Here is a 57,671-nt window from a genome sequence, read left to right on the forward strand (position 1 = left end):
CATACGAAACAACATCACCGAAGTCGCCTACAACATCCAGTCCACCACTGATGCCAAACACCACATTCCCATCGACTTCAAAGTAACGAACAACAACGATTCCAAGGCCATTGGAGTTGCTACTTTTAATGCGAGACAGATTTAAGAAGTAACTTTAAATTTGTAGATATGCATAGAAAATTTGATGATTCATTTAAGATAATGTCTGTTGATCTGAGTATTGCGAAAGGCTCTGTTGCAGAAGTCGCCAGGGAGTTGGATATCGACCCTAGTTTGCTTAGTAAATGGCGTAGGAATCCCCGTTATAATGGTAATAAGGTTCTCCCTGACAATCCTAAGATAAGCCCTGAGGAACAGGAATTGAGGGTTTTGCGTAAGAGGCTCAAAGATGCAGAGTTGGAGCGTGACATTTTAAAAAAGGCCATAGCCATCTTCTCCAAGGGAGACGGTCCATATACCGGTTTATAGAAGAGAACCGCGAGATATATTCCGTAGAGAAGATGTGCCGGGTATTAAACGTGAGTGTAAGTTGTTTTTATCGCTGGTTAGTTTCTCCGGAGTCCCCTGGAGAACAACGGGTTAAACTACTTGTGGAGAAAATACAAAAGTACATAAAGCCAGTAGTTATATATATGGTAGCCCCCGAATAACCGCTGAACTGCATAAAACCGGAGACCTGGTTTCCAGATCCTATGTGGCAAGGTTGATGAACAGATATGGGATACGCAGTAAAGTGAAAAAGAAATATAAGATCACCACAGATTCCAGCCATAGTTATAGGATAGCAGAAAATCTCCTCAAAAGGGATTTTTCAGCGGATTCTTTGTCCAGAAAATGGGTTGGGGATATCACCTATATCCATACAGACAAAGGCTGGCTGTATTTGACAACAGTTATAGATCTAGCAGACAGAAAGGTGATCGGATGGTCTTTAAGTACTGATATGACAGCTGGAAACACCTCGGTAGCCGCCATTAAAATGGCTGTCAGGAACAGGGACGTCAAGAATGGACTGATCTTTCACTCAGACAGAGGGGTTCAGTATGCTTGTGACGAATTTAAAGCGATACTCAGCCATAATAACATAATCCAGAGTATGAGTAGGAAAGCGAACTGTTGGGATAATGCGGTAGCCGAAAGCTTCTTCAAATCACTAAAGGCTGAAATGGTCTACCACAGAAGATTTATGGATCTGCACTCCGCTAAATTAGAGGTGTTCGGATATATTGAAGGCTTTTATAATACCAAAAGAACCCATTCAGCTTTAGGTTACAAAACACCGAAACAAATGGAAGAAATGCTGTTGGGAAAAGAAAGACTAGCAGCATAAAAAAAGTCTCTCATTTTTAGTTGCAGTTCCACATTTTGCTTACCGTTTCAATCGGCACACCGTTTAAAAGGGTTACGGTGGTGGCAAACGTGTGTCTCGCCAAATGAAACGTCAGGTTTTTTTTGACTTTACAAAGGATTGCGATTTCCTTGAGATAGGCATTCAACTTTTGGTTGGATATCAGGGGGAAAATTTTCCCTTTGGAGTAAGGTCTTTCTCTGTCCTGATAAAGTCTGATGATATCCAAGGCCTGAGGCAATAGGGGGACCTTGGACTTTTGTTGTGATTTTTGCCTGCTTATGGATATCCAGTACTCTTCATCCATTCCTAATACAATGTCATCATGCATCAGGTTCATCGTATCAATGTAGCTAAGACCAGTGTAGCAGCTGAAAACAAACAGATCCCTGATGTATTGTAATCGCTGGATATCAAATTGTTTTTCCTCTATTCTGCTGAGCTCAGCAGGATTGAGACAAGTCCTTTCTACTTTTTGGTACCGGAAACTGAATTTTGCAAAGGGATCCTTTACCATCCATTCCATGCGCAAGGCTAAGTTGATTACTTTTCTAAACCTTTCTAGGTGCTTCATGATGCCGTTATTTCCAAGCGGCTTATGATGGTCCTGAGGCTCATAATTCACCAGATATAATTCAAACTCATTTAAAAAGCGGTAATTGATGTCCTGAAGGAAATAGTCTTCTATTCCATACTGTGCCTTGGAAAAGGCCATCACGTATTTTTGTGTAGTGAAGTAATTTTTAAGGGTACCCCAGGCTAATACATTTCTGTACTTCTCATTGTGGTATTCAAAGAGCATAGAAATGGTATGTTCTTTTGTTTGGGTGCCCAAAAGCTCATGCTTGATAGCATCTGCGGTTATAGTTACTTTTTTGAGTTGAAACTCCTGGTAAATCTGGATAATCCTAGCTTCTAATTCTTTCAAATAGTGGTTTAAGGATTTGGAGGATTCTTTGGATCCTTTGGCCGATCCCAGCACAGGGTTCCAATCGTAGACATTTATTTTTCTCTTTAAAGAGATGTCCACCCGGGTTCCATCTACAGTGATCCTTACGTAAAGAGGGATCTCTAATTCGTCTGAAGAGTTGTTTTTCAGGAAAAACCTAATTCCAAAGGTGTTAGTTGTTTTCATAATAAATGAACTGTTTTAAAGGTTTTTACATCACTTTAAAAAGGTCACCGAATAACGCACAACGAAATCGCATCAAATCGCGTCTAAATTGGTTTAATTACTTTAATACAAAAATTTGATTGACAGAGAGATAAGTCACTTTCTGTGCGTGAAATTTAAGCATTAAATTAGGTCACCGAATAACGCACATTTTTTTTGGTATTCATTGATATGAACTAAAGGCTAAAAAACAGAAAAGCCTGTAAATCAGTAGATTTACAGGCTTTTGATTTCCCTTGGAAGGGCTTTCGTCGGGGTGGCAGGATTCGAACCTACGACCTCCTCGTCCCAAACGAGGCGCGATACCGGGCTACGCTACACCCCGAGGTGTTACTATTTTTTCAGTTTTTGACCCCTGACTTGCTCATGAATCGGATGCAAATGTAGTAAATTTTATTTCCGACAAACACTTTTTTCAAATTGATTTTGAAAAAAAATCAGGAATATCTTAGCAGTGTTTTGAAGGATGTTGAAAATGAGTTGGATAGCTTATTTTATAGATCTGATTAAAGGAAGAACTAATTCTGAAATCCAGAAAAACAATTTAGGTGGATGAATAAATCTAAATTCATTGTAATAACTCCAATGTCAAATTAGGATTGTTAGGGTCAGAAGTATCAAGGTTGAGTTTGTAGGTGTAGTATCCATCTGAGAGTAAAGTTTCTCCTACATAGTCGTAAGGTTGGATTCTTAATTCTTTTCCATCAGCAATTAAGCTCACAAAGCCGTAGCGATAGGCTGATTCAAATTCCTTGTAATTGGATCTCTCCCTGGCAGAAAGGTTTCCAAACTCTACATTTCCTGATCCGGAGCTAACCAAAATATCTTCAAAATCAACGTTAGAGCCGTTTTCAACACGAATGAATACCCCATCTGGATCTGGGTTTTTGTCTTCTAAGCAAGATGTCATCAGGAATAGTGCAAAAAAGATATATACTAGATTTTTCATAAGAACTCAATATGGTAGTTTTTATAAGACGTATACTGTTTAAGTACCGCTACTTACTGTCGGATTTTTTCCTACAACTAAACCTTACCGTATTCAACCATTATGAATTTTGAGTTTTTTTAGCTTATTGAAGGTTAAGTGGGGATAAGGTGCATTGAATGGAACTATCGTCATGTTTTGCTTATAACTTTTAAAATCCATTTATGTAAAATTAAAATAAACATTCTCAATTCAGAGCCAATATAATTCGAATGCTTCTTGACGCTTTAGGCGTCATTTTCAGGCAATAAACGTGTTTATTTAAAATAACCGCGGTTTAAATTTAGGTTTAGGGGTTTATCAGGCTTAGTCTAAACAGATAAACTAGGAGGTTTGGAAAGAAATAATTTCGTTATTTTAAGGTTAGAAGGAGAAACCTAAAAAAATACTAGAATTCGGCTTCTTTTTTTAAAAAGTTAATCTAATAAAAGTAAATTCTATCAAATGAGTTTTCAAATCAAAAATTCCGGTGAGGCCTATGACGTTATCATTGTGGGCTCAGGCGCTGGAGGTGGGATGTCCTCCAAAATTCTTTCCGAAGCAGGTTTATCAGTAGCTGTTATCGAAGCAGGGGGCGATTTTGATCCAGCTAAGGAGGAAGATCGTACTCAGCTTAGGCCGCCTTGGGAATCTCCAAGAAGAGGAGCAGGTACACGAATTCGTCCATTTGGTGATTTTGATGCAGCGATAGGAGGCTGGGATATCGAAGGAGAACCTTACACCAGAAAGAATGGCACCGAGTTCGACTGGTTCAGATCTAGAATGGTCGGAGGAAGAACAAATCACTGGGGACGTATTTCCCTTCGATTTGGACCTAATGATTTCAAACGAGCCAGCATTGATGGATTGGGTCATAACTGGCCAATCGGATACGACGATTTGAAGCCATATTATGATAAGGTCGATAAGTTGATTGGTGTATTTGGTACCAAAGAAGGGATCTATAATGAGCCCGATGGATTTTTCCTTCCTCCTCCAAAGCCCCGCTTGCATGAGCTTTATATGAAAAAGGGTGCAGACAAGGTGGGCATTCCAATGATTCCTTCTCGTCTATCCATGCTTACCCGTCCAATCAATAAAGAAAGAGGAGTATGTTTTTTCTGTAGTCAGTGTAATAGGGCCTGCCAGGTTTATGCAGATTTCTCTGCCGGAACTTGCTTAGTTCATCCTGCGATGAAAAAGGGAAAAGTGGATCTTTACACACACTCGATGGTAAGAAAAGTAACCACTGACGAAAGTGGTAAAGCTACCGGAGTTTCTTTTGTGAGCAAAGTAGACATGAAAGAATACAAGCTGCAATCAAGAGTGGTTGTGCTTGGTGCATCAGCTTGTGAGTCGGCAAGAATCATGATGAATTCCAAGTCAAAATCACATCCTGATGGCATTGGAAACAGCTCTGGAATGGTAGGTAGATACTTGCATGATTCTACAGGAACTGACCGCATGGCAATTGTGCCAAGTATGATGGACCGTGAACGATACAATGAAGATGGTGTAGGTGGTTTGCATATGTACACACCTTGGTGGGGAGATAATAAGAAACTGGATTTTGCCAGAGGATACCATATTGAATATTGGGGCGGCATGAGTCAGCCTGCCTATGGCAGCGGGGGAAGTATGAATTCAATGCGACAGTATATTAAGGATGAGTTTGGTGAACCAAGCCAGAACGGAGGATATGGTGTCGGACTGAAAAAGGATATTCGCAAACTCTACGGATCCACCATGGGAATGTCGGGTAGGGGAGAAAGTGTGCCGATGTATGATAATTACTGTGAGATTGATCCAAATACTGTAGATAAATACGGTATTCCGGTTCTGAGATTTAACTACAACTGGACGGACCAGGAAGTTAAGCAGGCGAAACACATGCATGACACTTTTGAGGAAATCTTGACTGAGTCCGGGGGAATTTTGCTAGGCTCCAAGCCAGGTCCTGAGACCAAATATGGCTTATTGGCTCCAGGAAGAATCATTCATGAGGTAGGAACTACCAGAATGGGCGACAATCCTTCCACTTCGGTGCTGAATTCAAATTGTCAAGCGCATGATTGCGATAATCTATTTGTAGTAGATGCGGGACCATTTGTGTCTCAAGCGGATAAAAACCCAACTTGGACCATTTTGGCCTTGGCTTGGAGAACTTCCGATTACATTGTTTCCGAATTGAAAAAGAAAAATATCTAAACCATGAACAGAAGAGAAAACCTCAAATTACTCTTTACCGGATCTGTTGGTACAGGTTTATTGTTGACTGGTTGTTCACCTGAGCAGCAGGCTTTACCTGAAAACGCATTATTGGCAGGAGGGACTATCGGCGGAAGAACGGATGAAGAAAAGCAGCGCGATCAAGAGTTGCTTTCTGAGACATTTTTTACCGATGACGAACGTAAGAAACTCAGTACTTTGATTGATGTCATTTTGCCAAAAGATGAAGAATCCCCTGCAGCCAGTGAAGTGGGCGTGGTAGATTTCATGGAGTTTATGATGAAGGATCAGCCTGGAAATCAGACAGGGATGAGAGGAGGGCTTATGTGGCTTGATTTCGAAGCTGATGAAAAATTTGGCAAATCATTCAATGAGCTGAGTGAGTCTGAAGTGATCACGATCGTGGATGAAGTTGCTTGGCCGGAAAAAGCAAAACCTGAGTATGAAGGTGCTGTTCGCTGGTTCAATATGCTTCGTAATCTTACTTGCTCAGGCTATTTCTCTACAGAAGCAGGCTGGAAATACATAGGTTACGTAGGAAATACTCCAAATGCCTGGGACGGCGTACCGCAGCAAGTGATGGATAAGCATGGCTTTAAGCTAGAAGAAAAATACATTCCTCAATACCTCAAGCCCGAGGATCGTGGCACCATCATCCAATGGGATGATGATGCCAACATAATTGGCTGATTTATTAGCTCCAATATCAATTATAAAAAAACCAATGGGTGTAAGCTCATTGGTTTTTTTGTGCCTAAAGAATTGAAATTATAACTTGAATTCCCTCCTGAAAAAGCTGGAAGAAATGATCAAGGATTAAACCCGCATTATGCATTAGCAAATCTACTACGGCTTCAAACCGCCTCAAAATCAGTCGCTATGCTTCACTTTTCGCTCCTGCCTTTGCCGGCAGGCTCACCGTCCCGTACGTACGGGACGACTCGATCTCCAAAGTGACTGATTTTCTTGCAGTTTGAACCCTCGTTACGAATCCTAATGCATAGTTCGGGTTAAACAGTTATACGTCATGATATGAATTCTAATGAGATTGTAGCATTGGAGTAAGCCATTTTCTGTAATTTAATATGAAATCGAGCATGACGAAGAACGCCACACAGTGGGATGATTATTTACCTTGCGAGATTCACCCGAATCAATCCCGATAACTATCGGGACGGGACAGGCTATCCCGTATCCTTCGTCACGGGACAGGTTATGACCATTGAAAATCAATTATAAACAGATGAAAGATTTAGACACTATACTTGTGGAAGGTCTTTCACTTTACCTCTATAACTATGCTTAAAGCTATTTTTTGCCTATATCTTATCTTGACACCGCTATTTTCAGCTACCCATGTATTTGGTCAAAACACGAAGGAAAATAAACCCAACTTCATCATAATTTTCACAGATGACCAAGGCTATGGGGATTTGGGGTCTTTTGGTCATCCCACGATCAGGACTCCCAATATTGATCAAATGGCTGCAGAGGGTCAGAAATGGACCAGTTTCTATGTGGCTGCAAATGTCTGTACTCCGAGTAGATCGGCGATTTTGACCGGAAGATTGCCTGTAAGGACGGGGATGTATAGCAATAAGAGACGGGTGCTTTTCCCAGATTCTGGAGGTGGTTTACCGACTTACGAAAATACAATTGCCACCCTTCTCAAAGGATCGGGTTACTCTACAGCAGCAATTGGAAAATGGCATTTGGGGCACCTTCCACAATACTTACCCACTAGTCATGGCTTCGATTCATACTTTGGCATTCCGTACAGCAATGACATGGATCGTGTGAATGACATCACAGCTAAGGAGGCTTTCAAAGATTCTAAAATTGAGTATTTCAATGTGCCACTGATGAGAAATACTGAGATCATTGAGCGACCGGCGGATCAAAATACGATCACCAACCGATATGCTGAGGAGGCTGTAAAATTCATCACTGCCAATAAAGACCAACCATTCTTTCTGTATTTGGCGCATTCTCTTCCTCATGTTCCTCTTTTTGTGTCAGGGGATTTTAGAGGGAAGAGTGAACGCGGATTATATGGGGATGTGATTGAGGAGATTGATTGGAGCGTAGGAGAGATTCTGAAGACATTGAAAGCTAATGGCATTGAAGAAAACACTTATGTGATTTTCACTTCTGATAATGGACCTTGGTTGACATACAATGAGCAGGGGGGTAGTTCCGGTTCTCTTTATGGTGGAAAAGGGACTAGCTATGAAGGAGGCGTACGCGTTCCCACAGTAGTCTGGGGACCAGGAAATGTAACTCCTGGTGTGATCTCAAAAATGGGAAGTACGCTGGATTTATTACCGACTATTACTTCACTTGCTGGCTCTAAATTACCGGAAGATCGGGTTTATGATGGATTCGATTTGAGCCCTGTATTTAGAGGGGAAAATAGTACTCCTCGAGATGAAATGTTTTACTATCACGGAGATCGACTTTTTGCGGTGCGCAAAGGTGATTACAAACTTTATTTCTACAGTAATAATCCAGCTGGGTATCCAGAAAAGCTCGCCAAACTGGAAAAGCTGACACTCTATAATTTAGGGCATGATCCTTCTGAGCGTTTTGATTTGGCAGATCAGCGTCCGGAAATTGTGGAAGAAATCATAGAAATTGCCAAACGACATTCAGAAGCAATGGTCTTTGGGGAAACCCAATTGGAAAAGAGAATTGGGGACTAACTTTAACTTGTCTAAAGTCGCTTTTCAGTGCCTTGATTATTAGCTGATATTAACTCACTCCAGCTCTGCCTTTCTACAGATCAACTTTACAATTCTTCTAGGTGAGACTTTCTGCCTAGTTTCAACTTTTTGTAGTGAGAGGGAGACATACCTGTTACTTTTTTAAATTGATTGGATAGATGGGCTATACTGCTATAATCAAGTCTATATGAAATCTCCGACAAATTAAGTTCGCCATAGAGCAGAAGTTCTTTCACCTTTTCGATTTTATTCAGAATGATGAATTGCTGAATGGTGATTCCTTTCTCGTCAGAAAATATATTGGATAAATATTTATAGTCATAATTCAATTTCTCGCTCAAGAAATCTGAATAATTTCCCTTGGGCAGTTCATCGGAATAATGGATCATTTCTATGATCACATTTTTTATTCTTTCTACAAGGATATCTTTTTTGTCTTCCACTAACTCTAGGCCAGATAGTTGGAGACGTGCTGTCAACTCGTTGCACTGATTCAAGGAGACATCATCCAGAATATCTACTACACCAAGTTCTACCTTTACGTTGGTAAAGCCGAGATTTTTCAGTTCTTGTCTTACCAGGATTTTACAGCGCTGACTCACCATATATTTAATATAGAGCCTCATAGCAGATTAAAATTAAGAAAACAGTTTAAAACAATACCCATGTCAGCAGCGTGTTAAGTTCTTCAATAAAATCATTTATGAATTGGGACTTCACAAATGGTATGAAAGTGCAAATTATCCAGCTTCTGTAGAAGCAGGATAACACAGAACAGAAAGTAAGTTCCGTCCAAGGTTTGTCATCTCACAAACCAAACATCAACGAATCCTCTGTCTTCAAGAGGATTTTCAATAAAAAAAGGTGGCTACAAAAGGGATTATTTTGAAAACCTTGAAACATCCACCACTGACAACAGGCAGTTGTTGTCATCTTCGGTCACTACACCTTCAATATAGACAGAGCGCACCTTTTTTTGATCGTAGCCTAGATTTACATGGCAGGATTCTTTGGAATTACTGGTGTACATCTGTTCAAAAAAACCATTAAATACCATCAAAGAATCCTCTGCTAGGAATAATCTAAAATTACTACCAATCAAAGAAAACCGCGTTTCTCGAAGCATTTCTGCTCCCGTGAAGTTTAGTTCGTTGATTCCACTTTCCTTATTCAGGATGAAAAAACCTACTGGTGCCAAATCGTATAGCATAGTGAGCTTTTTCAAGGTCGCTTCTGTTGTTTCATAAGCAAGTTGAAGCTCTTCGTTCTGCATTTCCAGTTCTATCTGATGTACCTGAAGTTCATGGAGGAGCTTTTTGATATCTACCTCAGCTGTGGGACCATTCTTACCTAACTGTTTCTGGATCAGTTTTTCCTCAGCTTTTTTGCGTAGAATATCTGGATCATTAAATTCAAATTCATCTTGTGGTATCATATCATTCTTTATTTAGCATCATTAGTATTGCTTTTGGAGTTTTCAAATTGCTAATCAGGATTTGAAAAGTACATGTCACAATGGCTTTTTTATTCCCGGCAATCAGTACGGGCATTTTAAATGTCCCTGGCTTTCCTTGTTTAGCTAGTTTGATGATTTCTTTTTGAGTCTTAGACCTTTCTGGTTCAGCCACAAACATCTTGACAAAATTTTTACCTAGTACTTCATCTCTTTTTTTTCCAAAGAACAATTCTGCTTTGGGGTTAAATTCTTTTATTTCTCCATTGTCGGATAGGCTAATGAAAATGTCAGAGGTGGAATCCAGCCACATACGATTTATTTGCCCATTCTCCTCCAAATCAACTTCCAATTGCTTCAAGTCAGAAATATTAATAAAAGTGATGACCAGTCCGTCAATTCTGTCATCATTAGTGCGATAGGGCATAATCCGAATCGTAAACCACCGTCCGTCCTTGGCAGGAATCTGTTTTTCAATAAATACCAGTGTTTTGAGTACTTCAAGTGCATCATTTTCCAGTTCGGGGTAGATAAGGTCTGTAACCTGATCTGTAAATGGTCGTCCGATATCGCTCTTGATAAGCTTAAAGATTTTGGTAGCCTGATTTGTAAAACGCCTGATATTTAATTTCTTATCTAAGAAAAGAGTAGCAATATCCGTGCTGTTTAGCAGGTTTTTCATGTCATTGTTGACCCTTGAATAATCCTCTACTTTTGTAAGCAATTCGGCGTTTACAGTTTGAAGTTCCTCATTTAGGCTCTGCATCTCCTCTTTCGAACTGGTCAGCTCTTCATTGGTAGATTGTAGTTCTTCATTGGTGGATTGCAGTTCCTCGTTGGTAGATTTCAATTCCTCCTGAGATGTCTGCATTTCCTCGACCGTGTTTTGCATTTCCGAATGTAATTGACGCAATTCCTCTTCCAGTTCAGCTTGACGGCTTTTACTTCCTGAATTAGTTGGCTGATCAACGTTTGGGACCGCAGTTACTTCTTTAAAAATAACCATTACATTTCCGTTTAACTGTTCCGGATGTTCAATGGGCCGAATACTGATATCCAAAGTTTGAGTGTCACCGTTAGTTCCTACTTTGATATTTTGCAAGACAATGGTTTCTTTCTTTTTAACCACTTTCCGGAAGGCCACAGGGAATTTCTGACGAAGACCTTCCCTTAGCATGGCAAAAATATTAAGGTTGGCCTTACCCACAGAAGGCTCTAGGTATTTCCCCGTACGACCGCTCGTATAGATAATATCACCTTCCTCGTTGACCAGTACACCCACTGGGGAAAAATACTTTAACAAAAGTTGATCAGCTAGTGCCTGAATATTTGGTAGTGATTGGACAGGAGTTTTTTCTTCATTATCGATGTGATTGGTCTTAGAAAATGAAGTAGGAAATTCAAAAGATTCTGGTGACTGCTTCAGGGCAGTTTTTTGGTAGATTTTCAGTTTGTTTTCCAGTGAGCTGAAAAGATTACTTTGAGACCCAAGGGACTCAGAGCTGCCCAAGACCAGGATCCCTTCAGGATTGATGCTGTAATAAAACAACCCGATTATTTTCTTTTGCAACTCACCATCCATGTAGATCAGCAGATTACGACAAGAGATAAAATCAATTTTGGTAAAAGGCGGATGCATAGTGAGGTTGTGTTGAGCAAATACCACCATTTCCCTGATTTCTGTGTTAATACGATAGCCTTCTCCCGTTTTTACAAAGAAGCGTTTCAAACGGGCTGGAGATACATCAGAAATAATATTGGCTAGGAAAACACCTTTTCGTGCCCTTTCAATCGCATCATTGTCAAGATCTGTCGCAAATATCTGTATGGATACATCTGTACGATTTATTTTTGTAAGCACTTCCTTGAATAGAATAGCCAAGGAATATGCTTCTTCTCCTGTGGAACACGCCGGTACCCATGCCCTTAACACGGGTTCAGATTTTATGTTATTGATAATAGCAGGTATGACTTGAGTCTTCAAATAGTCCCATACAATGACATCCCGGAAAAAATTGGTCACCCCAATCATCAGTTCCTTAAAGAGAATATCCCCTTCCTTAGGATTTTCCTGCAAAAAATGTACGTAAGAAGTGATTTTGTCAATTTTGTGAACGGCCATACGCCTCTCAATACGGCGGTAGAGCGTATTTTTTTTATACTGCGAGAAGTCGTTTCCAGTATAGGAGCGTAAAAGGGTAATGATTCTATCAAGTGAGTTTTTATCCTCAATCTCTGGTTGATAGTTGGATTTCTTTACAGGTTTATGTTTGAGAAGTTCAATCAGTTTTACTGGCAGCTCGTTAGCTGGGGCAACAATATCTACCGTGATGGCTTCTATAGCACTGCGTGGCATGCTGTCAAATTGTGCTGTTTCAGGGGTTTGCACCAAGACTCTCCCGTTTTGTTCCTTTAAAGAGCTGATTCCAGCGGATCCATCGGATCCCATACCAGAAAGTATGATGCCGACACCATGATCTTTTCGATCCTCAGCCAGGGATTTCAAGAAAAAATCAATAGGAAGACGCATTCCTCTTGTTTCTTTAGGTTCGAATAGGTGGAGATTTCCTTTCGTGATGGACATGCTTTTATTAGGCGGGATCACATATACTTTATCTGGTTCCACTGGAATGCCCTCAACTGCTTGAAGTACCTTCATCTTGGTTTTTCTCTGCAGAAGCTCAGGTAACATGCCTTTTTGAGTAGGATCCAGATGCTGGATTACCACAAAGCCCAATCCACTATCTTCAGGAACATTGCTTAGGAATTGTTCCAAGGCTTCTAGGCCACCTGCAGATGCGCCAATGCCAACAATAGGGAATAATCCATTACTGGATTCATTGGTTTTTTCCTTTTCGGAAGTTTCTTTTTGGATTGCCTCCTGCTTCGGTTTGATGGTTTTCACTTCCTGTGTATTTTAGATCATTCGTGGCTTTTGGGATACTCCATTGCGTGTTTTTTGCCCGCCACTTTTCAGAACATATAAGTTATGACAAACAAAGTGATAACCATGATACAATTCCTCCTAAAATTACATTTTTCACATTTTTCATCTTTCCAGCAAATTCCTTACAGAAGTATTTAGCTGCTTGTAAACATGGATTGCCCTGATTGGATACAGTGAATTTACTTATTATTCACGGGGCTTTCAAGATGTCTTGTAAGGGTAAAAAGATTATATGTCTCTTGTACCTTAATCCTTTAGTGTCCCGGTGCTAGCTTCTTCATGAGATTCAAATGGGATTCAGTTCAATACCGATTTCCATCGTGATACTTGACTTGATTGAATGAATTATCAAACAAGCATATTCCGCTTTTTTTAGAATTCGAATCGTTTTATTTCTAAATAGCTCATTTTGGAGGACAACTGTAGGTTTAAGAAAAATGTTGCTCAACATTAGTTTACCTTCAATTATTTCCAGCTTTATTTTTGCATGACAACTGAAACTTGTGAATTCAAGTTTGGAATTCTTGGCAATGGCCAAAAAAGTAGTCTCTAAGCAGCCACTGATAGCGGCAACAAACAAATGCTCAGGTGACCAAATTTCCCCATTTCCTTTGTGGTATTCTGGATGTGTCCCAACCTCGAAAATAACGCTGTTTTTCTCGCTTTTCTCAGGAGTACACAAGATGTCTTTATGACTGTCATCCCTACTGATACCTACATTATAATAGCGTGATTCCTTCATTTAGTATAGCTAAGAGGTCTCTTTAGTTATCCCAAACCTTCTTTCTTTTCCCATAGAACTGGGATTTTGAATAATGCTGCAAAAATAAAAAGGATGAAAACCGTAATAAACTGCCACTTTATGAATTCCCCTAAATTGGTAGCTGTCATGCATAGTCATAGTAGTTTAGTTTTAAGTTTAATTTTATTCATCCCAATGGATGTCTATCAAAACTGCAAAAATCCAAAATCGAATTCGTTATATAATTTCCATAGAGGTTTACATATATCTCACTTTTAGGAGGTTAGAACTATAAGGTCCAGCAGGTCGTCCCTTCGTGAGGCAGGCCATTCCTATGGAAGGAAGGCCTGTTCTCGCGAATCGATCTACAGCGAACCCTCTTCCGTGAGTAAGTTACTCATGGGCGCTTTCAAGAGGGTTTTGAGAAAAAATGCTGTGAATAAAAAGATTAACTGAGGGTGGCAACCTTACAACTTGGGATTTCTTATTTACTGCTGTTTTAAAAAATCAACAGTAAATACATTGGTTTCGGTAAGTTAGTTGAAGTAGGTAGTTTTAGGTTCTACATTGGAGCACAAGATTGCTAACTTTTTATCGTCGTCACTCAGAATGCTTAAGTCATTTATTTTATATTGTTCTTGTCTAAATAGCCTACTACTTTTTCTGTTTTCATAGGATCATCTCCCTTTCGAAGCGTGCCAAAATAGATTCTGGAGAAATATCGTCTTGCAATTGGCTCGGACTCAACTTTAATATGAGCTGAATCTCTCTGGTCGAATTCCTTTTTATTTGAATCTTTCATAGTTTTCTGCTAGTTTATATTTCTGAGTAATTTATTCTCGGAACTACTTTTAGTAATTGTAGTCAGTTCTTTAGCGCGTGGATGCCTTGACTCTAAGAGCTGTAAAGTTGGGATAAGAGCAGGTTGTCTTATATATCCTAGTTTTACTTAGTTTTTAGGCTGATTGTAGTATCTAAATGATGTTATCCAGCCTTACAAAACTGTTTTATTTAAGACTATTTATGTTACACAAAATCAAAATGTTTTTACATAAATCACATATTAGTGCGGTTGACATACAATAGTTCAATCCCGAGTACTAGTGGTTTTCATATGATTTGTATCTGGTAAATACCCTTCACTGCAACTTTCCGGACAATTCTCGTCCTCCACCGAGAAGGAAGAATTGACCATTATTTACTTCTTACATTAATTCCAAATACATAAGTGCAGTTAAACCCGCATTAGGCATTAGCAAATCTACTACGGCTTCAAACCGCCTCAAAATCAGTCGCTATGCTTCACTTTTCGCTCCTGCCTTTGCCGGCAGGCTCACCGTCCCGTACGTACGGGACGACTCGATCTCCAAAGTGACTGATTTCCTTGCAGTTTGAACCCTCGCTACGAAGCCTAATGCATAGTCCGGGTTAAAAGGATACACATAATGCATTATTATTGGAAACAAAAAAACCGGCCTTTTGACCGGTTTTCGAAGGCGAATAAATTTTTCTCACCTCTATCTGGTATTGATTTTATCTGAATTGGTAATCAACTCCAGTGACTTGGGTGAGTAGCGTCGCCGGTGCATCCAATGCAACGGCTGATTTTGGTGGTTTTGGGGTCACCGGAGAGTTTTCTGCCAGATAGTTTTGCATCGCTTGGTGAAGTGTAAAGGGCGTGTTTTCAGTATCCTTTACACCATTAAACCTGCAAAGCATATCATCCGGATCGCCATCTCTTTCGCAGGCACTGATTTGATAGATTTTCTCTGGATCAAGTGGCTGGCCTTTTACAAGGGCTTTTTGAACTCGCCTTCCTTTTTCTCCAAACGCATTGAATTCCACTTCCATTCCCTTGAATTTGATCATCCAACCTCCAAAGCGTTTGGAAGCATCCGCTGCAAATACATTGTTTAGCTCGCTCTCCAACCATTCCTGAATTTGTTTTCCGGTTACTTTTCCGGTGCGGATCTGCGAGTCAACAGGAAGCATATCAAATATGAAACCGTTCGTGATAGGGATATTACCTGTTTGATCTGGTGTAGAGCGAGGTGGGCAGAATCTGAATCCATTTGAAAGAACGATATCCACCTCAGGAACCTGCCAGTTTATTGCGTCAAGGACCATGGTGTCGATGGGGTTTTCGATCACAAAATATCTGTATAGCGGAATGGTGCTGTAGCCCACTACTTTTTGAATGTCTTTCAGGTACGGGCCTTCATATTGAGCCATGATTTTTTCCATTTCGGGGGAAGCTGGATTTTTCTTCGCATCCACTTCCATCATCTCATAGGTATCTCTGACTACTTTTCCGTTTTCGATTTTGAGTTCGAGTTTTCCTACGAAAGAACCAAAAGCTCCCGGCTCGACGACTTTAGCATACTTGGCCTGAATCGGTTTTCTCACCCGCTCATGAGTGTCTCCACCCATGATATAGTCCACTCCTTCGCATTCAGGCAGGTTTGCAAGATGGATTTGCTGCGAAAGTCCCAAATGAGCAACGATTCCAACAAAAACGCATTTTTCTTGATTCCGCAGAATATCTACATAATAGGCCACGTTCTCTTCTGGCTTGGTGTAGATGATACCTTTGCTGTAGTCTGGAGATTGGCGAATTGGAACCATATGGTCTGTGTAGCCCAAAAATCCAATTTTGATTCCATTGACTGTCCAGATATGATAAGGAGGGAAAATCAACTCACCTTTTTTTCCTTCACCCAAATCGTGGTACATATTGGCGCAAACTTTTGGAGCAGTTAAAGAGCCCAAAAGGTGCTGCATATTTTTCTTATTATAAACCACTTCCCAGTTTCCCGGAAGGTAAAGATCGTAATCGAGTGCATTTAGGATTGGAACCATCGCTTCTCCTGTGGTTTTCACTGAAAGCTCAGAACCCTGAAACATATCACCGGTATCCATTAAAAAGCTGTGCTCTGCCTTGCTTCTTTCCCGGTCCAAGAAAGTCTTGAGATGGGAATATCCGCCTGTTTTTCTGAAAACCGCCTTTTCATTTTCCCAGAACAATTCATCATGGGCATGTATTTGACAATGGACATCGGTAGTTTGGAGAATCGTGACCGTGAATGAATCAGGATTCGATTTTTTCTTTGCTAATGGAGTTTCTGCCATCACAGGGGACAAACTTACCAATCCCGTTCCTGCTCCAATAGCACAGATTTGGGTCATAAATTTTCTTCTAGAGGGTGTCATAATTGGTTTTTTGGGATTTTCCTGCTGGCAAAACACTTTGATTGGAAGAGTATTGAATTTAGTTGTAAGTATCCAAAGTATCTCTAATAATAAGGAGAAGAATATCTTTGACTTGGTGACATTGGTTACATATACAAAAAAAGATCTTACGGAGTGCCTTCAGGAGTAAAAGCATATTGATCATCATAATCTGAGAGCCATCCAGTCTATATTTAATGTGTTCAAAATTCTCCAAATGAGTTCGACACCCTCCGGGGTCGTGTAAATCGTGTCGTTGGTTCGTTATCCACGGGTTACACACGCGGCTATTGAGAAGTTTGACCACTTTGTGGTCGGAAAATGTAAACGGGGACACGAACAGCAACCCCGAATGGGGTTGAACTTTTTGGAAAGGGAATTACTCCCGACAGTTGTACGGGATTCCAAAGCTAGTAAAGCGGAGATTGAATATTCAATAATTCGACACCCTTCGGAGTCGTGGGGATGGTCGTGACATATATTAATCCATGGCTCCGCAGCGGCGGACAAGTTATTCATGGTTGGACCACTTCGTGGTCATTTGTATTGTTACATTTTTGGGCAATTGATCCTGAAGTGCCTGGCCCAGGTGGAGATTGAATATTTTGGGTATTGACTCTAATAAGGCTGGCGAACAACGATGCCCTGTTATTTAAAAAAGCATAGTAACTAAGGGTGGTTGAAAGAAACTTAATATCGCGTGGTGCAGAGGTGACTGCTTGGCTTTTATTCCTTAAAATCCAAGCAGTCTTACCTCCGACTTTTCTCCACACAAAATCTTAGTAAGGGTCAAGATTTTCTTCCCTCTTACAACGGTGTAATGTCACTTATGAATCTACCGAGCAGTTGTAAAAAAACTTAAAGAGAGTTAATTCAAAGCTCAGTTGCCTAGCACACCAATTTATACCCAAATCCTCGCACATTTAAGATCTGGATTTGTGTGTCTTCCTGGAGTTTTTTACGAAGCTTGGTGATAAATACATCCATGCTACGGGCATTGAAAAAATCATCTGATCCCCAAATCTGTGTGAGAATCAAACTTCTGTCCGTGATCTGATTGGCATTTTCCAAGAGGATTTTTAGCAGCTGTGTCTCCCGGGAAGTGAGATGAAGTTCTTCATTTTCTAGCTTCAATAGCTGCTTGGTGGAGTGAAACTCATACTTCCCAAGTTGAAGCCAATCTGACTGATTTTGACGGAGTTGTAGACGGTCAAGTTGCGCTTTGATCCGTACTATCAGCTCCTCCATGCTGAAGGGTTTACGCACGTAATCATTGCCTCCCAACCCAAATCCCTTAAGTACATCTTCAGTTTGAGACTTGGAAGTCAGAAAGATAATTGGTGTATACGGATCGATTTTTCGGATTTGCTCCGCGAGAGAGAATCCATCTTTTTTGGGCATCATCACATCTAGCACCAGCACATCGGGTTTGGACTTTTGATAGCTATCCCACGCTAGCAGTCCATCGGGGCAAAGTGTCACCTGAAAGCCCCGGGTTTCCAGACTTTCTTGGATGATCATGCCTAGCGCCATTTCATCTTCTGCCAATAAAATTCTGATTTTACTCATGGCCATGTAGTGATAAAAGATGTGCTTTTTGTCGATGACTCCAACTCGATCTTGCCGGCATGTTTTTCAATGATTTTCTTCACGTAGTATAACCCTATACCAAAGCCTTTTACGTCATGGAGGTTTCCTTTTGGAATTCTATAAAACTGCTCAAAAACTCTTTCTTTTTGATCAGAACTGATAGTTTCACCATTATCCCAAATCCGGATGCGGGTGGTCAAACCTTGATCTAGGGTGATTCTAACTTCTTCGCCACCGTATTTTAGCGCATTGTCCAGCAGATTGGAAATTGCATTTTCGAAGTGAAAAGGATCGACTAGGATAGGTGGGACTTTGGATGGGACCACGAGTTCGATTTCTTTGTGAGGCGACAAAGTCTGGAATTTCTGGACCAAAGATTTAAGCACAGGAATAGGATCAATGGCCTCTTTTTTTAAAATTAATTGCTCTGAATCCAGTGTGGCGGTTTCCAACAGTTTCTCCACCATCAAATTCAATTTGAGTAATTGCTCTTTGGATATTCCCAAGTATTTTTTGGTTTTTTCAGGATTGTTTTCAGGATTGAATTGCTCGATTCCTTCTATAGCAGATAGCGAGGTAGCAATCGGGGTTTTAAACTCGTGGGTGATATTTCCGATTAGATCCTCCTTGATCTCAGCGATTTCTTTCTGGTTTTTGATAGTTTGGTAGAGATAATAAAATGCTCCTGCAATGATCAGTAAGAAGATTACAGACATCAGAATATCAATCATCCCACGCTTCAGGACTGTAAGTGCTGTATTTTCAAAGTACATTTCCAGCTTTTGGCCACGAGGTAAGAAAGTCGATTTGGATACGGTGGAAAAAGGCATTTCAGTTAAAGCAGGGTAATTAAAAGATCCTGCTATGGTGTCGCGCTCGTAGTGAAGTAAGCCATAATTGATAGTGATTTCTCTTCTGTCCAATTCATCTTTTAAAAGCGTACTTATTTTATCAAAATCTAAAGAATCCCTCGTGATCGAAATAATGATCTGATTAGTCAGCATTTTGAGATTGCTGATGCTGTCAGCTGCATTTAAGCCTCGAAATATATTTATACCATGAATCTCATTAGGATTGATATATTTCAAAGTGTCAATGTGGGTTTTGAAGGTGAAGCTTTCTTTGTTTTCTAAATCACCGAACCAATCAGCATTTGACGTGTCTCCTGCTTCCATTCTTTCTAGTGCCTTAAAAAGCATTTTACTTTCTCCAATTTTCTTAGAAAAGTCATTCTCTGTACTATCAACTTCTGCCTTATTAGTGGTTCTTAAGGTGAAGCTTGAACTCTTGTTTTCAGTCAGGGTAATTACATCCGTCTTAGCCAAATCGGCAAAATATAACTCCAGCGCATTATCCAAACTCAATTGAATTTCTGCAGCTAGTTGGGATTCATTTAGCTTGAACTGTGTAACGTTCCGATAGATCTGCACACCGATACTCACCATCAATGTGAGGGCAATCAAAATTCCTATCCGCTTGAATTGTAGCTTTTTCACGGGGCTAAAGTAGATGCTAAGAAAGTTATAAAATCGAATGTTAACACACGTTAACACTGCTTAACTAAGTTGTAGGGCCAGTTTATCTTGGTTTGTAGCAACTAATTTACTGCTATGAACATACGAATACTAGTACTCGCCTTTGCCCTAATGGGCTCGATAATTACTGTCACTGCCCAAGGTCTTACCGGCAGAGCTTTTTACAAATCCTCTTCAAAAATTTCATTTTCTATGGACAGTACCAAAATGGCTCCTGAGGTCATGGCGGATCTTCAGAAGCAATTGAAAAAGCAAATGGAGCGTGAGTATGTGCTTACTTTTTCCCAGACAGAATCTAATTGGAAACAGGTGGAAAGTCTAGGTGCTGGACCGTCTACGGCTTCTTCTGGTGGAGCCACCATAATGATTAATTCGGGGAATCAGGATAGATTGCTCTATAAGAATGTGGCAGAGCAAAATTACATTGAAGAAGAGGATTTGATGGGAAGAGGGTTTTTGGTAAAAGACAGTCTGAATACATACGATTGGGAATTGACTGGGGAAAGCAAAAAGATAGGAGACTATACCTGTCAAAAAGCGATCTATTCCAGAATTGTTGACAGCAGGGTGTTTTCGATGGGAAAGGATGAAATGGAAGTAAGTAAAGACACGGTGAATGTAACGGCTTGGTTTACCATGCAGATTCCTGTGAGCCATGGTCCGGGTGATTTTTGGGGATTACCGGGGTTGATTCTCGAATTACAAAACGATGGAATGACTTACATCGCCGAGCGAATCGTCTTGAATCCCACTGAGCCAGTGCAAATAGAAATTCCTAAAAAGGGAGAAATGATCAGCAGAGAAGATTATCAAGCCCTTTCCGAAGAGAAGATGAATGAGATGATGAAGAGGTATTCGGGCAAGCCTGGAGAAGGGAATGAGATAACTATCAAAATCGGTAATTAATCGCTTCGAACACTTTACTCATGCTATTTCTTAAGCGCTTTCTTACAATCGGATTTTTTCTCCTGATTGCCCTGCCTTCTTTTTCCCAAAACAAAAATCTGATCGGCCAAGTCCTTGATAGCCTAAATAAGCCGATTGCCTATGCAAATGTGGTCGCTGTGAATCAGACTACTCAGAAGATCGGTGGTTTTAGTATCACTGATGGGGAGGGCAGATTCAAAATAAGCTTGGCGCCAGGCTCTGACTATTTACTTCGGGTTTCCTTTGTAGGATACAAGCAATTTGAACTTCAACTAACCGGATGGTCAGATCAGGAGCAGTTAAAAATCATTCTGAGTCAGGATGAAACTATGCTGGATCAGGTGGAGGTCGTAACCGAATTGCCCATCACCATGCAGGGCGATACGCTGACTTATAAAACAGATGCATTCACAACAGGCACTGAGCGAAAGCTAAAGGATGTATTGGAAAAGCTCCCAGGATTCGAAGTTGACGATAATGGGGAAGTGAAGGTGCAGGGTAAAAAGGTGGATAAAGTGATGGTGGATGGCAAGAATTTCTTTGATGGAGACACCAAACTTGCCACCAAGAACCTTCCTGCAAATGCGGTAGATCGGGTACAGGTGCTGAAAAACTTCAATGAAATAGCTCCTGTTCGTGGATTGGATAATGACGAGAGTTTGGCGCTCAATATTCAGTTGAAGGATGGTAAAAAGAATCTTGTGTTTGGGGATTTGACAGCAGGTGGTGGACCGGAAGAAAGGTACTTGGGTCATGCCAATGCTTTCTACTATTCACCGAAAGTGAATCTCAACCTAATCGCTGATGCCAACAATGTAGGTGAGCTGGCTTTTACCCTTCAGGATTATTTTAGGTTTAGTGGAGGATTGGCTGATTTGGCAGGAAAGTCAGGCTCTTCGCTGAATGTAAGCTCGGAGAATCTTGGTATTCCCATGGCGCAGCGGAATAATGCGCTTGACTTAAGTACCGATCTAGCCGCTGTGAATTTGAATTATAATCCAAGTTCCAAATGGAGGTATTCTGGATTCGTGATTGGCTCGGCTTCCAAAAACAAATTGGGTTCTTCATCCCAGCGAACCTATTTGAGAACTGATGGAAATAATCAGGAAATGCTCACTTCGGCGAGTGCGGTAGAGAATAAATCAGGGCTGATGAAGTATGCTGTGACATTTACTCCCAAGGAAGAGACTTATGTGAAATATAGCGTTTTTGGGAAATTAGCCGATATCGCCAATCAGAACTTTCAGGATTCTGACTTTGGGCAAATCCGCCAGCAAATTACCAGCTACCAAAGTAGGCAACCTTATGCCATTCAGCAGAAAGGGGAGTGGTATCATGCACCTTCGGACAAAAGGGTTTTTTCTATGGAAGTGAATTGGGAGAAAAAATACCAGAATCCACTCTATAATTTGACAACTAATCAAAAGCCTTTTAATGGACTGGTACCAGTGCTGGATCGTGAGATGTATCGCTTCCTACAAAATCAGGATATCAAAACCCGTACTCTAGAAGGAGCATTTAATTACTATCTGATCCTCAATCCAACTAATCACATCAATTGGAGTTTTGGATATACCGATACCCGTCAAGAGTTAGTAGGAGATGCGGAACAGGTTGGTGCATCTGAAGAAGCTAATATGGAGGAGTTTGAAAATGATTCCCGGTTTAACTTTCATGATTTGTATTTAGGCATGACCTACAAGACTAAATGGAAGTCGGTCGTAATCAGCCCTTCGATATATCTCCACAGATACGCTTGGAATGATATTCAAATGGAAGATGATCAGAGTAATGATAAATTGGTATTGCTTCCTGGAATGTATGCCAAATGGAACATCAAATCCAATCGCTCCCTAACGTATCGATTTAGTAGCCAAGCGAATTTCATGGATATTCAGAAGCTCGCCCAAGGACTTGTGATTTCGGATTACAATTCGATTTTCAGAGGAAACAGGCAATTGGATAACGGTTTGTTTTTCACCCAGACTCTTGGCTATACTCATTTTGACTTCTTCTCCTCACTCAATCTCTTCGGAAATCTCACTTGGTCAAGAAAGCACTATGATTTGGTTAATACCACCAATTTTGTGGGAATCAACCGAATCATGAGTATTCAAAATATTGATCCAATTAATGAAACCTTGACGGGAAGTTTGCAGGCAGATAAGAGATTTCAGTCGTTTAAAATAAGTGGTGGAGGAAATTGGAATACCTATTCTACCAATAGTTTTGTCGATCAAAATCTGATTGAGAATAGTCAATTTGCACAGGCATACTTCTTTAAGTTTACCAGTACCTTTATGAAAACGGTGGAGGTTGATTTGGGCTACACCTGGGATCAGAATTTCTACAAGTCCACCAATGCAAACAATACCTTTGATACCCACAGCCCGAAAATCGAAGTTGACTGGGATATCTGGAAAGGATTGAAATTGAATGCGGATTATACTTACAATGCTTACTTCAATAAAGCAGCGCAAAGTAAAAGTGAGTTCGATTTCTTCAATGCGTTTATAAGCTATCAGGGCAAGTCAAGTTCTTGGGAATTTAGGTTGACAGTTTGGAATATTCTGGATACAAAATCTATTCGAAGAGATAGCTTTACGGAGAATCTGATCAGTACTTATTCTTATTTAGTTCAGCCGAGATATGGGCTATTTACTGTGAAATGGGATATTTAAAGAGTTGGGTGCGAGGTGTGTGATGACCGATGATGCAACATCGATGGAGCAATAAGCTAAGTTGCTTTTGTCATTAGCAAAAATCCTTATCTGATATGACTTTAAACAGAAAAGGCCGGAATTCCCCGGCCTTTCTATTGTGGTAGTAGCTCAATAATTATTCACTTGCAACTAATTTTACATCTAGTTCCACATCGTCATAGATAAGCTTATCAGCGAGATTTTCGAAATAAGACCCTGAACGGAACTTGATATCGTAGTGTGTGCGATCAAAAGTCAATTTACCGGTAGCTGTGATTTTACCCCCATTTACTTCCACTGCAGCAGGAAAGGTAACTGGCTTGGTTATGCCTTTGATAGTGAGGTCGCCAGTGATTTCGTAATCTTTTCCATTACTGGTTTTTGCGTCAGTGATTTTGAAGTTTGAATTGTTGTGCTTTTCCACAGAGAAAAAATCATCAGACTTCAGGTGATCGGTTAACTTCTTGTTCATATCTGCATCGGTGATATCTTCTACTGTTAAGCTAGTCATATCCATCTCGAAAGTTCCGCCAAGTATTCTGTTATTTTGATAATCCAGCGTAGCGGAGGTGATAGGTACTTTTCCATGATGCTGACCGGTAACTTTTTTTGCAGTCCAAGTGATTGTACTTTCAGCAGTATTTACTGTTGCAACTTCCGGAGCAAACGAGAATGCTGTAAATGCTAGTGTAAAGAGTAAAGTAAGGATTTTCATACGTGTTGAGTTTGGTTGAAAGTGTATAACCGAAAATTGGTTAGAATAGACTAAGACGGAACAAAATAGCGTAAGGTTCTGGATTAAAGCCATTTTTGAAACTATTATTCAAAAGGCGTTTTCAGGGCTTGAGTGGATTCACATCGCTCTTTTCTGATTTGCCTTCGGTAGGCAGGTAAGGGTTTTGCAGCCTCTTAAGCATAGAAATTGGGAGAACTGGTATCAGTTCGGATAATCATGATTCAATTTCTAATGTTTATCTTTAGTACGTCCCCAACTGAAATTTTTGATATGAAATCGAGCATGACGCAAGTGACACACAGAGGGATGATTATAACCTGCGAGATTCCAAATGACCACTTAAAAATAATTATAATCATATGAAATCTGTCTTTATTTTCTTCTTTTGCCTTATGACACTTACTGCTTTTGCCCAACTCAAACCTATAAAATCCGGTGTTTTCAAATGGAATGACCATGAAGTCATTACAAATGAAGATCGCGTGGGGAGGCCAATTCTTGAGGGCGTTTCCCCACATTTTGAATACCTGGAAATGCATGCTACTACGCAGGCGGTCGGTGCCAAACCCAGTACAGCGCATGCAAATGAGGATATTGAAGAGATCGTTATAGTGAAGGAAGGGCTGATGAAGGTGACGATAGAAGGTGAAAGTTCGGTGCTTGGAGCTAATGGCGTACTTTCCTTGATGCCACTTCAGATGCATTCCCTTTCTAATGTTGGTGACAGCCCTCTTACCTATTTTGTGATTAGGTATCGAGCCAAAAAGAAAATGGATGTAGAAAGAGGTATGGTATCGGGAGGTTCGCTGATGATTAATGCTGATTCGCTTGCTTTCAAGCCTAGCGAAAGGGGAGGAAGTCGAGCCTATTTTGATAGACCTACAGCAATGTGCGAGCGATTGGAAATGCATGTGACTACTTTAGATACGAAAGGTCCGAGCCACGAGCCGCATGCTCATGTGGAGACGGAGATTATCCTGATGATTTCCGGGGAGACGGCCATGACCATAGATGGCAAAGAATACAGTGCATCAGCAGGTGACTTCTATTTTGTAGAATCTCAGTTATTTCATGGTATTCGAAACCTAACTGATCAGCCTACATCCTATTTTGCTTTTAAATGGAAGTAAGAGTTTAATGGCAAACCAAGGAGCAGGGATGGCGATAGCCGAAGAGAGGAAGTCCTTTGAGGTTTGCCACTCATACCGAAAAAAGTATTTATAAATTCCTTGGAACCCTGGAGTAGGTAAATGGGGAGATGACCTCCTTAATACTTATAATTTAATTTTTTCATGGATTTTTTCAAACTTACTCCTTGCTTCCCTGAGCCTTTGAGCGTCCCAGATAAATCGATTTGGGAGTAACTTAATGTTTATTCCTTTTCCTCTTGGTTTTATTCCTCTCAAGTCTTGTAGGCATGAAGTAATTAATTGTTCACAAAAACCAAAAGAAATCAGGAATGCATTTTGCTATTTCATACATTCAATATCTAATAACTGGATTTAAACGTTAGATATTTGAATTTCATAAATTAAGATGCTTAAAGGATAAAATTAAAAAACTGATTTTAGATAAGAAGGCATAAGGGTTAGTTGCTTTACGTTCTCAGTCTTTTTTTAACTGCCAAAAAATAGGTTAATAAAATGTAAGACAAGTACTTATGATGTTATTTACCTCTTTAAAGTATAGTTTAAATTAAACTAGAATTGTCTTTTTAAATGGATCGGAATTATTTTCTCTTTAATCATCTGTCCGAATATTACTCTAGTAAGGAATGGTTTTGCAAAAAATACCTCTTCTGAAATACTTCTTCTGAAACGCACCTTTGTTTATAGCTTATATAGTTAAAGTTTATACAGCAACAATGTGAGGTAACTATGCCTCGATACGTGACGCGTAGTGAAGATGATGTATGCATTAAACAGCATGCTGCATGTTTTATATCTGAAAATTGACTTTGGAAGTAAAGAGGAGAATTAAGTAAAGCAAATCAGGTCACCAATTATAAGACTAGTGAAAAAACTATAACAGCTATTCGTTTCAATGCGTCAGCTTTTCGAACCCATGGAAAAAAATAAGAAGATTTTTAAAGATGAGCCGTATATAATAGCCATAGGGGCCTCTGCGGGAGGCATGGAAGCTATCCATTTGCTTTTTGACAATACGCCTGAGGATGGAGTTGCATATGTGATTATTCAGCACCTCTCCCCGGATCATAAAAGTTTTATGGCAGAACTCCTCGAAAAACATAGCAAACTGCAAATATCAGTTGCTGAAAATGAGATGTTAGTTGAGTCCAATCATGTTTATCTGATGCCGAAAGGCAAGAATATGACAATAAGGGGCAGAAGCTTGATTCTGGCAGATAACAAAGCTTCAAAGCCCCACAAATCCATAGACATATTTTTTGATTCCCTGGCAAAGAGCCATGGCGATAAAAGCATTGCAATCATCCTTTCCGGTACCGGGTCGGATGGTACCAAAGGAATTGCAACCATCAAAAAAAACGGCGGCTTTGTAATCGTTCAGGATCCAGCAAGTGCAAAGTTTGATGGTATGCCAAACAGTGCCATCGACTCGGGAAATGTGGATGTCATACTTAGTCCTGATTTAATTCCAGATGAAATCATCTTACACCTCAAGCGGGATTTATTGGAAATTAATTATGCAGATAAGCTTTCCGAAAAAAATGAAGCCGAATTTTTGAAAATACTCGGATTGATACAGAAACACACGCCATTGGATTTTTCAGAATATAGACGTCCAACTATAATCAGAAGGATTTATCTCAGGATGGCAAAAAATAAGATTACATCACTGGCAGATTATGCTGATTTTTTAGAGACTAATCTTGCAGAAATTAATAATCTTGCCAAAGAATTTTTAATAAGTGTGACTAAATTTTTTAGAGATGAAGAAGCTTTTGAGGTGATTCATCAAAAAATCATTCCTGAACTTGTTGAGAACAAAATACAGGGGGAAACGCTGAAAGTGTGGGTAGTAGGCTGTGCTACGGGAGAAGAGGCATATTCGTTGGCAATACTTATCGCAGAGTGCCTCTCAGAGGTCAAGAGAACTCTTGAAGTTAAAATATTTGCAAGTGACATTGACAAATCAGCTCTCAGTCACGCATCAAAAGGGGTATATCCTGAGAGTATCAAAAATGATGTTTCAAAAGATCGATTAGATAAGTTTTTTGTCAAAAAAAAGGATCATTACAAGGTAATTGACAACATTAGGAAGATGCTTATTTTTGCTGACCATAATATTGTAAATCAGCCTCCTTACGGAAAAATAGATCTGATAAGCTGTCGGAATCTTCTCATTTACATCAATCCTGTTTTACAAAAGAAAATCCTTTCCTCCCTTCATTTCTGTCTTAATTTGGAAGGGTATTTATTTTTAGGCCCAAGTGAAAGTTTGGGTGATTTAAAACATTCTTTTATCGAAGTGGACAAGAGATGGAAAATATACAAGAATATAGAATTGGTTCGGAATTTCCGGGATACCACCTATAGTATTCCAGGCTTGGATAGGCAATTGGTCAAATTGAACAAGAATACCTCTCCTCCCAAAGGTGCAGAAAGAGGTAATCTAAATGAGCTCATTAATCACTCACTTCTGAGTGTCTGTGGTTATGAGGCAGCAATATGGATTGACACGGATTTTAAGATCCTTCAGACTTTTGGGAATTTTGAGAAATATCTCCTTCCTAAAATTTTTAATTTCAACCTGCTTGAAATGTTGCCTGCGGAACTTTCCATTGCTACTTCGACCACGATCCATAAAGTATTGAAGAATGAGAAGAATGCAACTATTGGGAAAGTACGATATAAAATCAATGATACTATCCATTCAGTCAAGGTTTTCGCCAAGCCGTTTCTGTCAGAAAATGATTCATCCCAAACCGTTATTCTAGTATTATTTAGCGATGATCTCTCAAAAACTCCCAGTGAAACTGAAATCTTCGGTATTGAAGAGCATACCCATAAGCATATTGAAGACCTGAAAGATGAAATTTTGGCAACCAAGCTAAAATTGAGTGATGCCAACATAGCATTGGACTTATCCAGCGAAGATATCTCATCTTACAATGAAGAACTCATTTCGAGCAATGAGGAAATGCAGAGTGTAAATGAGGAACTTCAATCACTCAATGAAGAATTGCAAACGGTAAACAATGAGTACCAGCTAAAAATAAAAGAGTTGGCCGAATTGAATGATGAGTTAAATAACTACTTCAGATCCACTGTCAATGCCCAGCTCTATGTTGACAAGGATCTTGTTCTCAGAAAATTTACGCCTTCCGCTGTTCTGCAGATCAACCTTCAAGAAAGTGATTTAGGAAGGGTTTTAAGTGATATATCTACGAAGATACGATTCTCCACCTTAATAGAGGATATCGGAAAAGTGATCTCGTCTTCCGACACTATAGAAAAGGAGGTTCAAACCTTGGATGGCCATTGGTACCAGATGGTCTGTATTCCTTATGTCAAACAACAGGATAATAGCCGTGATGGAGTGATTATTACTTTTAACGATATAACTGAAATAAAAAAGACTCAGGACAAACTGTCAAGAATTAATGCAGATCATAATACGTTTATTTATGCCGTATCCCATGATTTGAAAGGCCCTATGAGTAATTTGGGTAGTATCGTTTCGCTTTTAAAAGAGGGTGATGCTTCCCGGCATGATTTAAATGAATTGGTTGAGTTGTTGGAAAAATCTACAGTCAATCTCAATAACATCATTCACGAACTATCAGATATAGCCAAAATAGAAAGTGAAATTGACGTTCAGGAAGGTGTTAATTTAAAAGAACTACTGAATGAAGTAGAGTTGAGTTTAAAAGACAAAATTCAGGATTCAGGAGCAAAAATTAGGTTAGATTTAAAGGAGCCGGAAATTCAATTTTCTAAAAAGAATTTAAGAAGAATCCTGTTTAACCTGATGAGTAATGCCATTAAATATAAGTCACCTGATCGAGTTCCAGAAGTGACCATTCGGACAGAAAAATCCAATGACTTCATCATTCTATCAATTCAGGACAATGGATTGGGGATTTCTGAAAAGAAAAAACTTAAAATATTCGGGATTTTTCAGCGGGCGCACAGTCATGTAGAAGGCAGCGGGATAGGTTTATATCTGGTGAAAAAAACAATTACCAATGCAGGAGGAGATATAGAAGTAGAAAGTGAAGACGGAAAAGGCTCAACCTTTACAATTTATTTTCCAGTTATCCGGTAACATTAGAAATCTCTTAGTTTTTTGGGTGCATAAGTTCTTGATCATTTGGTCATTCGTACATAAAGAGATAGACCCCGCGCTTTTAGAATTTTACTCTCGGAACCATTCCTGGAAATTCAAGCTGCTAACGCCATAAAAGCAAAACATTTAGTAGAATTATTTTGATGGGCATATGTCCTCAGCTTGCTGGATGAAAGAGTAGTTGAATATTTTGCGTATGAATTCTTCATGAATTGAACAAAGCTTAATTGATTTTCGGCAACAAGTTTTGAAAATTCACCCAACACTTTTTTCACGAAGTAATCCTTCGTTGTTAGCAGCTCTTTATATTCATATACAGCTGTCAAATAATCATTACTAGGGGTTTACTACTAAATAAAGTAAACTACTTTTTGTATAAAGTAGTAAGTACTGGCTCTTCCCGACTGGAATGTCTTCTACATAATGAGGATTTATTTCCTTAGAAATATGCTAGTTCTACACCTCCAGAATGAGATTTTTCTATTCATCGTGCCTAGATCGCTAAAAAGAGATCAATTTAATAATATGGCTATGTATTTGGATAATACATGATAGAATATATCACTAATGTACTATTAGTTTTATTCCGTTGAAAAGTAATTAAGAAAGTACTTGAGCAATTAACAATTAATGCTCTCGAATGATTTTGTTCCCTTCAATGGAGGTAATCAAAATGACATACACTGTTTACTTCTATTGCAAAGTAAATAGGATGTGTTTAATAAATTATAAAATCAATTACATCTTATTTTAAAATAAAAAATTATGAACACTACCGACAAATCTGCTGAAATTTTAAATGATTTAGTAGAAATTAACAATGACCGAATTGAGGGTTACGAAAAAGCGATCGAGAATTTAAAACAGGAAGACAATGATTTGAAACCGTTATTCGTTTCACTGATAGGAGAAAGTCAGAAATGTAGATTAGCTCTTTCTAATGAGTTGAACGTATTAAAAACTGACACCGAACAGGGGTATACTACCTCGGGTAAACTCTATAGAGCTTGGATGGATGTGAAGGCCGTATTTACTGGTCACGACAGAAAAAGTGTTCTAGAAAATTGTGAGTTTGGAGAAGACGCAGCACAAAAGGCTTATAAGGATGCAGCAAATGATGAAGATTTGCCCGCTCATTTGAAAGAATTAGTAAATAGTCAGAAGGCTACGTTAAAGCAGTCTCATGATAAAATTAAAATGCTTAGAGATCAAGTTGCTTAGTACGTAAATCAATCCTCTTAACTAATTTTAGTCAAATACACACCCTTTTTATATAAACGTAAAAAGGGTGTGTATTTTTTTTTTAAAACCTTAAATTTTTAAATAAGTTAAAATTATCCATGTTGAATACTTTATGCCATCAAATTTTATCCAATAAAAAATGGTTGAATAATTAAGCGGTTGGCTATGGCTATTAACTATTTTTTTCTTATGATAGAAGCTCGATAATTTCCATATTATGTTGCATGCCAGCATGATCTACAGCCATAAAGCCTCTATTATCCGTGATGATTTTATCAGCCCCAGAAGCTAATAATAATTTTACCATATCTTTTCTCCCAAACATACTTGCAAACATTAATGCTGTTCCACCGTTTCCGTGTCTTGCATTAACATCAGCCCCATTGTTCAATAATAGTTTAGCGATCTCAGGATATCCCTTGAAGCAAACTCCCATTAATGCGGTATTGCCACTGATATCGGTCGCATTGATATCAGCATGATTTTTCAGTAATATTTCAGTTGCTTCAAGTTGGTTGTTGTAGGTAGCAATAATCAGAGGTGTATAGCCCTTTTCATCTTTACCATTAATATCCGCACCTTCTGATATAAGTTGCTCAATCATTTCACAATTGCCAGTTCTGGCTGAGTCAATAAGTTCTTTCATAAAATAGCCTGTTTTAAAAAAAGGGGAGCTGCATTAGCTCCCCTGTAGTTATATTTAAGCTGGAATTTTACCTAGTTTCTCACGTTCAAAGAACCTATGGTTGCCTATTGCTTTTATAAATTGCCCAGAAAGCTGAGTATCTGATGAGCTTCCTATCAGTAGACCCACATCTTTCAAGCCAGCAAGATCCTTTTTCGCATAGTTATTCACATAGCTAATTTCTATCAATTCCTTACCATTCTCATCAGCTGCGATAGCCTTGCAATGCAAGAAGGCTTCATCAATGAAATGAACTGCTTTAGGAGTTAGCTTGAGTGTTTCTATACTCTTCTTTCCGGAAGGGACATAGATTGCATCAACTAGTACCGACGAGAAGGTTAGAAAACTATGATCAACCTTTATACTTTTGCCAGAATTGTCTGTTATAAATCCTGATTTTGGAGCTATAATCTTTACAATTGCGCCTTCCGCTTCCAATGCTTCTTTCATTACAGAAACTGAATTTGCATCAACTCCGTCGGCAGTTAAAAATGCAATTTGCCTGGTCTTAATATTACCCTTCACAGTATTCGACATGCTTAATGCAGGGGAAGTTTGAAGACTAGGAGTCACTTTGATAGGCTGATAATCTTGCGGATTAGCATCCGCACCAAACTGGTGATTGATTGGCTGTTCAGGCTCTTTTACTTCTAAAGCCAAACCTTCGGCTACTTTCATGGCCAAACTAGCATCAACCTGATTTATTAAACCTACCATACGTTGGCGGATTTTTGGAATATCTACCTTACCTAGTTCAAAGCAAAATGCTTCTACTATATGATTTTGTTCAGGTTCTGATAAACTGTTATAAAATAACGCAGGTTGGCTGAAGAAATCCATAAAGCTTTTGCTTCTCGCTCTCACTTTATTCGCATCGACTCGTTCCTGATAAGTGGCAAAACCTCCTTCGCTTACTTTCGCTTGCTCGGGATATCCCTTACCAATAGAATTCGGATGATAACTGGTTTTTCCTTTATTAATTTCCATCCTAGCAATACCATCCCTCTGATTGTTATGTATTGGATTAACAGGTCTATTAATAGGGATCTCATGGAAATTAGGACCCCCTAAGCGACTGAGTTGTGTATCTGTATAAGAGAATAACCTTCCTTGCAATAAGGGGTCATTGGTAAAATCGATGCCCGGGACTATATGCCCTGGGTGGAAAGCAACTTGTTCTGTTTCTGCGAAGAAATTCTCGGGATTACGATTTAGCGTCATTTTACCGATTTTTTGAACTGGAATAATTTCTTCTGGGATCAGTTTGGTTGGATCCAGCAAATCAAAATCAAACTTATGTTCATCTTCTTCTGGCACTATTTGTACTCCTAGTTCCCATTCCGGAAAAGCACCACTATCTATCGCATCATATAAATCACGGCGGTGGAAATCAGGGTCCTGACCGTTAATTTTCAAAGCTTCATCCCATACTACTGAGTGCGTGCCTAAAAGTGGCTTCCAATGAAATTTTACAAAATGTGCTTTTCCTTCCTCATTTATGAGTCGGAAAGTATGAATTCCAAAGCCTTCCATCATTCGTAGACTTCTCGGAATTGCTCTATCGCTCATCAACCACATCACATTGTGCATGGTCTCCGGGGATAGCGAAACAAAATCCCAAAATGTATTGTGAGCTGAGGCGGCCTGAGGAATTTCATTATGTGGTTCTGGCTTGACAGCGTGAACCAAATCAGGAAACTTGATGGCATCCTGAATAAAGAAAATTGGCATATTATTTCCTACCAAATCGTATATCCCTTCCTCTGTATAGAATTTTACGGCAAAGCCACGAACATCTCTGGGAACATCAGGCGAACCTCGAAATCCTGCTACTGTTGAGAAACGGGTGAAAACCGGAGTTTCTCTTTCTGGATTTGTTAAAAATGCTGCCTTGGTATATTTACTAATTGAATTGTCGTATACCTTGAATACACCATGAGCTCCCGATCCTCTTGCATGAACAATTCTTTCAGGAATTCTCTCATGGTCAAAGTGCGTTATTTTTTCCCTTAAAATAAAATCCTCAAGGAGTGTGGCACCTCGATCTCCTGCTTTTAAGGAATTGGTATCATCATTAATTTTTAGGCCTTGGTTGGTAGTCATTTTTTCATTTTGACTGTCCTCCATATTACCTGCAAGATCTTCCTGCTTTTTGTTAGTGTTGTCTTTCTGATCTGATTTTGAGCTTTCCATTTGTTTAAGTTTATGAGTTGTGGAGTGAGCTAAATAAGATCAATCTTTATTCCAGTAGATTGAAGGCAAAATTTCTCGTGGACATTTACATTTCATTTATAGAAAAGCCTGGAAAATGTATTTGCATGGGTGGTAGCTTATTATTAGATATTATGCGATTAAAGTGCCCTTCTAATGCTTAATTGCTCATGCCTACACATATTTCTAAAATCTTAATCCCTGGTAAAGAACCTCTTAGTAATACTTGACAATGCAATAAATTCAATGGAGTGGACTACTATTGCGGGTACTAAACAGCTATCATATAGAGAAAAAAACTGGACAAAATGGTAATGGAATTACCCATAAAAAGTTATGGTCGCCAGCTGGTATTAGGATTAAATTTTGATGTTTGAAACCTTCTGGTTTTAGTATTAATAACTTGCTAGTTAGAATTCATTATGGTCATCATAGTAAATTTCAAACGTCCTAAATAGTGAGTTCTTTGGAAGGGTAATGTGGACTTAAGGCTTAACTGTGACAATGATTCTTTTGTATCTAGTAAGGGTAGGAGATCCCCGGTCTGTGACAGCTAGAATAATATGCATTGTTCCTAGTCTTTCAGCCCGTGGAATTATAAAATAGGCATTTGCAGAATCTGAATTTTCAATCTTTAAAGGAGTTGCTGTCGCCCCGTTCGTATGCGTATAGGTTCCAGGTTCTCCGTAGTAAAACCATCGGTAGGATAAACCATCTCCATCTGGATCAATGCTGCCTTCTGCACTGAGTTCGATTCGATCTCCCACTTTTGCATTGATTGATTCCGGAGTTTTTAGATTTATAACCGGTGGATGATTTGCATCCTTATATTCTTTGATAGTCCAGTCCATTCTCGCTACAAAATCATTTTGAAAGGCTTCTCTCCAGCGAAAAATAGTCGCTTTGTTATTGGTGTGCCATTCTCCATCAAAGCCTAAAACTTCGTCTTGGGCGTCGGTCCATAGGGCATGAGTCTCAGGCTCGGAAAACCATTTTTCCGTTCTCGGTTGATAATACTCGTATCTACCACCCCAGTTTCCGTAGTCTGGCCGCTCAGGATTTCCCATCCCGGTATGAATCAAATGCATAAAACTAGGTGAGTCTCCTTCCATCAAATAGTCCATCTGTGGGTACTCTGCACCCAACGGTCCCTTGCTACGAATGTGCTCATCCAGCCAAGGATTATCCACTATTTCGAAATTACCACCAGCAAAACGTCCATGAAATTTATCTCCACTGATTCCAGACCATGTGCCATGATGATATGCTCCAAAAGGATGTATGCCTGGACTGGCGATATAAAATAATTCAGGAAATGTCTTCCTTAGCCAAGGTCCGCTATCATCTTGATCGAAAATCGTGTAAACCCGCAATTTTGAGACAAACTCAGCTACTTTCTCAGGTGAGCGGGTTTCTTTTACTTTCCAGAGTGCTTGTGCAAGGCAGTTTGGACCTCCCCAGACCAATACCCATACCGGTCTTTCATCATCTGAATCCACTGATTTGATAATCAATTCTGAGCCTTCTGAATCCATTCCTTCACCTACAGCTTCCATTCCATACTTGGGAATTCCTTCTTTAAGAATGGATTTCAAATATTCTTCAGTAGGATAACCTTCTTCGTGTTTTTCTAAATTGTCACGGACTTTTCCATAAGCTGTTAAAATTTCACGAATTCTCCATGCTGCAAGTTTATCCCGCTGATGCCGGGAAGTAGTAGCGACGAGTCCTTCCACATCCCATTGATTTGAATAGGTTAAAAAGCGAACCAAAGACATCGCATCATCAGGCTCATTTTCAATATCCGTTAGGACAATTATTCGTTCCTTTTCTGTTGTGCTTTGTGCAAAAAGGTCTGTGTGTCCAAAAAATAAAATGCTAAAAAAAATGAGGTTATACTTTAGCTGTTGATTCATGGGTTATAAGTTAAAGGTAAAATGAAGTCTAGCTTCAATGGGTTATTTTGCTTTTAAAATCAATATGGCATCTTCCCAGCCTTGTGGAGGAGTCAGTTGGCGAACCTCGCCTGCCTGGAATTCTTTCGCTTGATTTATCCTGCCTTCACTTGGGTCAAACCAATGTGCTTCTGCCGTTTTGTCAAGTATGTTTTTTATGGTTGCTTCGGAGATATTGGAGAAATAGACGAGAAGCATTTGTCCGGATGCTAGTTTGACAGCAGTTTTAAGACTTTCATCTGAACTTTCAGTGCCTTGTAAGATGCTCTGGTCTGGAATCCATTCGGACCAATTATTCTCGGTAAGAAAGTCTTTTGCAAGTTGGGTAAATTGAACTGCACCGGGGAAATTCAATGCTTGTTGCCAGGTATAGCCACAACTATAATCCCCCCGATTGCCTCTCATTGGCCAGATAGGACTAGCTCCATACGTGTGGCCTGCACCTCCGGCAAAGAAAGTATGGTAAACCTGGCGGCGCAAACGAACGGGAGTCACCCAGCCACAATAATGGCCATAAGCTCCAAATTCATAAGAACCCTCTAGAAATAGCGCTGGTTTTTTGGGATTATCAAGCTTGTATTCACGAATCATGGCAGGATAGACTTCCTGCACTTCCTTCCATACTTCCACTCCATTTGCAGTAATCCATGCATCTTGGTGAAACCAATTGGAGGAGTTTTGATTTACGTCCCCATCAGGGTGGTAGGTGATAAACAGTTCTTGCCAAGCGGGGTCAGCTTTGTCCCATTGTAAAGATTTTCCAGTTACTCCAGAGGCTAATCCTTCTGCCATTGCCCTAAATACAGCACGGGAATCCACGGTATTTTCTTCCGCTGGGGTTCCTTCAGGATTATAAAGACCTTTGGCATCTCCTCCCAAAACCCAGAGAATGTGTGGCTCATTCTGGTATCTATTTCCTAGAAAAGCTCCGTATTCTTTCGCTTCCTGTTCTGTAAATTCTACATGTGCCCCGCCAAATTGCTTTGAGATATATGCTCTACCCCAATTCGGAAGTAGCGCGATGTACATGTTTCGCTGTTTGATGGCATCGATGATGTAATCTGCATGATCCCAATAATCATTTGGGGCTTCCGGACTGCCTCCATCCACTAGCAAAGGCTCAGCTGTATTTGGGTTGTCCTCATCTCCTGTGAACGGTTTATGGCCATAAGCATTGGCAGCATTATGAGGACCATTCTCAATTCCACCGCCGTGAGGATACCAAAATGCTACAGATTGAATGACATTGAAACCTATCTTCTGTCTGTTATCCAGGTATTCATCGACTTCTTCACGTGTGAGTTGCTGAAACATGCCCCAGCCCGTATCTCCAATCCAAAGAAACGGTGTGCCATCAGCATGTTCAATATAATGTCCGTTGGTGGCGACTTCGAGTTTGCCATGGCTCTCCCAAGGTGCCTGTGCAAACACATTTACTGAAGATAGAAGTATGACTAGCGTAAAAATTAAGTGTCTTTCCATGGTTACTTTGGTTTTCATGTTGGGTTATTTTAAAAATACAAATTATCCGCTACTTTGCCAGTAGGGTTGAATTGACACTGTAAAAGATAGCTTAGTATGACTCGTTTCCCAATTAAATTCAGCTAGTGCGTAATTCCGTATCATCATAGACGTTAAACTTTAAATAAAATCGAGGATGACTCAAGAGACACACAATAGGATGATTATAATGTATGCGAGATTCCTTCCGATAACAATTGGGATGACCATTGAAAAACAATTATAAACAGATGAAAATCCCGTTAAAGGCGGACGACATATAGGGGGATGATTATATAGTGTATCCACCGTTTCAGCACATTTGCTTGTTGTTAGGGCGCGATGGGCTGTCGCAGCAGCGGGCCAGGCGGCTGTCCCGATAGCTATCGGGATGTGCGCGGAAGCTTTGCTGCGACTTGGCTTTTTGCCTGCCTGTCCGGTAGGCAGGGTTCTTTTGGGCCAAGCCAAAAGAACAGAGAAATCGAGCCTGCCTGAGTCAGACAGGCATAACTCAAGCGTCACACTGAGGGGTGTTTATAAAACCTGCAAAATTCTATCCCGATTTTCGGAACAGGTAATGACCTTTAAAAATCAAATTATAATCATATGAAAAAGCCTAAGAGATTAATTATTATTTTACTTCTTGCTGGATTTTCCTGTGAAGTAAATGAAGCTGAGGAACCAGTAGTGGAAGAGGTACTTAACAAAGATTACCCTTTGATTTTGCTTCAGTCAGATCTTTTCACTCCTCCAGGGCAGATAAGGTCAATAGATTTCTCTCAGTTTGAATTTGAACGGCACATTTCGAGAACTGACCTCTACTATGATAAAGATGGAAACAATATTCTTTCAATAGGGATCAATATGACCGAACCCTCCGAAGGACAGAATTTTGCCAAATTAGATACAATTGGAGCGACTGTTTACATCTATGAATTAGATCAGCTTTTGGAGGAACATAACTATGATTTCAGGAATGGAAATTTTGGGATTTCTGGTTCGAGAACATATTCCTTTGATGATTTGGGTAGACGATATCAAGAGTTTGACCAAAATGAAGTCCTTCGTGCAACCTATTTCTATAATGATTCTGGACAGTTGGAATCCAAAAAGTATGGTGAAAATCAAGAAATGGAGTGGGATCAATTTATATATGATGATCAGGATAGGTTGTTAAGACAAGTGTATTGGGGATCAGGAGATGCTCCACTAAGAGATTTCTATTATAGGTATAATGCGCTTGGTAAGTTAGAGGCAAAAGAGACTTGGGAGTTGGGATCAGATTCTAGGAAAGACGCATTCCAATATTTTTATAACGGAGAAAATCAATTGGTTGAAGAAATTGAATATGATCCTAATTTTGGTTTTATCCAGCTGATGAAGAAAGAGTACAGCTATTTTTCCACAGATTGAATCCAATTTTTGGATCAGTTAATTAGGAAAAAGTTATGCCTGATTTTCGACTTTCCATTATTTGTAGAAAAACTCGATACGATTCATTTGGATATTAAAAGTAAAAGCGGCTCGATTTGATTTTTGGAGCCGCTTGAAGTAAGAGAAAAGTTGATGAGTATGTTGGAGAGTTATGATCGATTAAAATAGCTCGATTAATTGTAAATGAGATTTTATTGCTGTGAGAAAGTTTATTTCACGAAAATTGGTTTATTTCCAATTTGTAGTATAATCTCTACCCCTTGCGTTTCTATGATTAACTATGCCCAAAGATCGTTTTTGCTCATTTTTTTATTGGTTGTTTCTAGCTCTCTTTCCGCTGAGTCACTGCTCGAAGTCAGGGTTAACTTAGCAGGGTACCCAACTCATTCACCTAAAAAAGCGCTTGTACTGAGTCAAGAGAAATTGAAAAATAAAATTCTTTTGAAAAGGGAGAGCGGGGAAGTGGTTGTAACCTTTAAACTGACAGAACTGGAATCAGCATGGCATCCATTTTCCCACGCTTATTCAATTGATTTTTCTACCATCACAGAGCAGGGGAAATATTTTTTTGAAATTAACGACAAACAGATTAAAAGTGAAGTTTTCTCCATTGGAGTATATCCTGATTGGCAGGAAGATGTAGTGAGTTTTATAAGGACTCAGCGATGCGGTTTCAATCCATTCACGGGTCAATTCTGTCACCAACAGGATGGTCTGGGTTTTTTTGGAATCAAAGAAGATTCTACCAGAATAGATGCTACCGGAGGATGGCATGATGCGGGTGATCAGTTGAAGTATTTGATAACAAGCAGTAATACAGCCGCTAGATTACTAATGGCTTATCAAATGAATCCAGATGCTTTTATTGATGTGGTAAATGCACGTGGTTTAGCCGGGGGAAATGGTATTCCGGATGTGTTGGACGAAGCTAAATGGGGGTTGGAATGGCTCCTTAAATTACATCCAAGTCCAGGAGAATTGTATCACCAAGTAGCTGATGATAGAGATCATCGCGGATTTAAACTACCACATCAAGATAATGCTGATTATGGATGGGGCCCAAATAGTTTCAGGCCTGTTTATTTTGCTGATGGTCAGCCACAGGGATTATCAAAGTATAAGAGTGAAGCTACTGGAATTGCGAATCTTGCAGGACGATCTGCTGCTGCTCTAGCGTTAGGCTATCAGGTGTTTAGCCAATTTGAAAAATACCGGATTTTTGCTGAGACCTGTTTACAAGCTGCGCTGGATCTTTATGAAATGGGGCAAAAACAAGAAGGATATCAGCAGGGAAATAGTTTTTCGGCTCCATATCGCTATGAAGAAAATACATGGGCTGATGACATGGAGTGGGCAGCTGCTGAACTTTTCAAAATCACAAAACATGAGGATTTCCTTGATGAGGCCCGTAACTATGCTGAAATCATTAATACATGGTCATGGATGGAAAGGGATACTGCCAGTCATTACGAGATGTATCCCTTTGTTAATATGGGACACTATGCACTTTGGCAGGTAGGTACGGATGATGATAAGGAGAAAATGGCTGGTTACTATGAGCATAATCTCGAGCAAATCCAAAAGCGGGTAGATAGAAATCCGTATGGTGTAGGTCATTTGTTTATCTGGTGCTCCAATAACCTTGCAGCAGCTGTTGCCACTCAAGCTATGCTTTATGAAGAGATGACAGGTTCTCAAAAGTTTAGACCCTTGATGCAAGACCACATCAACTGGCTTTTGGGTTTGAATCCTTGGGGAAGCAGTATGATAACGGGGTTACCTGAAGGAGCGGATTTTCCTGTGGATGTGCACATGCCTTTTTGGAGGATTTTAAATAAATCAGTGAAAGGAAGTCTCGTGGATGGACCACTTTGGTCTACCATACATGACCTAATGCTTGGGATAGAACTAGAACAAAAAGATGAATACAGTCACCTTCAACCCACGCATGTAAAATACATGGATGATTGGATGGACTACAGTACCAATGAGCCTACGCTGGATGGATCCGCAGAATTGCTCATGATTTTAACATACCTGAACTATGATTAGGTATATTTTTTCAATTCTATTCTTCATACTGATTAATACAACCCAAGCGCAAGTAACTATTGATAACTATGGTGCCATAGTCCGATCTGATACCAGTCAAAAGACGGTCTATTTGTGTTTTACCGGTCATGATTATGTTGAGGGATTTGATCTTGTGCTTGATGTTTTAAAGGAAACTAATAGTAAAGGCAATTTCTTTTTGACTGGAGATTTTGTTAGAAATCACCCACACTTGGTTACAAAAATGGCAAAAGCAGGACATTTGGTAGGGGCTCATTCTGACAAACATCTCCTGTATTGTGATTGGGATAAAAGAGATAGTTTATTGATTCGGCCAAATGAGATCCAAAAGGATATTTTAGAGAATGTGCGAGAGTTGGAAAGACTTGGAATTTCCCCTAAAATATTCATGCCTCCCTATGAATGGTATAATACTGAAGTAGTAGAAATTGCATCAGAGTTAGACCAGACCACTGTGAATTTCTCACCTGGTACACGTTCAAATGCAGACTATACAACTCCTGATATGCGGAATTATATTTCCAGTATGGATATTTTAACGAGTATTTATAGCTATGAATCCAGCTATGGATTAAATGGATTTCATTTACTTATCCACCCGGGGACTGACCCCCTACGGAAGGATAAGTTTTATTTCCATTTGGAGGGCCTGATCAAAGAATTACGGCATAGAGGTTATGGTTTTGACACCTTTTAAACGAATTTTCTGATTCTCACAAATAATATCACTGCCTTAGTAAAGTAGATAATCGTCCACAACTGCCCTTAATAATCAATTTCCCCTTTTTCAATAAGAGCAGGTAAGAAAGTGGATGTACATAAAATCATGTAAAATGTATTCATTTTACCGCGTCGACATTATTTCTAACTTTAGAAGTTTAGGACACTTTTTAAAACTATAAAAAAATGCTGGGGGTGCCTTTTGATTTTTGGATGTTTTTAGCAGGACTTGGTATATTCCTTTTCGGAATGCGTCATTTGGAGGACGGAATCAAAGGTCTTGCAGGAAAATCATTTCAACACTTTATCAAACGATTTACCAATAGAAGTTGGAAAGGTATACTCACCGGAACATTTGTAACCGCAATCCTGCAAAGCAGTTCCATGGTGACATTGCTTGTCCTTGCCTTTCTTGGAGCGGGAATGCTATCCTTAAAGAATGCCTTGGGGGTTGTTCTTGGAGCAAATCTGGGGACAACAATCACTGCATGGATAGTGGCTACTCTTGGTTTTAAAATGAACATTGCTGATTTTTCGTTTCCGTTTCTGGCAGTTGGAATTTTGTCATATTTATTTTTGGAGAGTAGACCGGTTTTAAAAAATATCGGAGGTTTTTTAATAGGTTTTGGGCTGTTGTTTCTGGGGCTTGATTTTATGAAAGACGCACTTGATAAGGTTGCTGGCCAGATTGATATTACCACTTTTGCACAGTATGGACTTTGGGCTTTTTTACTTCTAGGATTGATTGTGACGGCTTTGGTACAATCGAGCTCTGCGATGATTGTAATAATTTTAAGCACGCTGAATGCAGGGTTGATCGATGTCTATCAATCCTTTGCAATGATAATAGGTGCCAATATGGGGACAACTTCCACATTGCTCCTGGGGTCAATTGGAGGAACGGCAGACAAAAAACGACTTGCCATTGCCAATGTGATATTTAATTTGACAGCAGGAATCATCATCTTTCTGTTTTTAAAACAAGTAGTTGATGGCGCATATACTTTTTTCAATATGATCGATCCCTTGATGGAACTTGTTTTGTTAAACACTCTCTTAAACTTGGTAGGGATTTTACTTTTTTTACCATTTTTGGGTGCTTTCCAGAATTTTTTAAAGAAACGTTTCAAAAGTGCTGAACCTTCAGGTGAAACGCTGTATGTAAAAAATATTTCTGCTGAATTCCCTGTTGTGGCTCTCAAGGCAATAAAGGATGAATTGGATCAGATGTATAGTTATGTCCAGGATTTTGTATATCATAGTTTTGCTCTTGGATCTGTATCACCAAAGTCCTCTGGATGGAAGTCAATTTTCCAAACAGCAATTAATATCAATGAGAAATATGATAAAATAAAACGAATAGAAGATGAATTATCAAGCTTTTATGCACTGCTACAAGAGCAGAATCTAAATACAAGTGAATCTGAAGAGTTAACTTCAAGCATGCTGTCTCTTCGATCTCTGGTGTATGGAGCCAAGGATATCAAGGATGTTGCCCATAATATCAAATACATGGCCGAAAGTGAAGATCCACTAGCTAATGAAGTTTTAAGCAGGTTACAAGCTTTCGTAAAAACTCAGACTGAAGCTGTGTATGTAAATGGTCAGGGAAAAGGTGAAAACACCTTGATTTTGAAAGAAATGATAGATAAGAATGAGGTCTTTTATGAAGAAATGATTGCCTTTTTATACGAGAACATTAAAAACCATTCAAAAAAGGGTGTCCCCATTTCTACAATGGTCAATGTGATAAAGCAAACCGTTTCTTCTATGAGCAATTTATGCATCGCTTTTCAGGTAAAGCAAAACGAAATTGAAACTGTTGAAATCTAAAAAATTGTAAACATTTCAACTGCTTTATTTACACTAGTTTTCACTGGTGGTTTGCAACCTTAACGGGTTTTTTGATATCTTATACAGGACATAGTTCTTGAAACCTGTTAGTCCCGAATATCGCGTTAGATCTCCTGTATCTGAAGCTATCGATGGGTCGCTGACAGGACTTCAATTATACCTCAAAAACCTAAATTTTTCATCAAACAAACCTAAGGTAGCTAGGGGGGAGACCATGAAATGCTCCGTTAAAGCGAACTAAGTCTTAAAAATTAAAACCAATAAACTCATTCCCATGAAACAGTTTTTTGCTTGCATCAGCCTTTTGATTTTAATGAGTGGAACCGGAGTTTTTGCCCAGACACTTAACATGGACAATTATTTTGCCTGGTGCATTGTGCCATTCGACAATCTAAACCGTTCCCCCGAACAGCGGATTGAGATGCTGAAAAATCTTGGTTTTGAATCGTATGCCTATGACTGGCGCGCAGAACACCTGCCCGAAATGGCGAATGAAATCAGTTTGGCCCAGAAAAACGGAATTGAAATGAATGCCGTTTGGATGTGGCTGGATGATAAAGATACAGTTGGAAACCTGTCGGCAAATAACTGGAAAGTGCTTCAGACGCTTGAGGAAAGCGGTCTAAAAACACAAATCTGGGTGAGTTTCCCGGAAGACTATTTCGATAATATGACCGAACAGCAGCGGTTGGAAAAGGCAGTGGACATAGTTGGTTACGTGAGCAGTGAAGCTAAGAGGCTGGATTGCAAAGTGGGATTGTATAACCACGGAGGCTGGTTTTGGACGGCCCGAAAACCTCGTGAAAATTTGTGAAGAACTGGACGGAAACGATGTGGGTATTATCTTCAATTTTCACCACGCACATGAAATGATTGACGAATTCCCGGAACTTGTTCCACTCATGAAATCCCACTTGTGGGTGGTTAATTTGAATGGAATGAATGCTGAAGGTCCAAAAATTCTGCCTATTGGCACCGGCGAAAGTGAGGCTGAAATGCTAGCTGTTTTAAAAAAGAATGGTTTTACCGGTCCTTTTGGCATTTTGGGCCATGTGGAAGAGGCCGATGTGGAACTGGTTTTAAAAGAAAACCTAAATGGATTGAAGGAGGTTTTGGGGAAAAATAAATAGTAGATTTCCTATTTTTAAAGTCTTAAATGTAATCAGTCAGCTACCTACCTACAAAGGCGTAGTATAGCAGCGCTGCAAGCCGGCCTAATCCTAGTCACGGCCTATTATTTATTCAAGCATTGTCCCCGACTGAGCATATGCAACTACGCTTTCCTATCAATTTGAATTTGCATTTCGTACTTCAGATCGTAACTTAATGTTATGGAGCAAGCTTAATTAAGGACAGATAAATGTGGGTTATTAGTAAAGCTGTTTATATATAATTACCCTAGATATTTTTTGGGTTTGGCTTGTAAACAAGCATGTTTTTACAAACTCCCAATCAAGGATTGAAATAGAATTAAAATAATTAACTTTTATAAACTCAACAATTAACCTATTAACCATGGCTTACCTGAAAAAAACCTTTAAAATTCCGATCATTTTGGTCTTCTTTTTAGTCTTTGCTTCCACCGTCATGGCGCAAGATGGGACCATTCACCCACTCGAAGCACCCGCGGAGCCAAAAGCCATTCCACTTGGAACGGGTGGAGTCGATAACCAGCCCGCCCCAGAGACCTGGTTTCGGCAGTGGGGCGATCCAATGGCCCGAAATATCTCTATAGCAACACTTACCCCTTTCCTTCCAGAACCAGGAAAGGCTAACGGTGCTACCGTGATCGTCGCGCCGGGGGGAGGTTTCAGCTGGCTTTCAATGGGCAACGAGGGATGGGAAGTCGCTGAGGCACTAGCGAAAGAGGGAATCACCGCATTCGTCCTTAAATATCGGCTCAACCCAACACCTGAGTCACTCGAAGATTTTACCGCATGGATGAATCGACCTCGTACGGCCCCAGTCCCATCTTCCGATTCTACACAAGCGACGGCACCACCGAGGCCACCCCAGCGAGACTTATCCAATCAACTTGAGGACGCCGAAGCGGCTTATGCTATGATCGTAAAACGTGCTAAGGAGTGGGGTGTCGATACTACAAGAATAGGAATGATCGGATTCTCAGCAGGCGCAGGCCTCACCATGCACTCCACCCTTAATTCTAAGACGATGAAGCTTGCCTTCATCGGACCTATCTATGGGGGAATGGGACCAGTGGAAGTCCCGGAGAATGCACCACCCATGTTTAATGTTATTGCCACTGATGATTTTCTGTTTCTTGGTCAGACTGGTGTGATTGAATCTTGGTACAAAGCAGGCCGACCAGTCGAGTTTCATCTTTACCAGAACGGCGGTCACGGTTTCGGCCTCGGAAATCCCAACCGCACAAGCAATCGCTGGTTCGATGCCTTTATACACTGGCTAGATGTGAATGAGTTTCTTTCTGCTAGTCAAGGGGAATGATTTAAGGAGTAATTCCTTTACTGAGGCTGTCTCATAACTTGGGACAGCCTCTTCTAGTTATATGGAATGCAACTCGGATTTCAGATGAAAAGCTTTTATGTGAAGCTTTCACTTTGCGAATAGGCTAACAGATTGATAATATATAAAATAGAGATGGACTATAGGTAATTAGTCTTGCTTAGCTAATTACAAATTTGTTGTAATATATAAGTATAGTCGAAACACCCAGTCCAAAAGAAATGTAACTGGCAGTGTATTTTCCGATCCAATTTGAGCACCCGTTCTGGTGATTTTGATCATTTTTCAAACAAATCCCAAGCCTTAAATTTTTGTACTAAAACATCTTTTTGGAATGAAGCCTGAAATAACTATTGCACTTACATTTCTTGCAAAAGACACCTTCCTTTTCCCACCTCATTTTTATAAAATCAATACAGATGAATTCTTCCGGAAATTGCAAATTAAAACATTCTTGGTCAGAGTGCTTGATTTTGACCAATTATTCCTTTTTCTATGAGGGTTACCAATTGATTTTCAGTTATTAATCTAAATTGATAGGCTACTGCCAAGATTCCGTATATTCATGTTAAAATTTTTAACTGTAATGATCTCATCATGGAAAATACAGAACTGTCAAATACTCCTTTGTTGAATCCTCGGCTTTCTGAGGATGAAAAATTAGACCAGGTTAATATGGAATGGGAAAGGCTTTATAAGCATTTTAAAGAGAAGGCAGCAACAGGAAAAAAGCATTTTTATTTCTATAAATATGTGAGTATCCTGCTAGCTGCAGTGACTACTATTGTATCTTCTTTACAGTCAATTTACTTATCAACATTCCCTCAATGGATTTTACCGGTGATCAGTGCAGGAGCAACGGTGGCGGTAGCTTTTTTGGGTGCTTCCAGCTCTCAGAAGATTTGGATCAATTCACGGACTACCGGACAGCAACTGCAAACAGAAAAATTTTTTTTTAACCAGCAAGCTGGAATATATAGGACTTCCCAAAATGAAGAAAGCATCAGGTTATTTTCAGAAAGATTGATTCAAATCTGGAATGAAGGCCATGGGAAATGGGAGCAAACGGTAGGAAATGATTAGCAATTAATTAGTGCAAAGGTGAGTTAAGATGTCCTAAAACCGGAAAGACAAACACCTCATAGCCAATCGTTAGCGTTTATTGTAAGATATTCGCAAATAACCAATAGTGAATTACAATCAAAGGCAGATATGAGAAAGGTAATTGCAGCAATCAATATGACACTTGATGGGTTTTGCGACCATACGGTATTTCTGCCAGATGAAGAAATACATCAACATTATGCGGAACTATTACGTGACGCAGATGCGATTCTATACGGAAGAGTAACCTATCAACTTATGCAATTTTGGCAAACTCTGGTAAACAATCCATCAGTTGAAAAATCAATGGATGACTTTGCTGTGGCTATAGACAAAATCCCAAAAATTGTCTTTTCTCATACGCTGAAAGATACAGACCCTAAAGCTATCGGGTGGGACAGTGCTAGATTGTCCAAGCAAACTGTTGAAGAGGAAGTTTTAGAACTCAAACAATCACGCAATGGTGGGAGTAAAGATATTTTTGTTGGCAGTCGGAGTTTAATTATACAGCTAATGAAACTTAATTTGATTGATGAATACCAACTTTGTGTTCACCCTGTAATTGCAGGAAGCGGTTCGCCATTATTTGAAAATATAAACGACAGGACTATTCTTAAACTCATAAAGACTAAAAGCTTTAGTGGTGGTGCAGTAGTGCTTTACTATGAACCGACAAACTAAAATACAACGGACCACAGTTGCACGGTTATTCAGTTTTAAAATATTTGTAAACTCCATTCCGGCGAATAGTATTGAACATTGATGTACANGGTGCAGTAGTGCTTTACTATGAACCGACAAACTAAAATACAACGGACCACAGTTGCACGGTTATTCAGTTTTAAAATATTTGTAAACTCCATTCCGGCGAATAGTATTGAACATTGATGTACATTCTACTCACTCCGAAGACTTTTGACAGGGTTCATCAATGCTGCTTTCAAAGCTTGAAAACTGATAGTAAATAGAGTGATCAGTAGCGCTCCGACTCCGGTTGCGACAAATATGCTCCATGAAATCATCGTGCGGTATTCATATTGTCCAAGCCATTTATTCATGAAATAGATGGAGATAGGAATGGCCAGGCCACAGGAAATAATCACTAATATCACAAAGTCTTTGGAGAGCATTTGCCAAAGACTGAGAACTGATGCGCCCATTACTTTTCGGATCCCAATTTCCTTGGTTCGCTGCTCTGCTATGAAAGCGGCAAGACCAAATAGTCCAAGGCAACTGATCAATAAGGCGAGTGCACTGAATATGGTCGCTAATTTGCCAATACGAACTTCTGACCGGAATTTAGCATCATATGCTTCATCTGCAAAGGTGTAGTCAAAAGGTGCAGATGGAGCGATGCTATTCATCACAGCTTGTATTTTCGGCAAAGCTTCATGAGCGCTGGCAGTTGGATTCATTTTGATATACATCCATGGCATATCACCTTCAGATAGAAAAATGATTGAAGGATCAGTTGGCTCGTAAGGAGAGCCCTTTACCATATCCTTCACCACTCCGAGAATCTGGTAGGTGCCCCTTAACACTCCGTTTGTGGTCCATGTCAAAGATTCACCGACAGGATTTTCCAGTCCCATTACCTTTAATGCTGATTCATTGATGACAATGCCTGATAGGTCTGTAGGAAAATCACGAGAAAAATCACGGCCTTCTATAAATTCCCAGCCAATCGTTTTTCCATACTCATGGGTTACAAAAATGGTATTGAAGGAAGGATCAAACTTTTGATCCCGCCAGGCAAAGCCGCCATTCCATCCCCTTGTATCTGTAATCGAATAGTTAGCCTCTGCGATTTCTTCTACTACTCCTGTACTTTTCAATTCATTTCGAATAGCGTTGTACTTTCCAGTAAATTCTGGAGAGGCGGCGCGAATAGAAATCAAACCTTCACGGGAATATCCAATAGGTCGATTCTTGGCATGCTGTATCTGCTGATATACTATGATGGTTCCGATAATAAGTGAAATGGACACCGTGAACTGCAAAACTACCAGAGATCTTCTGGGTAAAGCAGAAAATCTGCCTCCCTTAAATGTTCCTTTTAATATTTTAATTGGCTTTAATGAAGAGAGAAACAGTGCAGGATAACTACCAGCCAACAATCCTGTAAAAACAGTAAAACAGATACACGCCATCCAAAACTCAATGCTCGCCAAGGGGAGAGAAATCGCTTTATCCGAGACGGAATTGAACCATGGCAGGCTAAGCTGGACAATCAACATGGCTATGACTGCCGCCAAAAAGGCAACCACCAGCGTCTCCCCTAAAAACTGTTGAATGAGCTGACTACGCCGGGAGCCAATTGATTTTCTAATGCCAACTTCTTTGGCTCTTTTCTCCGAACGGGCGGTACTCAGGTTCATAAAGTTGATACAGGCCAACAGCAAAACAAAAATCCCAGTTGCGCTATAATACCAAACCGACATCATACGCTTACTTGTCACAAATTCCCCGTTTTTGTAATCTGAATCCAAATGCCATTTGCTCATGGGGTGGAGAAAAACCTCCGGCTTGGTTTCTTTGCGTTCATCATCCACATGTGGTAGCATTACATCTTTGATAACCTTCGAGATTTCGGCAAAATCTCCTTCAGGATAGATTTGTACATAGATATACACGAAGTAATTCTCCCAGGAATCCAGCGATCCCCACCCATCGATGTATAGATCAAGCGGAGCAAAATAGGAGGCATCATTGAAAGAAGAGTTCTTTGGTAAGTCTTCGTAAACGCCTTTCACAAGTAAATCCCACTTCGCATCCATTTGCACTATCTGATTAATTGGATCAGTATCTCCAAACAATTTTTTAGCAACAGATTCTGAAATCAAGACAGAATTCATGTCTTTAAGTTGACCAGTTCCCTGAATCATCTTTAAGGTCAATATGTCCACACCCTCAGGTTGCATGAAATAGCCACTCTGGGTAAACCTGTTATCTCCGAAAGCAAGGACACGCTCTTCTGTGCGACCACGGATCATAGCGACATTTTTAAAATGTGCAGCATACTCGGTTTTAAGAAGGGTTCCCAGGCCTGTCACATGCGCGATATTGGCTTCCCTTTCTCCACCCCAAACTTCGGAACGATACACTTCGGCAATATCTTCGTAGTTGTCATGATATTTATTGAAAGACAGTTCATCGTAAACCCATAAACCAATCATTATGGCCACTGCCATACCCAGTGCCAGACCTCCAATATTGATCATTGAATAGCCTTTGTTTTTCACCAGATTTCTCCATCCAATTTTAAAATAGCTCTTATACATACCGTAGTTGTTTACAGGTTGATATCCATCCATTTTTTTTACAATTCCCGGCCGGAAAAGCAGCAGAACATCCACTGCAAACTTCCAATCGGCTTTTCTCTTCCCGATTTCTTCCACTCTTTCGCCATACAACTCAATTAGATCTCCCTCAATAGTATCCCTTAAATCCCGGTGGCAAAACCATCGGAAGAAGTGGAGGGGAAGTTTTGGAGGAGAATATTTCATATTATTCTGATCTTAGGCTTCTCACCGGATTGGCGATGGCCGCTTTGATCGCCTGCGAACTCACGGTGAGCACTGCAATCACAAGAGCCCCCAGTCCTGCAACAGCAAACATCCACCACGCTATTTCGATCCTATAGGCAAAATCCCGCAGCCATTTGTCCATGAGATACCAGGCAACCGGAGAGGCAATGAGGAAAGCGATGACCACCAATCCCAAAAAGTCTTTGGACAACAATCCGGCAATGCCACTGACACTTGCGCCCAGGACTTTGCGTATGCCTATCTCTTTGGTGCGTTGCTCCGCCATATAAGCTGCCAGGCCATAAAGTCCCAGGCAGGCTATAAAAATGGCAAGTGTGGCAAATACATTAAAAATGTTCCCCATTTGTTGCTCGCTGCGATAGAGATTATTTAAATCCTGGTCAAGAAAGCTATAGGTAAATGGATAAGAGGGATTGAGTTCATGGCTGACTTGCTCCAATGCCTTTATGGTAGCTTCAGTATTGCCCGGTTGGGTGCGCACTACGACCAAACCTCCCCATTTGTTCAGGCGCAAGACCAGAGGCTCCATCTCATATTGAAGCGATTTGAAATTAAAATCCTTTACCACACCTATGATTGTTCCTCTGTCACCACCGAAAGTAAGATTTTGCCCCACTGCATTACTGATATCCATTTCCATTACCTGCATGGCTTTTTCATTGATCACATAATTGGAACTGTCTCCTTTGAATGCTTCGGAGAAGCTGCGCCCCGTAAGCATTTGCATCTTAAAAACATCGACAAAATGTTCATCGACATCCATGGACGGGATGACAATTTGAGAATCTGGAGCTTTCCCTTCCCATACGACATCCAGGGTCCCTGAAATAAGTGTTGTCGGCAAATCTGAAATGACAGAGAAATCCGCTGTCAACGGATTTTGAGACAATGTTGCCTTCAAAGCCTGTTGTTTTCCCCATATATCACCGGTCATCGGCATATATATCAGGTTCGATTTGTCAAAACCTAGGTTCCTGTTTTTTATGAAGTCCAACTGCCTGTAAACGACAGCCGTTCCAACGAGCAGAACAATCGCGATAACAAACTGCCCAACTACCAACCCGTTCCGGAATAAGAGGTTTCCCCCTACGGATTTTAATTTCCCCTTCAACACGTTTATAGGTTTGAACCCCGAAAGAAACAGGGCGGGATAGCTGCCTGAAACCATGCCGGTAAGCACTGCAATGGCAATAAGACTGACCCATAATTTCCAATCCAACAAATGAAAAGTAAGTTCTTTTTCAGTCAGGACGTTAAAAACGGGCAGGAATAAAAAAACAATCGAAATGGCTACAAACAAGGAAAGAAATGAAATGATCAACGATTCGCCCAAAAACTGGAGAATGATCTGGTAGCGTCCTGCCCCAACTACTTTTCGGAGCCCTACCTCTTTTGCCCGACGTGCGGAACGTGCTGTTGCCAGATTCATAAAGTTGATGCAGGCAACAAGTAGAATAAAAACGGCCACTACGAAAAAGATATTTACATATTGTATGTTGCCATGTCCTGGCAGATCAATCTGAAAATTGGAGCGGAGATGAATGTCAGTCAAAGGTTGAAGCTGAAAATCTATCTTCGCATGTTGCTCATGCGCCTTGTAAATCTTGTCTATCCGTTCAATTAGTTGCTGTATATCCGAAGGTGAAGAACCGATGTTTTTATAAAATTGTAAATAGGTATAAAAGTTAAAAGTGTTCCAAACATTGTTTTGCAAATCATAATTCGACTTTGCCAGAGCTGACATGGGGATGATGAAATCAAACTGCAAATGTGAATTGGAAGGTCCATTGGCCAAGATACCAGTCACGGTAAAGTTCTCATTATTGTTGATGCGGATATACTGCCCTAAGGCTTCTTCTTTTCCAAAATACTTTCTTGCCATATTTTCCGTGATCAAAATCCCATTCGGATCATTCATGGCAGTGTTGGAGTTCCCTTGCAATAAAGAGTAAGAAAAGAACTCAAGGAAATTGGAATCCGCAAAAAATAACCCCTTTTCTTCAAATTTATGTTCCCCGGCTTCAAAAAGGGCGGTAGAGAGCTTGCTCAATCTTACCGAGTTTTCTATTTCGGGCATTTCTGCCTGTAAACCGCCTGCCATACCCGCAGGACTGACCGCGGCTTTAAAATCCCCTGCACTAGCGGTAATCCGGTAAATCTGGTTGGCATTGGCATGAAAGCGGTCGTAGTTCAACTCATTCCACACCCAAAGAAAGATGAGTATGCTGCATGCCATGCCGATAGAAAGCCCAACAATATTCAATGTGGAGTATGCTTTTTGGTGGATTATATTCCGCCAGGCGATTTTAAAATAGCTCTTATACATATCATAGTTATTTACAGGTTGATATCCTTCCATTTTTCTTACAATCCCCGGCCGGAATAGCAGCAAAACATCAATTGCGAACTTCCAATCTGCTTTCCTTTTTCCAATTTCTTTTACCCTTTCGCCATACAACTCAATTAGATCTCCCTCTATAGAATCCCTCAAATCCCGGTGGCAAAACCATCGGAAGAAGTGGAGGGGGAGTTTTGGAGGATGGGGCATTTTCTTATTGTTTGATGTAAGTGGTAAGTTGGCAGTGATCAGTATTCAGTAACTGTATTAATTGTAAGTGGTAAGTCATGAGTAGTCATTTGGCATTGGTCAGTGGGCAGTTCGTAAACTGTAAACTGAGACCGAATACTTACATTCCCGATAATTTCACGTCCAGCGCAATTTTTGGAATCGCCTTCCAAAGTTCTTCTCTGGTAGTTTTGTAGTATTCGAGCGCTCTCGATCCAAGGGCAGTGATCTGAAAGAATTTCTTGGGTCTTCCCGCCCTTTCCTCAGTAGCTTCACCTTCTTTTGAGCGGAGATAACCTTTGTCTTCCAATCTTTTTAGTGCTGTTTGCAAAGCTCCGACGCTCACACCTCGGGAGAGGCGGCTCTCGATTTCCTTTTTGATGGATACCCCGTAAGCTTCGTCATAGAGGATTCCCACAGTGAGCATGACCACTTCTTCAAATTCTCCCAACTGGTATTTTTTCATCTGTTTATAATTTGATTTTTATTGGTCATAACCTGTCCCGTGACGAAGGAAACGGGATGGAATCTCGCATATAGGATAATCATCCCTCAGTGTTCCCATTGAGTCATGCTTGATTTCTTTGTTCTTTTGGCTTGGCCCAAAAGAACCCTGCCTACCGGACAGGCAGGCAAAAGGCCAAGACGCCAGCAAAGCTTCAACCCGCAGGCCAGCCGTCTGGCTCGCTGCTGCGTCTCTCCTCCCCGCCCTAAAAACGAGCGATTCTGCTGATCCGGTGTATGTCGGTATATAATCACGCCCCTGTGTGTCATTCCTTGACATGCTTGATTTCATCTTTTTATAATTAATTTTTAATGGTCATAACCTGTCCCGTGACGAAGGATACGGGATAGCCTGTCCCGTCCCGATAGTTATCGGGATTGATACGGGACCTGCCTACCGTTAGGCAGGGAATCTCGCATGCATTAAATCATCCCTCAGTGTGACGTTCTTCATCGTACTCGATTTCATATGCCAGACATTTATTCCTATTTGTAGTAATATCCTTGCCATATTAAAAACCAGCTTCTATTGATCAGAAAAGGGCTTACTGGATTTTTGGAGTGTTCGGATCAGAAGGAATTCGTCCGAAAATGGGATGGTTGTTTTTAAATGCTTAAAAAATGCAAATTGAAATAAGAGCAATGAAAAAGTATCTCAATACCTGACATCCATATTGAACCCAACTCCCAAGGATGCCATTTTTTTCATTTTAGAATCTTTTGTTTGCTTGACATAGGTTCCATTGGTAAAGAAGCCCAGTGAAAAAACAAGGGCAGCTCCTTTTTTGACTTCAACATCTCCTTCATTGTCCACCCACTCCAATGTGACAAGTGCATCATTTTCCAACACAATATTATAATCCCGGAGGTCTATTGAAATCATTCCAGTCTGATCCTTTTCTACAGTGATAAAGATGTTTTGGGTTAGAATATTTTTTCCGGTATTTCCATTTTGCAGGTCATACATATTCAATCGGAAAATTGTCCTCGCTCCTGTGAAATTATAAGACAGGTGAAAATTGAAATTATCAACATATGTTGGATTGTGTGTCACATTGATTTTGACGCCTATTTCTGCTCCAAGTTTGTCAAATCCAAAAGCTGTACCCACAAACCTCGACTCCGTTTTATTGCCGAGATTTTTGGTTTTCATAGGTTTTGCACCTACCACAATTTCAGTAAGCTGTGAAACATCTTCTTCCAGTTCCCACACAAATGAATTTCCTCCGGCAATCAAATCCTTAACCAGCTTTTCTTTTGGTTTGTACCCAATCATGGAAAACCGGATCGTGTCCAACAGATTGGCTTCTTTGTACACAAGTTTGAATTCTCCTTTAGCATTGGAAACTGTTCCCAGATCCTTTCCTAGAATGCTCAAATTTACATAGGACAGCGGCTTTTTGGAACTGGCATCCTTTGTAATTCCGGAAATCAAAAAATTGTGTCCTAGATCAAAATCAAATTCTTTTGGAAGAGTATTTACAGAATTATCCAAAGAGAAATCTGAATACAATTTGCCAAAACCCGCTTCACCTTTGAGATACTGATCGAAAAAATACCGCACTGATCCAATAACCATATTGTGGATTTCTGTTGAGTTTGGCCTGGAATTCACCATAGAAGGGAAACTCAAAAAATCCTCATGACTGCTCCCTAATAGGCGCAGATAATATTTTGATTCAACAGCTTTTTTAAAATAATGATATTCTCCGCTTGGATTAAAATCTTGCCATTTGTTATCGCTTTCAAGGTAAAGATAGGGTACTCCTGGCCGAACGGCATCAATCAGTCCATGATCATAAATGTCATGTAACAATTCATCATCTAAATCTGATTGCCCAAAATAATGGGTTTCAGTTCCGTCAAGTGAGGCAAATGCTTTAACCCCAGTATTTCTTTTTACATATGCAGCTGCACTCATTCCTCCCCAACTACATCCCAGAATCCCTGTTTCCTCCCAATCTAAATCCAAAAAATCTGCTTTTTTCAATGATTCGATGGCAAATTCTGCATCATAAACCTGTTCCATCATATCCGCCTTCTCATTGGTCATACTTCCCGGATACCTTCCCATAGACCAGATAGATATGACTACATAGCCATTTTGGGTAAGATTTTCAATAATCCTAAAATTTTCATAGCCCATTCCATTGAATCCGGCCATGTAAATGATCACCGGAAATGGTCCTTCTGCAGGTTTTGCATCCGGAAAACTGTTTGTTTGGAATTGAAGCAATTTCCCGGCATCACCTGCATCCAGTCCTAATTCCATTGAGATATAAAGTGCCAGTTCATCTGTCAAGCCTTCTCCCATTTCCTGATATTTTATTGCTCGGGACTCAAACATCTCAAATAACTTGTCGAATAAAACCGGTTTGAGAAGTGTATCCAAAGTCGGATACCAAATGTCGATATCCACAGGTCTATGGTAAAGGCTATCACTTGTTGGGACACCTGGTTTCCACAGCCGTTTTGAATCCGATAGTTCAATAGATGTGAATCCTGCATGATATTGTCGACCAATCAAACTTTGACCAAATACATGATGTATCCAGAAAAAGAACAGAAAAAGAAAAAGGAGATTTTTCAAAGATTTTTAAAGGGTTTTTGGTAATCCTTTACTGGCAAAAGTATGGGATTCAAATGCTTCTAAATTGTTAACAATCTTTAATCCATCTTATTACTTCTTAAAATTTCACGGTTGTTCTTTCAATCGGTATGGATGTATGTTGGGATGCAATTCTATCAGGGCATTTCGAAGAAATCAAATCCTGGCGAGTTTTCTTAATCAATCACACTCTAAATTCCGCCCAACCGAAACTGAGATTTACACGCATGTCTTATCAATTCCAACAAAAACATTCATAGTCTGCTTGATGATATAGACGAAATCTTAAATTTGCTTTGGAATCCATCCTAAAGTCCTGAGCATAATGGAGATATAGGCGTAATAGGATAGGGGAGTGCTGCAAAACCAAATGAGGGCAAAAAGCTAAAAAAATGAATTTGCTAAAAGAAATATCTTACCAAATTGAACTTCATTCTGTCAACGGGATTAAGGACTGCTTTGAAAAGGGACTGAGTCCTAATACAGACTTCGAAGGCAACCCACTTTTTGATTTATTAATCAGTATGTATACTAGGAGTTCTAAGTTTAAGGATTGCGTAAATTCGTTTATCGAATATGGACTCGAATTTGAAAATAAAGCTTTACTCGCCGTATTAGCCGATAATAGAATTGAATTAGAAAAACATCTTGCTGACAATCCCAGAATTGTTGATGAGGTAATTACTTTGAATTGTGCATATACTCCTCTGACCAATGTTTCTTTACTTCATGTTTGTTCAGAATTTAATCACATTGAAAGCGCTCAGGCTCTGGTCAATTATGGAGCAAATGTCAATTGCAAAGCGGGAATAGATAAAAATGGATTTGGTGGACAGACCCCAATTTTTCATACAGTAAATCAAAACAACAATAATTCGGCGGAAATGATGGATTATTTATTGTCTGGAAATGCTGATTTAAGTTATACGGTTAAAGGAATAATTTGGGGAGAAAATTTTCCTTGGGAGACTTTTATTCCATCTGTAAACCCAATCAGCTATGCAATGATGGGACTTCTACCACAAATGCACAGAAATGAAAAAACAATTTTCGACACAATAAATAAACTGATGAAGCACGAATATGGAATTGACTTCCGACCGAATAATATTCCAAATAAATACCTTAGTGAATAGAATGCTTGCTAAATCAGACAAAGATTGACATATAAAAAAGGAACAATAAGGATACAGTTTATCTGTAGAAACTTAAGGTTTAAATCGAAATAGGGCTTGCTGAAAAACGCCGGTAATAGATTATAAGCCATCATTTCTATATTCCCTTCACTAATGGCCAGATGTATTTTCAACCACCAACTCCTTTTCCAAGAAATTATATATTGAATCAAAATGGTTTAATGGTTCGATATGATCACCCTCAAAAGCCAAGTGCAGATAGGAATGCTTGAAGTTATTTTTAGCCAAACGCTCCATTATCCGGTCTGACATTTTGGTAGCTGGCCACTGCTCATCTTGTTTTCCGGACAGAAGCAAAATAAATCCATTTATATTTTCTACCTCAATTTCTGCTTTAGAAACTGCTATTTCATCTTCCATCATCATAGAAAATGCGCTGAAAAGATCACCTTTTAGTGCAGGCCAAAGCGTCTTC

Annotated in this window: 40 protein-coding genes, 1 tRNA gene and 1 pseudogene (1 of these 42 running past the window's edge); 20 read left to right on the plus strand and 22 right to left on the minus strand. The window is 39.8% G+C overall.

From position 1 onward, the window contains the following. Nucleotides 1-168 precede the first annotated feature (168 nt). Both SYJ56_RS22765 and SYJ56_RS22770 read left to right on the plus strand, forming a co-directional pair. On the plus strand, nucleotides 169-468 hold the full coding sequence (locus tag SYJ56_RS22765) for a transposase (RefSeq protein ID WP_323838264.1): 300 nt from the start codon (nucleotides 169-171) through the stop codon (nucleotides 466-468). Nucleotides 469-616: 148 nt separating this feature from the next. After that, a pseudogene (locus SYJ56_RS22770) lies at nucleotides 617-1,330 on the plus strand (IS3 family transposase); the annotation flags it as partial. Between the two features lie 16 nt (nucleotides 1,331-1,346). Here the strand turns inward: SYJ56_RS22770 and SYJ56_RS22775 are convergent. From SYJ56_RS22775 to SYJ56_RS22785, 3 genes are all read right to left on the minus strand, one after another. After that, on the minus strand, nucleotides 1,347-2,483 hold the full coding sequence (locus SYJ56_RS22775; protein WP_323838266.1) for a site-specific integrase: 1,137 nt from the start codon (nucleotides 2,481-2,483) through the stop codon (nucleotides 1,347-1,349). 290 nt (nucleotides 2,484-2,773) lie between these two features. After that, a tRNA-Pro gene (locus SYJ56_RS22780) sits at nucleotides 2,774-2,847 on the minus strand. Nucleotides 2,848-3,090: 243 nt separating this feature from the next. Then, the gene (locus SYJ56_RS22785) at nucleotides 3,091-3,471 is read right to left on the minus strand and encodes a hypothetical protein (protein WP_323838268.1); all 381 of its coding nucleotides are present in this window, start codon (nucleotides 3,469-3,471) and stop codon (nucleotides 3,091-3,093) included. Between the two features lie 483 nt (nucleotides 3,472-3,954). Between SYJ56_RS22785 and SYJ56_RS22790 the strand changes: the two genes are divergently transcribed. The 3 genes from SYJ56_RS22790 (at nucleotide 3,955) to SYJ56_RS22800 (ending at nucleotide 8,420) form a co-directional block, all read left to right on the plus strand. Next, entirely contained in the window at nucleotides 3,955-5,697 is a 1,743-nt protein-coding gene (locus SYJ56_RS22790) for a GMC family oxidoreductase (RefSeq protein WP_323838270.1), read from the plus strand. Nucleotides 5,698-5,700: 3 nt separating this feature from the next. Continuing rightward, nucleotides 5,701-6,408, plus strand: a complete 708-nt coding sequence (locus SYJ56_RS22795; RefSeq protein ID WP_323838273.1) for a gluconate 2-dehydrogenase subunit 3 family protein — start codon at nucleotides 5,701-5,703, stop codon at nucleotides 6,406-6,408. Between the two features lie 608 nt (nucleotides 6,409-7,016). Continuing rightward, nucleotides 7,017-8,420, plus strand: coding sequence for a sulfatase family protein (locus SYJ56_RS22800; protein WP_323838275.1), 1,404 nt, complete (start codon nucleotides 7,017-7,019; stop codon nucleotides 8,418-8,420). 86 nt (nucleotides 8,421-8,506) lie between these two features. Here SYJ56_RS22800 and SYJ56_RS22805 read toward each other — a convergent pair whose 3' ends face one another. From SYJ56_RS22805 to SYJ56_RS22840, 8 genes are all read right to left on the minus strand, one after another. After that, nucleotides 8,507-9,067 carry a helix-turn-helix domain-containing protein gene (locus SYJ56_RS22805; RefSeq protein ID WP_323838277.1) on the minus strand — a complete coding sequence of 187 codons (561 nt, stop codon included), beginning with the start codon at nucleotides 9,065-9,067 and terminating at the stop codon, nucleotides 8,507-8,509. A gap of 254 nt (nucleotides 9,068-9,321) precedes the next feature. After that, nucleotides 9,322-9,876, minus strand: coding sequence for a hypothetical protein (locus SYJ56_RS22810; RefSeq protein WP_323838279.1), 555 nt, complete (start codon nucleotides 9,874-9,876; stop codon nucleotides 9,322-9,324). Nucleotide 9,877: 1 nt separating this feature from the next. Continuing rightward, nucleotides 9,878-12,799, minus strand: a complete 2,922-nt coding sequence (locus SYJ56_RS22815; RefSeq protein WP_323838281.1) for a chemotaxis protein CheB — start codon at nucleotides 12,797-12,799, stop codon at nucleotides 9,878-9,880. Nucleotides 12,800-13,127: 328 nt separating this feature from the next. Then, complete coding sequence (locus SYJ56_RS22820) at nucleotides 13,128-13,583, minus strand: OsmC family protein (RefSeq protein ID WP_323838282.1); 456 nt, start codon at nucleotides 13,581-13,583, stop codon at nucleotides 13,128-13,130. 622 nt (nucleotides 13,584-14,205) lie between these two features. Further along, nucleotides 14,206-14,385 (minus strand): hypothetical protein, encoded by a 180-nt coding sequence (locus tag SYJ56_RS22825; RefSeq protein ID WP_323838284.1) that lies wholly within the window; start codon nucleotides 14,383-14,385, stop codon nucleotides 14,206-14,208. Nucleotides 14,386-15,116: 731 nt separating this feature from the next. Beyond that, nucleotides 15,117-16,769, minus strand: a complete 1,653-nt coding sequence (locus SYJ56_RS22830) for a bifunctional metallophosphatase/5'-nucleotidase (protein ID WP_323838286.1) — start codon at nucleotides 16,767-16,769, stop codon at nucleotides 15,117-15,119. Nucleotides 16,770-17,699: 930 nt separating this feature from the next. Further along, a complete protein-coding gene (locus tag SYJ56_RS22835) occupies nucleotides 17,700-18,380 on the minus strand; it encodes a response regulator transcription factor (protein WP_323838288.1) in 681 nt (226 codons plus the stop codon). Further along, entirely contained in the window at nucleotides 18,377-19,897 is a 1,521-nt protein-coding gene (locus SYJ56_RS22840; RefSeq protein ID WP_323838290.1) for a sensor histidine kinase, read from the minus strand. The genes SYJ56_RS22835 and SYJ56_RS22840 overlap by 4 nt, the downstream gene beginning before the upstream one ends. Nucleotides 19,898-20,011: 114 nt before the next feature. On the opposite strand from SYJ56_RS22840, the gene SYJ56_RS22845 reads away from it, so the two are divergent. Both SYJ56_RS22845 and SYJ56_RS22850 read left to right on the plus strand, forming a co-directional pair. Then, nucleotides 20,012-20,842 carry a GLPGLI family protein gene (locus tag SYJ56_RS22845; protein WP_323838292.1) on the plus strand — a complete coding sequence of 277 codons (831 nt, stop codon included), beginning with the start codon at nucleotides 20,012-20,014 and terminating at the stop codon, nucleotides 20,840-20,842. A 20-nt stretch (nucleotides 20,843-20,862) separates the two neighbouring features. Further along, nucleotides 20,863-23,544, plus strand: a complete 2,682-nt coding sequence (locus tag SYJ56_RS22850) for a TonB-dependent receptor (protein WP_323838294.1) — start codon at nucleotides 20,863-20,865, stop codon at nucleotides 23,542-23,544. Between the two features lie 157 nt (nucleotides 23,545-23,701). Here SYJ56_RS22850 and SYJ56_RS22855 read toward each other — a convergent pair whose 3' ends face one another. Then, nucleotides 23,702-24,280 carry a YceI family protein gene (locus SYJ56_RS22855; RefSeq protein ID WP_323838296.1) on the minus strand — a complete coding sequence of 193 codons (579 nt, stop codon included), beginning with the start codon at nucleotides 24,278-24,280 and terminating at the stop codon, nucleotides 23,702-23,704. Nucleotides 24,281-24,660: 380 nt separating this feature from the next. Between SYJ56_RS22855 and SYJ56_RS22860 the strand changes: the two genes are divergently transcribed. From SYJ56_RS22860 to SYJ56_RS22870, 3 genes are all read left to right on the plus strand, one after another. Then, nucleotides 24,661-25,431 (plus strand): cupin domain-containing protein, encoded by a 771-nt coding sequence (locus SYJ56_RS22860; protein WP_323838297.1) that lies wholly within the window; start codon nucleotides 24,661-24,663, stop codon nucleotides 25,429-25,431. Between the two features lie 934 nt (nucleotides 25,432-26,365). Next, nucleotides 26,366-29,551, plus strand: coding sequence for a chemotaxis protein CheB (locus tag SYJ56_RS22865; RefSeq protein WP_323838298.1), 3,186 nt, complete (start codon nucleotides 26,366-26,368; stop codon nucleotides 29,549-29,551). Nucleotides 29,552-30,337: 786 nt separating this feature from the next. Next, nucleotides 30,338-30,793 carry a ferritin-like domain-containing protein gene (locus tag SYJ56_RS22870; protein ID WP_323838300.1) on the plus strand — a complete coding sequence of 152 codons (456 nt, stop codon included), beginning with the start codon at nucleotides 30,338-30,340 and terminating at the stop codon, nucleotides 30,791-30,793. 208 nt (nucleotides 30,794-31,001) lie between these two features. Here the strand turns inward: SYJ56_RS22870 and SYJ56_RS22875 are convergent, their stop codons facing one another. The 4 genes from SYJ56_RS22875 to SYJ56_RS22890 all read right to left on the minus strand — a co-directional run bounded on the left by SYJ56_RS22875 (nucleotide 31,002) and on the right by SYJ56_RS22890 (nucleotide 37,165). Next, on the minus strand, nucleotides 31,002-31,460 hold the full coding sequence (locus SYJ56_RS22875) for an ankyrin repeat domain-containing protein (protein ID WP_323838301.1): 459 nt from the start codon (nucleotides 31,458-31,460) through the stop codon (nucleotides 31,002-31,004). Between the two features lie 54 nt (nucleotides 31,461-31,514). Further along, nucleotides 31,515-33,692 (minus strand): catalase, encoded by a 2,178-nt coding sequence (locus SYJ56_RS22880; RefSeq protein WP_323838302.1) that lies wholly within the window; start codon nucleotides 33,690-33,692, stop codon nucleotides 31,515-31,517. Between the two features lie 503 nt (nucleotides 33,693-34,195). Next, nucleotides 34,196-35,626, minus strand: a complete 1,431-nt coding sequence (locus SYJ56_RS22885; protein ID WP_323838303.1) for a nucleoside hydrolase-like domain-containing protein — start codon at nucleotides 35,624-35,626, stop codon at nucleotides 34,196-34,198. A 42-nt stretch (nucleotides 35,627-35,668) separates the two neighbouring features. Continuing rightward, a complete protein-coding gene (locus tag SYJ56_RS22890; RefSeq protein WP_323838304.1) occupies nucleotides 35,669-37,165 on the minus strand; it encodes a glycoside hydrolase family 140 protein in 1,497 nt (498 codons plus the stop codon). Between the two features lie 606 nt (nucleotides 37,166-37,771). On the opposite strand from SYJ56_RS22890, the gene SYJ56_RS22895 reads away from it, so the two are divergent. The 9 genes from SYJ56_RS22895 to SYJ56_RS22935 all read left to right on the plus strand — a co-directional run bounded on the left by SYJ56_RS22895 (nucleotide 37,772) and on the right by SYJ56_RS22935 (nucleotide 47,515). Continuing rightward, entirely contained in the window at nucleotides 37,772-38,578 is an 807-nt protein-coding gene (locus SYJ56_RS22895; RefSeq protein WP_323838305.1) for a hypothetical protein, read from the plus strand. Between the two features lie 291 nt (nucleotides 38,579-38,869). Continuing rightward, nucleotides 38,870-40,651, plus strand: a complete 1,782-nt coding sequence (locus tag SYJ56_RS22900) for a glycoside hydrolase family 9 protein (RefSeq protein WP_323838307.1) — start codon at nucleotides 38,870-38,872, stop codon at nucleotides 40,649-40,651. Then, a complete protein-coding gene (locus tag SYJ56_RS22905; RefSeq protein ID WP_323838308.1) occupies nucleotides 40,644-41,369 on the plus strand; it encodes a polysaccharide deacetylase family protein in 726 nt (241 codons plus the stop codon). The genes SYJ56_RS22900 and SYJ56_RS22905 overlap by 8 nt, the downstream gene beginning before the upstream one ends. A gap of 209 nt (nucleotides 41,370-41,578) precedes the next feature. Continuing rightward, nucleotides 41,579-43,225 (plus strand): Na/Pi cotransporter family protein, encoded by a 1,647-nt coding sequence (locus SYJ56_RS22910; RefSeq protein WP_323838310.1) that lies wholly within the window; start codon nucleotides 41,579-41,581, stop codon nucleotides 43,223-43,225. A 295-nt stretch (nucleotides 43,226-43,520) separates the two neighbouring features. Then, the gene (locus SYJ56_RS22915; RefSeq protein ID WP_323838312.1) at nucleotides 43,521-44,060 is read left to right on the plus strand and encodes a hypothetical protein; all 540 of its coding nucleotides are present in this window, start codon (nucleotides 43,521-43,523) and stop codon (nucleotides 44,058-44,060) included. After that, nucleotides 44,047-44,376: a hypothetical protein gene (locus SYJ56_RS22920; RefSeq protein WP_323838313.1), complete on the plus strand. Its 330-nt coding sequence runs from the start codon at nucleotides 44,047-44,049 to the stop codon at nucleotides 44,374-44,376. The genes SYJ56_RS22915 and SYJ56_RS22920 overlap by 14 nt, the downstream gene beginning before the upstream one ends. Nucleotides 44,377-44,761: 385 nt before the next feature. Beyond that, nucleotides 44,762-45,712, plus strand: a complete 951-nt coding sequence (locus SYJ56_RS22925) for an alpha/beta hydrolase (protein ID WP_323838314.1) — start codon at nucleotides 44,762-44,764, stop codon at nucleotides 45,710-45,712. A gap of 615 nt (nucleotides 45,713-46,327) precedes the next feature. Further along, nucleotides 46,328-46,813, plus strand: a complete 486-nt coding sequence (locus SYJ56_RS22930) for a DUF4231 domain-containing protein (RefSeq protein WP_323838315.1) — start codon at nucleotides 46,328-46,330, stop codon at nucleotides 46,811-46,813. A 129-nt stretch (nucleotides 46,814-46,942) separates the two neighbouring features. Beyond that, nucleotides 46,943-47,515, plus strand: coding sequence for a dihydrofolate reductase family protein (locus SYJ56_RS22935; protein ID WP_323838317.1), 573 nt, complete (start codon nucleotides 46,943-46,945; stop codon nucleotides 47,513-47,515). A gap of 215 nt (nucleotides 47,516-47,730) precedes the next feature. On the opposite strand, the gene SYJ56_RS22940 is transcribed toward SYJ56_RS22935, so the two are convergent. The 5 genes from SYJ56_RS22940 to SYJ56_RS22960 form a co-directional block, all read right to left on the minus strand. Next, a complete protein-coding gene (locus tag SYJ56_RS22940; RefSeq protein ID WP_323838319.1) occupies nucleotides 47,731-50,340 on the minus strand; it encodes an ABC transporter permease in 2,610 nt (869 codons plus the stop codon). Nucleotide 50,341: 1 nt separating this feature from the next. Next, nucleotides 50,342-52,930, minus strand: coding sequence for an ABC transporter permease (locus SYJ56_RS22945; protein WP_323838321.1), 2,589 nt, complete (start codon nucleotides 52,928-52,930; stop codon nucleotides 50,342-50,344). Between the two features lie 139 nt (nucleotides 52,931-53,069). Beyond that, nucleotides 53,070-53,414, minus strand: a complete 345-nt coding sequence (locus tag SYJ56_RS22950) for a PadR family transcriptional regulator (protein ID WP_323838323.1) — start codon at nucleotides 53,412-53,414, stop codon at nucleotides 53,070-53,072. 18 nt (nucleotides 53,415-53,432) lie between these two features. After that, entirely contained in the window at nucleotides 53,433-53,744 is a 312-nt protein-coding gene (locus tag SYJ56_RS22955) for a hypothetical protein (protein WP_323838325.1), read from the minus strand. 363 nt (nucleotides 53,745-54,107) lie between these two features. Continuing rightward, a complete protein-coding gene (locus SYJ56_RS22960; protein WP_323838326.1) occupies nucleotides 54,108-56,042 on the minus strand; it encodes a carboxypeptidase-like regulatory domain-containing protein in 1,935 nt (644 codons plus the stop codon). 410 nt (nucleotides 56,043-56,452) lie between these two features. Here SYJ56_RS22960 and SYJ56_RS22965 point away from each other — a divergent pair, with 410 nt between their 5' ends. Beyond that, entirely contained in the window at nucleotides 56,453-57,196 is a 744-nt protein-coding gene (locus tag SYJ56_RS22965; protein WP_323838328.1) for a hypothetical protein, read from the plus strand. A 150-nt stretch (nucleotides 57,197-57,346) separates the two neighbouring features. Here SYJ56_RS22965 and SYJ56_RS22970 read toward each other — a convergent pair whose 3' ends face one another. Then, nucleotides 57,347-57,671 carry the 3' portion of an acyl-CoA thioester hydrolase/BAAT C-terminal domain-containing protein gene (locus tag SYJ56_RS22970; RefSeq protein WP_323838332.1) on the minus strand. The gene runs 242 nt beyond the window's last position, so only the last 325 of its 567 coding nucleotides appear in the window; its start codon lies off the right edge, out of view; the stop codon is at nucleotides 57,347-57,349.

Origin of the sequence: Algoriphagus aurantiacus, assembly GCF_035156405.1 — a bacterium.
GTDB classification, from domain to species: Bacteria; Bacteroidota; Bacteroidia; order Cytophagales; family Cyclobacteriaceae; genus Algoriphagus; species Algoriphagus aurantiacus.

Coding starts and splice junctions, on each gene's coding strand:
- SYJ56_RS22765 (WP_323838264.1), top strand. CDS start 169: ATGCATAGAAAATTTGATGATTCATTTAAGATAATGTCTGTTGATCTG.
- SYJ56_RS22775 (WP_323838266.1), bottom strand. CDS start 2,483: ATGAAAACAACTAACACCTTTGGAATTAGGTTTTTCCTGAAAAACAAC.
- SYJ56_RS22785 (WP_323838268.1), bottom strand. CDS start 3,471: ATGAAAAATCTAGTATATATCTTTTTTGCACTATTCCTGATGACATCT.
- SYJ56_RS22790 (WP_323838270.1), top strand. CDS start 3,955: ATGAGTTTTCAAATCAAAAATTCCGGTGAGGCCTATGACGTTATCATT.
- SYJ56_RS22795 (WP_323838273.1), top strand. CDS start 5,701: ATGAACAGAAGAGAAAACCTCAAATTACTCTTTACCGGATCTGTTGGT.
- SYJ56_RS22800 (WP_323838275.1), top strand. CDS start 7,017: ATGCTTAAAGCTATTTTTTGCCTATATCTTATCTTGACACCGCTATTT.
- SYJ56_RS22805 (WP_323838277.1), bottom strand. CDS start 9,067: ATGAGGCTCTATATTAAATATATGGTGAGTCAGCGCTGTAAAATCCTG.
- SYJ56_RS22810 (WP_323838279.1), bottom strand. CDS start 9,876: ATGATACCACAAGATGAATTTGAATTTAATGATCCAGATATTCTACGC.
- SYJ56_RS22820 (WP_323838282.1), bottom strand. CDS start 13,583: ATGAAGGAATCACGCTATTATAATGTAGGTATCAGTAGGGATGACAGT.
- SYJ56_RS22825 (WP_323838284.1), bottom strand. CDS start 14,385: ATGAAAGATTCAAATAAAAAGGAATTCGACCAGAGAGATTCAGCTCAT.
- SYJ56_RS22830 (WP_323838286.1), bottom strand. CDS start 16,769: ATGACCCAAATCTGTGCTATTGGAGCAGGAACGGGATTGGTAAGTTTG.
- SYJ56_RS22835 (WP_323838288.1), bottom strand. CDS start 18,380: ATGAGTAAAATCAGAATTTTATTGGCAGAAGATGAAATGGCGCTAGGC.
- SYJ56_RS22845 (WP_323838292.1), top strand. CDS start 20,012: ATGAACATACGAATACTAGTACTCGCCTTTGCCCTAATGGGCTCGATA.
- SYJ56_RS22850 (WP_323838294.1), top strand. CDS start 20,863: ATGCTATTTCTTAAGCGCTTTCTTACAATCGGATTTTTTCTCCTGATT.
- SYJ56_RS22855 (WP_323838296.1), bottom strand. CDS start 24,280: ATGAAAATCCTTACTTTACTCTTTACACTAGCATTTACAGCATTCTCG.
- SYJ56_RS22860 (WP_323838297.1), top strand. CDS start 24,661: ATGAAATCTGTCTTTATTTTCTTCTTTTGCCTTATGACACTTACTGCT.
- SYJ56_RS22865 (WP_323838298.1), top strand. CDS start 26,366: ATGGAAAAAAATAAGAAGATTTTTAAAGATGAGCCGTATATAATAGCC.
- SYJ56_RS22870 (WP_323838300.1), top strand. CDS start 30,338: ATGAACACTACCGACAAATCTGCTGAAATTTTAAATGATTTAGTAGAA.
- SYJ56_RS22875 (WP_323838301.1), bottom strand. CDS start 31,460: ATGAAAGAACTTATTGACTCAGCCAGAACTGGCAATTGTGAAATGATT.
- SYJ56_RS22880 (WP_323838302.1), bottom strand. CDS start 33,692: ATGGAAAGCTCAAAATCAGATCAGAAAGACAACACTAACAAAAAGCAG.
- SYJ56_RS22885 (WP_323838303.1), bottom strand. CDS start 35,626: ATGAATCAACAGCTAAAGTATAACCTCATTTTTTTTAGCATTTTATTT.
- SYJ56_RS22890 (WP_323838304.1), bottom strand. CDS start 37,165: ATGAAAACCAAAGTAACCATGGAAAGACACTTAATTTTTACGCTAGTC.
- SYJ56_RS22895 (WP_323838305.1), top strand. CDS start 37,772: ATGAAAAAGCCTAAGAGATTAATTATTATTTTACTTCTTGCTGGATTT.
- SYJ56_RS22900 (WP_323838307.1), top strand. CDS start 38,870: ATGATTAACTATGCCCAAAGATCGTTTTTGCTCATTTTTTTATTGGTT.
- SYJ56_RS22905 (WP_323838308.1), top strand. CDS start 40,644: ATGATTAGGTATATTTTTTCAATTCTATTCTTCATACTGATTAATACA.
- SYJ56_RS22910 (WP_323838310.1), top strand. CDS start 41,579: ATGCTGGGGGTGCCTTTTGATTTTTGGATGTTTTTAGCAGGACTTGGT.
- SYJ56_RS22915 (WP_323838312.1), top strand. CDS start 43,521: ATGAAACAGTTTTTTGCTTGCATCAGCCTTTTGATTTTAATGAGTGGA.
- SYJ56_RS22925 (WP_323838314.1), top strand. CDS start 44,762: ATGGCTTACCTGAAAAAAACCTTTAAAATTCCGATCATTTTGGTCTTC.
- SYJ56_RS22930 (WP_323838315.1), top strand. CDS start 46,328: ATGGAAAATACAGAACTGTCAAATACTCCTTTGTTGAATCCTCGGCTT.
- SYJ56_RS22935 (WP_323838317.1), top strand. CDS start 46,943: ATGAGAAAGGTAATTGCAGCAATCAATATGACACTTGATGGGTTTTGC.
- SYJ56_RS22940 (WP_323838319.1), bottom strand. CDS start 50,340: ATGAAATATTCTCCTCCAAAACTTCCCCTCCACTTCTTCCGATGGTTT.
- SYJ56_RS22945 (WP_323838321.1), bottom strand. CDS start 52,930: ATGCCCCATCCTCCAAAACTCCCCCTCCACTTCTTCCGATGGTTTTGC.
- SYJ56_RS22950 (WP_323838323.1), bottom strand. CDS start 53,414: ATGAAAAAATACCAGTTGGGAGAATTTGAAGAAGTGGTCATGCTCACT.
- SYJ56_RS22955 (WP_323838325.1), bottom strand. CDS start 53,744: ATGAAATCAAGCATGTCAAGGAATGACACACAGGGGCGTGATTATATA.
- SYJ56_RS22965 (WP_323838328.1), top strand. CDS start 56,453: ATGAATTTGCTAAAAGAAATATCTTACCAAATTGAACTTCATTCTGTC.